Origin of the sequence: uncultured Sulfitobacter sp. (assembly GCF_947500075.1) — a bacterium.
Taxonomy (GTDB): domain Bacteria; phylum Pseudomonadota; class Alphaproteobacteria; order Rhodobacterales; family Rhodobacteraceae; genus Sulfitobacter.
On the sequence record NZ_CANMQS010000001.1, the window covers coordinates 393,929 to 449,709 of the forward strand.

At 60.5% G+C, this 55,781-nt stretch carries 55 protein-coding genes and 3 tRNA genes; 35 read left to right on the forward strand and 23 right to left on the reverse strand.

Annotated elements, in window-relative coordinates:
• The first annotated feature begins 262 nt into the window (after positions 1-262).
• Entirely contained in the window at positions 263-2,455 is a 2,193-nt protein-coding gene (locus Q1A91_RS01920; RefSeq protein ID WP_299872046.1) for a CHASE2 domain-containing protein, read from the forward strand.
• Between the two features lies 1 nt (position 2,456).
• Here Q1A91_RS01920 and Q1A91_RS01925 read toward each other — a convergent pair whose 3' ends face one another.
• The 5 genes from Q1A91_RS01925 to Q1A91_RS01945 form a co-directional block, all read right to left on the reverse strand.
• On the reverse strand, positions 2,457-3,779 hold the full coding sequence (locus tag Q1A91_RS01925; RefSeq protein WP_299872049.1) for an HlyD family type I secretion periplasmic adaptor subunit: 1,323 nt from the start codon (positions 3,777-3,779) through the stop codon (positions 2,457-2,459).
• A gap of 3 nt (positions 3,780-3,782) precedes the next feature.
• Entirely contained in the window at positions 3,783-5,969 is a 2,187-nt protein-coding gene (locus Q1A91_RS01930) for a type I secretion system permease/ATPase (RefSeq protein ID WP_299872052.1), read from the reverse strand.
• On the reverse strand, positions 5,966-7,339 hold the full coding sequence (locus Q1A91_RS01935) for a TolC family protein (protein WP_299872056.1): 1,374 nt from the start codon (positions 7,337-7,339) through the stop codon (positions 5,966-5,968). The genes Q1A91_RS01930 and Q1A91_RS01935 overlap by 4 nt, the downstream gene beginning before the upstream one ends.
• A 250-nt stretch (positions 7,340-7,589) precedes the next feature.
• Positions 7,590-7,970: a nuclear transport factor 2 family protein gene (locus Q1A91_RS01940; RefSeq protein ID WP_299872059.1), complete on the reverse strand. Its 381-nt coding sequence runs from the start codon at positions 7,968-7,970 to the stop codon at positions 7,590-7,592.
• A gap of 139 nt (positions 7,971-8,109) precedes the next feature.
• Positions 8,110-9,003: a LysR family transcriptional regulator gene (locus tag Q1A91_RS01945; RefSeq protein ID WP_299872062.1), complete on the reverse strand. Its 894-nt coding sequence runs from the start codon at positions 9,001-9,003 to the stop codon at positions 8,110-8,112.
• A gap of 99 nt (positions 9,004-9,102) precedes the next feature.
• On the opposite strand from Q1A91_RS01945, the gene Q1A91_RS01950 reads away from it, so the two are divergent.
• From Q1A91_RS01950 to Q1A91_RS01965, 4 genes are all read left to right on the forward strand, one after another.
• Entirely contained in the window at positions 9,103-10,101 is a 999-nt protein-coding gene (locus tag Q1A91_RS01950; protein ID WP_299872064.1) for a TRAP transporter substrate-binding protein, read from the forward strand.
• Positions 10,102-10,170: 69 nt separating this feature from the next.
• Positions 10,171-10,704 (forward strand): TRAP transporter small permease, encoded by a 534-nt coding sequence (locus tag Q1A91_RS01955; RefSeq protein ID WP_299872067.1) that lies wholly within the window; start codon positions 10,171-10,173, stop codon positions 10,702-10,704.
• Positions 10,701-11,990: a TRAP transporter large permease gene (locus Q1A91_RS01960; RefSeq protein WP_299872070.1), complete on the forward strand. Its 1,290-nt coding sequence runs from the start codon at positions 10,701-10,703 to the stop codon at positions 11,988-11,990. Before Q1A91_RS01955 ends, Q1A91_RS01960 begins: the two co-directional genes overlap by 4 nt.
• Positions 11,991-12,001: 11 nt before the next feature.
• Positions 12,002-13,609, forward strand: a complete 1,608-nt coding sequence (locus tag Q1A91_RS01965) for an amidohydrolase family protein (protein WP_299872074.1) — start codon at positions 12,002-12,004, stop codon at positions 13,607-13,609.
• Here the strand turns inward: Q1A91_RS01965 and Q1A91_RS01970 are convergent.
• From Q1A91_RS01970 to Q1A91_RS01980, 3 genes are all read right to left on the reverse strand, one after another.
• Positions 13,606-14,871: an FAD-binding oxidoreductase gene (locus Q1A91_RS01970; protein ID WP_299872077.1), complete on the reverse strand. Its 1,266-nt coding sequence runs from the start codon at positions 14,869-14,871 to the stop codon at positions 13,606-13,608. The two genes, Q1A91_RS01965 and Q1A91_RS01970, sit on opposite strands and share 4 nt — an antisense overlap.
• Before the next feature lie 63 nt (positions 14,872-14,934).
• Entirely contained in the window at positions 14,935-15,786 is an 852-nt protein-coding gene (locus tag Q1A91_RS01975; protein ID WP_299872080.1) for a sugar phosphate isomerase/epimerase, read from the reverse strand.
• Positions 15,783-16,721: a sugar-binding transcriptional regulator gene (locus Q1A91_RS01980; protein ID WP_299872083.1), complete on the reverse strand. Its 939-nt coding sequence runs from the start codon at positions 16,719-16,721 to the stop codon at positions 15,783-15,785. Before Q1A91_RS01980 ends, Q1A91_RS01975 begins: the two co-directional genes overlap by 4 nt.
• A gap of 100 nt (positions 16,722-16,821) precedes the next feature.
• Between Q1A91_RS01980 and Q1A91_RS01985 the strand changes: the two genes are divergently transcribed.
• From Q1A91_RS01985 to Q1A91_RS02030, 10 genes are all read left to right on the forward strand, one after another.
• On the forward strand, positions 16,822-18,312 hold the full coding sequence (locus Q1A91_RS01985) for a ribulokinase (protein ID WP_299872086.1): 1,491 nt from the start codon (positions 16,822-16,824) through the stop codon (positions 18,310-18,312).
• Complete coding sequence (locus Q1A91_RS01990; RefSeq protein ID WP_299872089.1) at positions 18,309-19,313, forward strand: thiamine pyrophosphate-dependent dehydrogenase E1 component subunit alpha; 1,005 nt, start codon at positions 18,309-18,311, stop codon at positions 19,311-19,313. The genes Q1A91_RS01985 and Q1A91_RS01990 overlap by 4 nt, the downstream gene beginning before the upstream one ends.
• The gene (locus tag Q1A91_RS01995; protein ID WP_299872091.1) at positions 19,310-20,302 is read left to right on the forward strand and encodes an alpha-ketoacid dehydrogenase subunit beta; all 993 of its coding nucleotides are present in this window, start codon (positions 19,310-19,312) and stop codon (positions 20,300-20,302) included. The genes Q1A91_RS01990 and Q1A91_RS01995 overlap by 4 nt, the downstream gene beginning before the upstream one ends.
• Positions 20,290-21,468 carry an alpha/beta fold hydrolase gene (locus tag Q1A91_RS02000; protein WP_299872093.1) on the forward strand — a complete coding sequence of 393 codons (1,179 nt, stop codon included), beginning with the start codon at positions 20,290-20,292 and terminating at the stop codon, positions 21,466-21,468. The genes Q1A91_RS01995 and Q1A91_RS02000 overlap by 13 nt, the downstream gene beginning before the upstream one ends.
• Positions 21,469-21,541: 73 nt before the next feature.
• The gene (locus Q1A91_RS02005; protein ID WP_299872095.1) at positions 21,542-22,522 is read left to right on the forward strand and encodes an autoinducer 2 ABC transporter substrate-binding protein; all 981 of its coding nucleotides are present in this window, start codon (positions 21,542-21,544) and stop codon (positions 22,520-22,522) included.
• 70 nt (positions 22,523-22,592) lie between these two features.
• Positions 22,593-24,095 (forward strand): sugar ABC transporter ATP-binding protein, encoded by a 1,503-nt coding sequence (locus Q1A91_RS02010; protein WP_299872099.1) that lies wholly within the window; start codon positions 22,593-22,595, stop codon positions 24,093-24,095.
• A 34-nt stretch (positions 24,096-24,129) separates the two neighbouring features.
• A complete protein-coding gene (locus Q1A91_RS02015) occupies positions 24,130-25,119 on the forward strand; it encodes an ABC transporter permease (protein ID WP_299872102.1) in 990 nt (329 codons plus the stop codon).
• Entirely contained in the window at positions 25,116-26,078 is a 963-nt protein-coding gene (locus Q1A91_RS02020; protein WP_299872105.1) for an ABC transporter permease, read from the forward strand. The genes Q1A91_RS02015 and Q1A91_RS02020 overlap by 4 nt, the downstream gene beginning before the upstream one ends.
• A complete protein-coding gene (locus Q1A91_RS02025; RefSeq protein ID WP_299872108.1) occupies positions 26,075-27,076 on the forward strand; it encodes a dihydroxyacetone kinase subunit DhaK in 1,002 nt (333 codons plus the stop codon). The genes Q1A91_RS02020 and Q1A91_RS02025 overlap by 4 nt, the downstream gene beginning before the upstream one ends.
• Positions 27,052-27,672, forward strand: a complete 621-nt coding sequence (locus tag Q1A91_RS02030) for a dihydroxyacetone kinase subunit L (protein WP_299872111.1) — start codon at positions 27,052-27,054, stop codon at positions 27,670-27,672. Before Q1A91_RS02025 ends, Q1A91_RS02030 begins: the two co-directional genes overlap by 25 nt.
• Here the strand turns inward: Q1A91_RS02030 and Q1A91_RS02035 are convergent.
• From Q1A91_RS02035 to Q1A91_RS02045, 3 genes are all read right to left on the reverse strand, one after another.
• Entirely contained in the window at positions 27,669-28,736 is a 1,068-nt protein-coding gene (locus Q1A91_RS02035) for an aldo/keto reductase (RefSeq protein WP_299872114.1), read from the reverse strand. The two genes, Q1A91_RS02030 and Q1A91_RS02035, sit on opposite strands and share 4 nt — an antisense overlap.
• 255 nt (positions 28,737-28,991) lie before the next feature.
• Positions 28,992-29,077 (reverse strand) — tRNA-Leu (locus tag Q1A91_RS02040).
• Positions 29,078-29,200: 123 nt separating this feature from the next.
• Entirely contained in the window at positions 29,201-30,565 is a 1,365-nt protein-coding gene (locus tag Q1A91_RS02045) for a peptidoglycan-binding domain-containing protein (protein WP_299872117.1), read from the reverse strand.
• A 162-nt stretch (positions 30,566-30,727) separates the two neighbouring features.
• Here Q1A91_RS02045 and Q1A91_RS02050 point away from each other — a divergent pair, with 162 nt between their 5' ends.
• The 6 genes from Q1A91_RS02050 to Q1A91_RS02075 all read left to right on the forward strand — a co-directional run bounded on the left by Q1A91_RS02050 (position 30,728) and on the right by Q1A91_RS02075 (position 36,413).
• A complete protein-coding gene (locus tag Q1A91_RS02050; RefSeq protein ID WP_299872119.1) occupies positions 30,728-31,420 on the forward strand; it encodes a DsbA family oxidoreductase in 693 nt (230 codons plus the stop codon).
• A gap of 49 nt (positions 31,421-31,469) precedes the next feature.
• A complete protein-coding gene (lipB, locus tag Q1A91_RS02055; RefSeq protein WP_299872122.1) occupies positions 31,470-32,126 on the forward strand; it encodes a lipoyl(octanoyl) transferase LipB in 657 nt (218 codons plus the stop codon).
• 78 nt (positions 32,127-32,204) lie between these two features.
• Positions 32,205-33,455 (forward strand): adenylate/guanylate cyclase domain-containing protein, encoded by a 1,251-nt coding sequence (locus Q1A91_RS02060; protein WP_299872125.1) that lies wholly within the window; start codon positions 32,205-32,207, stop codon positions 33,453-33,455.
• Positions 33,456-33,712: 257 nt separating this feature from the next.
• Positions 33,713-35,386 carry a cytochrome c oxidase subunit 1 gene (locus tag Q1A91_RS02065; protein ID WP_299872128.1) on the forward strand — a complete coding sequence of 558 codons (1,674 nt, stop codon included), beginning with the start codon at positions 33,713-33,715 and terminating at the stop codon, positions 35,384-35,386.
• Between the two features lie 37 nt (positions 35,387-35,423).
• Positions 35,424-35,999: a hypothetical protein gene (locus Q1A91_RS02070; protein WP_299872130.1), complete on the forward strand. Its 576-nt coding sequence runs from the start codon at positions 35,424-35,426 to the stop codon at positions 35,997-35,999.
• Positions 36,000-36,023: 24 nt separating this feature from the next.
• Positions 36,024-36,413 (forward strand): MAPEG family protein, encoded by a 390-nt coding sequence (locus Q1A91_RS02075; protein ID WP_299872131.1) that lies wholly within the window; start codon positions 36,024-36,026, stop codon positions 36,411-36,413.
• Between the two features lie 133 nt (positions 36,414-36,546).
• Here the strand turns inward: Q1A91_RS02075 and Q1A91_RS02080 are convergent, their stop codons facing one another.
• Positions 36,547-37,794, reverse strand: a complete 1,248-nt coding sequence (locus tag Q1A91_RS02080) for an MFS transporter (RefSeq protein ID WP_299872134.1) — start codon at positions 37,792-37,794, stop codon at positions 36,547-36,549.
• Between the two features lie 182 nt (positions 37,795-37,976).
• Between Q1A91_RS02080 and Q1A91_RS02085 the strand changes: the two genes are divergently transcribed.
• Together Q1A91_RS02085 and Q1A91_RS02090 are read left to right on the forward strand one after the other, a co-directional pair.
• Positions 37,977-38,051, forward strand: a tRNA-Gly gene (locus Q1A91_RS02085).
• Positions 38,052-38,422: 371 nt separating this feature from the next.
• Complete coding sequence (locus Q1A91_RS02090; RefSeq protein ID WP_299872137.1) at positions 38,423-39,046, forward strand: hypothetical protein; 624 nt, start codon at positions 38,423-38,425, stop codon at positions 39,044-39,046.
• A gap of 3 nt (positions 39,047-39,049) precedes the next feature.
• Here the strand turns inward: Q1A91_RS02090 and Q1A91_RS02095 are convergent, their stop codons facing one another.
• Positions 39,050-40,057 (reverse strand): hypothetical protein, encoded by a 1,008-nt coding sequence (locus tag Q1A91_RS02095; RefSeq protein ID WP_299872140.1) that lies wholly within the window; start codon positions 40,055-40,057, stop codon positions 39,050-39,052.
• 162 nt (positions 40,058-40,219) lie between these two features.
• On the opposite strand from Q1A91_RS02095, the gene Q1A91_RS02100 reads away from it, so the two are divergent.
• The 5 genes from Q1A91_RS02100 to Q1A91_RS02120 all read left to right on the forward strand — a co-directional run bounded on the left by Q1A91_RS02100 (position 40,220) and on the right by Q1A91_RS02120 (position 45,080).
• A complete protein-coding gene (locus Q1A91_RS02100; protein WP_299872142.1) occupies positions 40,220-40,882 on the forward strand; it encodes a hypothetical protein in 663 nt (220 codons plus the stop codon).
• 26 nt (positions 40,883-40,908) lie between these two features.
• On the forward strand, positions 40,909-41,955 hold the full coding sequence (locus Q1A91_RS02105) for a hypothetical protein (RefSeq protein WP_299872143.1): 1,047 nt from the start codon (positions 40,909-40,911) through the stop codon (positions 41,953-41,955).
• Between the two features lie 78 nt (positions 41,956-42,033).
• A complete protein-coding gene (locus tag Q1A91_RS02110) occupies positions 42,034-42,993 on the forward strand; it encodes a DNA cytosine methyltransferase (RefSeq protein ID WP_299872145.1) in 960 nt (319 codons plus the stop codon).
• 11 nt (positions 42,994-43,004) lie between these two features.
• Positions 43,005-43,901, forward strand: coding sequence for a NaeI family type II restriction endonuclease (locus tag Q1A91_RS02115; RefSeq protein WP_299872147.1), 897 nt, complete (start codon positions 43,005-43,007; stop codon positions 43,899-43,901).
• Between the two features lie 231 nt (positions 43,902-44,132).
• Complete coding sequence (locus Q1A91_RS02120; protein WP_299872150.1) at positions 44,133-45,080, forward strand: response regulator; 948 nt, start codon at positions 44,133-44,135, stop codon at positions 45,078-45,080.
• Between the two features lie 17 nt (positions 45,081-45,097).
• On the opposite strand, the gene Q1A91_RS02125 is transcribed toward Q1A91_RS02120, so the two are convergent.
• On the reverse strand, positions 45,098-45,436 hold the full coding sequence (locus tag Q1A91_RS02125) for a hypothetical protein (RefSeq protein WP_299872153.1): 339 nt from the start codon (positions 45,434-45,436) through the stop codon (positions 45,098-45,100).
• A gap of 2 nt (positions 45,437-45,438) precedes the next feature.
• Positions 45,439-45,678 (reverse strand): Lrp/AsnC ligand binding domain-containing protein, encoded by a 240-nt coding sequence (locus Q1A91_RS02130; RefSeq protein WP_299872156.1) that lies wholly within the window; start codon positions 45,676-45,678, stop codon positions 45,439-45,441.
• A 132-nt stretch (positions 45,679-45,810) separates the two neighbouring features.
• On the opposite strand from Q1A91_RS02130, the gene hisB reads away from it, so the two are divergent.
• Complete coding sequence (gene hisB / locus Q1A91_RS02135; protein WP_299872158.1) at positions 45,811-46,398, forward strand: imidazoleglycerol-phosphate dehydratase HisB; 588 nt, start codon at positions 45,811-45,813, stop codon at positions 46,396-46,398.
• A gap of 4 nt (positions 46,399-46,402) precedes the next feature.
• Positions 46,403-47,041, forward strand: a complete 639-nt coding sequence (gene hisH, locus Q1A91_RS02140; RefSeq protein WP_299872161.1) for an imidazole glycerol phosphate synthase subunit HisH — start codon at positions 46,403-46,405, stop codon at positions 47,039-47,041.
• Positions 47,042-47,309: 268 nt separating this feature from the next.
• Here the strand turns inward: hisH and Q1A91_RS02145 are convergent, their stop codons facing one another.
• Positions 47,310-47,675 (reverse strand): DUF2147 domain-containing protein, encoded by a 366-nt coding sequence (locus Q1A91_RS02145; protein ID WP_299872164.1) that lies wholly within the window; start codon positions 47,673-47,675, stop codon positions 47,310-47,312.
• A gap of 179 nt (positions 47,676-47,854) precedes the next feature.
• Positions 47,855-48,244 carry a DUF2147 domain-containing protein gene (locus Q1A91_RS02150; RefSeq protein ID WP_299872168.1) on the reverse strand — a complete coding sequence of 130 codons (390 nt, stop codon included), beginning with the start codon at positions 48,242-48,244 and terminating at the stop codon, positions 47,855-47,857.
• Between the two features lie 130 nt (positions 48,245-48,374).
• Between Q1A91_RS02150 and hisA the strand changes: the two genes are divergently transcribed.
• The 3 genes from hisA to Q1A91_RS02165 all read left to right on the forward strand — a co-directional run bounded on the left by hisA (position 48,375) and on the right by Q1A91_RS02165 (position 50,252).
• Positions 48,375-49,094, forward strand: coding sequence for a 1-(5-phosphoribosyl)-5-[(5-phosphoribosylamino)methylideneamino]imidazole-4-carboxamide isomerase (hisA, locus tag Q1A91_RS02155; protein WP_299872171.1), 720 nt, complete (start codon positions 48,375-48,377; stop codon positions 49,092-49,094).
• Between the two features lie 94 nt (positions 49,095-49,188).
• The gene (gene hisF / locus Q1A91_RS02160; RefSeq protein WP_299872174.1) at positions 49,189-49,950 is read left to right on the forward strand and encodes an imidazole glycerol phosphate synthase subunit HisF; all 762 of its coding nucleotides are present in this window, start codon (positions 49,189-49,191) and stop codon (positions 49,948-49,950) included.
• Complete coding sequence (locus Q1A91_RS02165; protein ID WP_299872177.1) at positions 49,947-50,252, forward strand: phosphoribosyl-ATP diphosphatase; 306 nt, start codon at positions 49,947-49,949, stop codon at positions 50,250-50,252. The genes hisF and Q1A91_RS02165 overlap by 4 nt, the downstream gene beginning before the upstream one ends.
• 139 nt (positions 50,253-50,391) lie before the next feature.
• Here the strand turns inward: Q1A91_RS02165 and Q1A91_RS02170 are convergent, their stop codons facing one another.
• From Q1A91_RS02170 to rlmB, 3 genes are all read right to left on the reverse strand, one after another.
• Positions 50,392-50,859 carry a CoA-binding protein gene (locus Q1A91_RS02170; protein WP_299872180.1) on the reverse strand — a complete coding sequence of 156 codons (468 nt, stop codon included), beginning with the start codon at positions 50,857-50,859 and terminating at the stop codon, positions 50,392-50,394.
• Between the two features lie 239 nt (positions 50,860-51,098).
• Positions 51,099-51,428 carry a hypothetical protein gene (locus Q1A91_RS02175; protein WP_299872183.1) on the reverse strand — a complete coding sequence of 110 codons (330 nt, stop codon included), beginning with the start codon at positions 51,426-51,428 and terminating at the stop codon, positions 51,099-51,101.
• A 12-nt stretch (positions 51,429-51,440) separates the two neighbouring features.
• Positions 51,441-52,214 (reverse strand): 23S rRNA (guanosine(2251)-2'-O)-methyltransferase RlmB, encoded by a 774-nt coding sequence (gene rlmB, locus Q1A91_RS02180; RefSeq protein ID WP_299872186.1) that lies wholly within the window; start codon positions 52,212-52,214, stop codon positions 51,441-51,443.
• 214 nt (positions 52,215-52,428) lie between these two features.
• Here rlmB and Q1A91_RS02185 point away from each other — a divergent pair.
• Positions 52,429-52,512 (forward strand) — tRNA-Tyr (locus Q1A91_RS02185).
• Positions 52,513-52,596: 84 nt separating this feature from the next.
• Here Q1A91_RS02185 and Q1A91_RS02190 read toward each other — a convergent pair.
• From Q1A91_RS02190 to Q1A91_RS02200, 3 genes are read right to left on the reverse strand one after another with little or no spacing between them, the layout of a single operon-like run.
• On the reverse strand, positions 52,597-53,394 hold the full coding sequence (locus Q1A91_RS02190; RefSeq protein WP_299872189.1) for a metal ABC transporter permease: 798 nt from the start codon (positions 53,392-53,394) through the stop codon (positions 52,597-52,599).
• The gene (locus tag Q1A91_RS02195; RefSeq protein WP_299872192.1) at positions 53,394-54,125 is read right to left on the reverse strand and encodes a metal ABC transporter ATP-binding protein; all 732 of its coding nucleotides are present in this window, start codon (positions 54,123-54,125) and stop codon (positions 53,394-53,396) included. The genes Q1A91_RS02190 and Q1A91_RS02195 overlap by 1 nt, the downstream gene beginning before the upstream one ends.
• Positions 54,122-54,640 (reverse strand): transcriptional repressor, encoded by a 519-nt coding sequence (locus Q1A91_RS02200; protein ID WP_299872195.1) that lies wholly within the window; start codon positions 54,638-54,640, stop codon positions 54,122-54,124. Before Q1A91_RS02200 ends, Q1A91_RS02195 begins: the two co-directional genes overlap by 4 nt.
• A 57-nt stretch (positions 54,641-54,697) precedes the next feature.
• On the opposite strand from Q1A91_RS02200, the gene Q1A91_RS02205 reads away from it, so the two are divergent.
• Positions 54,698-55,756 carry a zinc ABC transporter substrate-binding protein gene (locus Q1A91_RS02205; protein ID WP_299872198.1) on the forward strand — a complete coding sequence of 353 codons (1,059 nt, stop codon included), beginning with the start codon at positions 54,698-54,700 and terminating at the stop codon, positions 55,754-55,756.
• Positions 55,757-55,781 lie beyond the last annotated feature (25 nt).

Consider the following 55,781-nt stretch of genomic DNA (forward strand, 5'->3'; position numbering starts at 1 on the left):
AACTAGGCAAAATGCACCCATAGATTGAAGTTTTGCCGATAACCTCCCCACCCTCGCAACAGGAACGGCTCCTGAGATGTGAAATTCCTGAATTTGTGCGACAGTGTGATTCGGCATTTGAGACGCCGCAGACGAGGTGCGCCGGATCAACCGTGTCAGCCTTCGAGGCCATACTGGCAAAAAGGAACGTATGGGAGATTGGTTTTCCAAATGGGTCGGATGGGTCCGGGTTGTTGCTATCTTCGGATTGCTTTGTGGGTTGGTGATCAGGATCGCGGATCCTGCACCCGTGGCCGGACTGCGCAACGCGACTTTTGACTTCTATCACCAGTCAAAACCGCGCGACTTTGCCCCCCTCCCCGTCGCCATTCTGGACATTGATGACCGCAGCCTCGCGGAAATCGGGCAATGGCCATGGCCGCGCACGCGGGTCGCGGAGATGGTGCAAAAGGCCACGCAGGCAGGCGCAGTGGCGATTGCCTTCGACATTGTGTTTTCGGAGCCAGACCGCCTGTCTGCCGAACAAATCGTCGCCGACAATCCCGAGATGCCACCCGATCTGGGCGCACAATTGCTGGAACTGCCAAGCAACGATGATATCCTGGCGGAAGCGTTCCGGTCAGCGCGTGTGATCGTTGGTCAAACCAGCGTGCGCACCGCGTCAGGCAACAGCGATGTCAAGCGCGACATGGTTGATGTGCCCCATGCGCTGATTGGGCCTAATCCGATGCCGTTTCTGCTTCAGTTCCCCGATGCCGTGCAAAACCTGCCCCAACTCGAAGCGGCGGCGTCGGGGCATGGCATGTTTACCGCGCGCCCTGACCCTGATGGCGTCTACCGGCGTGTGCCCATCGTGATGAGCGTGCAGGGTGAAATTCGGCTTGGCCTGACCCCTGAATTGTTGCGCATCGCAACCGGCGGCCAGGCTTTTGCCGTGCGCACCAATGAGGCTGGCATCGAAGGGGTGGTCGTTGCCGGCCAGCTTGTCAGCACCGCGCGGGACGGCACGCTCTGGCCCTACCTGACCCCCTCTTCGCCGTCGCGCTACATCTCAGCTTCGGACCTCATCGCAGGGCGCATGCCCGAGGGGCGGCTGGCCAATCATCTGGTGCTGGTCGGCACGTCCGCCATCGGGTTGGAAGACTTCCGCGCCACCCCGCTGGGGGTCGCCATGGCTGGTGTAGAGATCCACGCGCAAGTGCTTGAAAACATTCTGTCTCAAACCGCGTTGAGCCGCCCGAACTACACCATCGCAATTGAGTTGATGTCGACGCTGGTCTTGTGTCTGCTGGTCATCATCTTTGCACCAAACATCACCGCGCGCTGGCTGATATCAGGCGCATTGCTGCTGCTGGTCGGCTATGCCGCCACGTCCTACTACATGTTCCACAGCAGCCGCGTGCTGCTCGACCTCAGCTTTCCGGCCATTGCGACCATTTCCACGATCATGCTGATGGCCACGGTCAACTACCTGCGGGAGGAACGACGGCGCCGGGAGATCCGCAATGCCTTCGGGCGCTATGTCTCACCTGACCTGGTCGCCCAGCTTGGTGCCAACAAGGGAGGGCTTTCCCTGGGTGGTGAGACCCGCAACCTGACTCTGTTGTTCAGTGATGTGCGTGGCTTCACAGCCATCGCGGAGGACTTCAAGGATGATCCGACCGGGCTGACAACCCTGATGAACCAATTCCTGACGATCCTGTCCAATGGCATCCTGGACTATGAAGGCACCATCGACAAATTTATGGGCGATGCGGTCATGGCGTTCTGGAATGCGCCGCTGGACAATGATGACCACGCCCGCGCCGCCTGCAAGGCAGCGCTCCGGATGATCTCAGACGTTGATGCCTTCAACAAACGCCGGCTGGCCGAGGCGCGCCTGGCCCGGATGAAACGCGCCAAATCGGGGGCGGCAAACATTGCCACCCCCACCAAGGTCCATACGATCAACGTCGGTATCGGCATCAACACGGGCAATTGCGTTGTCGGCAACATGGGGACCAAAACCCGGTTCGACTACACAGCCCTGGGAGATCCGGTCAACGTCGCCTCCCGGCTGGAGGGGCAATCAAGGTATTATGGGGCGAGCATCATTCTGGGCGCCAGTACGGCTGCCGAAGCAATGGAGGACTTTGCGCTCATCGAACTCGATACCGTGCGCGTTGTCGGCAAAGAGCTTCCGGAGAACATCTTCGCCCTGGTGGGCGACAAGGAGCTGCGCGACACGCCGGCTTTTCAGAAGGCCTTCGCGCTGAATGCGGAAATGCAAACCGCCTACCACGCACAGGACTGGGATGGGGTTGAGGCCGGATTGCCAGAGATCGAAAAACTGTTTCAGGAGCTGAAGCTCGGAATGGGTCAATATGCAGCGCTGTTTCGGGACCGCGTGGCGGCCATGCGGGCAGACCCGCCGCCGCCCGATTGGGACGGTGTGTTCGCCTCCACCAAGAAGTGATCTACCGTTCGCGCAAAGCCTCTGACTGCGCCCGCAGGATCGGCTTTGCCAGATAGGACAGCACGGTTTTTTGTCCGGTCTGGATATCCACCGATGCAATCATGCCGGAGGTGATTGGCAGCGGATTGTCCGCACTGCCCAGATAGGACCTGTCGGTCCGGATCACGACGCGAAAGAACTCGGTCCCGTCGGGTCGCTGGATCGTGTCGGCACCGATGCGCACCACCTCTCCCTCCATCGCGCCGTAGACAAGATAATCATAGGCCGTGATCTTGACCGATGCGGGCTCACCCAAGCGCACGAAGGCAATGTCACGCGGTCCCAGATCTGCTTCAATCAGCAGACTGTCGTCAATCGGCACAATATCCACCAAAGCCGCACCCGGCTGGACAACCGCGCCAAGCGTTGTCGTGTGGATGGTGTTCACCGTCCCGCGCACCGGCGCGCGCAACTGCGCGCGGGTGACCCGGTCATTGGCAGCGCGCAGCGTTTCCTGCACGACCGCCAGTTCAAGCTGCAACTTCGCCAGCCGCTGCCGCGCCGCCAGCACATAAGCAGACCGTGTCGCTTCGATCTGGCTTTCCACTTCGGAAATCGCGGCTTTGATCCGCGGTTCCGCAGCCAGACTGACCGCGATATCCCCGGACAGCTCTGCCAATCGTGATTGCAACCGCAGCAGTTCAATTCTGGGCACAACACCGCGATCCACCATGCCTTTGGTCAGCTCAGCCTCTTCACTGAGCGGCGCAATCACGGCCGCAGTTTTGGCCCGCTGTGCCCGCGATTCCGCCAGAGCACTGCGCTGCTGGACCAATTGCGCATCCAGCACCTCCAACTCCCGCACAAGCTGATCCCGCCGGGACACGAAGACCTCCTGCTCCGCCGCCGTGGCGCGCGGGTTTCGGTCAACAAGTTCATCCCGAAAGGTCAGCTCAGGCGCAAATTCCGCCTCTGCCCGCAACCGCGCAGCTTCGGCCGCTATGGCAGAGGATTGCTCCCGCAACTCCCCCTGTTCGGAGGCAAACCGGGTGTCATCGATCTGCATCAGCACATCGCCCGCCTCCACGATGTCGCCTTCCCGGACCATCACGGCACTGACGATCCCCCCTTCAAGGCTCTGCACCACCTGCACCTGTTGAGAGGGGATTACCCGGCCTGTCGCGCGCGCGGATTCCTCAATCTCATAGAGCGCCGCCCAAGCCAGAAACGCCCCCAACCCCAGCGCGATCACCAACAACAAGGCCCAAGAAAAACGGTCCTTCAGCGCCACAGGTGCGGCGTTGATGCTGTTGGCGAAATCATCCTCTATCCGGTTTCCGAACATGGCCTATCCCGCCGCCTTCTGGGTGCTGGCGACACGCAGCTTGTTCAAGACCTCACCGCGCGGCCCATCAAGCACAACGCGCCCCTGATCCATCACCAGCAACCGGGTGGTCATCGCCGCCAGCGTCTGGCGGTGGGTGCAGATGATCAGCCCGGTGCCTTCGTTGTTCAGCTCCCGCAGACGGGCGATGACCGTCGCTTCCATCTGTTGGTCCATCGCATTTGTCGGCTCATCCAGAAACAGCAAACGCGGCCTGCGCAGGATCAACCGCGCCAGCGCAATCCCCTGCCGTTGGCCGCCGGAAAGTTTGCTGCCCTGATCGCCCAGGAACATGTCCAACCCTTCAGGCGATTGTTCAACAAAACTGTCCATCGCCGCGAAATAGAGCGCGCGACGCAGCGCCTCATCGCTGGCGTTCGCGTCCCCGATCATCAGGTTTTCCCGCAAGGTGCCCGTAAATAGATCCGGGTTCTGCGGCAGATAGCCAATGCCCCGCCGCAGATCAGCGGGTTCATAGTGTTTCTGGGCGATCCCGTCGATCAGGATGGTGCCACTGTCCGGCTGCAACAGCCCTGCGATAACCTTGCCCGTTGTGGTCTTGCCCGACCCCACCTTGCCAAGCACAGCAATAGACGCGCCGGCCTCACATTCGAAACTGAGGTTGTTCAACGCGGGCTGCTGGGCATCTGGATAGGTCAGGCAGACGTCGCGCAGGGAAACCGCCCCTTCGACCACATGAGTCGTGCGTTTGACCGCGTCCCCCTGCTCCACCGGCAGCGCCATGAAACGGTTGAGCGCTGCAAGGGATTTGAACGCATATTGCGCGCGAAAGATCGTTTGCGCGATCGTGCCAAGCGGCGCCAGCACGCGGCCCGCCAGGATATTCGCCGCAATCAATCCGCCGATGGTAATCTCCCCGCGGGAGACCAGAAAGACGCCCCAGACGATGATCCCGACGCTGACCGCCTGTTGCACCAGCATCGTGCCGTTGGTGGCAACGCCCGACCAGAACTTTGTCCGCCCGTTGATGTGGGACGACGCTGTGACAGCGGTTTCCCATTCGCGTTGCATGAACGGTTCGGCGTTCAGGCTCTTGATGGTCTCAATGCTCGCCAACGACTCCACCAACACCACATGCCGCTTCGTCGCCATCTGCTGCGCCTGCGCGGCAGAGCGCCCCAGCGGGATCTGCGCGATCAGTGCCAGCAACAAAACAACCGGCACCGCCGCCAGCGGGACAAAGGCAATCGGACCCACAATCGCAAACAGCGCCGCCACGAAAATGCCGATGAACATCAGGTCGATCAGCGACACAAAGGTGGCAGAGGCAAAGAACTCCCGCACCATTTCAAAGTCCCGGATCGTGCTGGCGATCCCCGCAGCCCCACCGCGCCGCGACAGCAAGCGCACCTGCATGGCCTGCTCAAACAACCGTGCTGCGACTTTCAGATCGACCCGCCGGCCAATGTTCTCCAGGATGTTGGAGCGTACCGTGCGCAACACCAGATCAAGCGCCAGCGCGATGCCCACGCCGATGGCCAGCGTCCACAGCGTGACAAAAGCAAGGTTTGGAATAACCTTGTCATAGACGTTCATCACGAACAGCGGCAGCGCCAGCGTCAGCAGGTTCAGAAGCAGCGCGGCCAATAGCACCTGCACCCAGTTGCCCCAATTCGCACGCACCGGTGCCCAGAACCAATGCCCCTTCTGTGAGCCAAGCGACTTTGTGTCAGGGGACAACATCCGGCTGGCACGGTCGTCGGCCTGCGTGACAAGCAGGACTTCGGACAGCACCTCGCGCTTTAGGTCGCGCTTGGCCAGCGTCCGCGTCTCGCCTGCCTGTGCCGGGTCAACGACGCGGGCATCGCCATTGGGCGATCCAATCGCCGTGAGGACAAGCGGCGTGCCCGCCTTGCGCAAGACGATGTAGGGCAGTGCAATCTGATCGATCTTGTGTGGTGCGCGTTTGACCAGTTGAGACTTCAATCCGATGGCAGCCAGCGCGCGGGACATCATCACCGGATCGGTCAGATCCGCTCCGGCAGGCAGGCGCGATGCGACAGCAGCGGCCGAATAGGGTCTGTTGAAGTATTGTGCAAACCAGGCGACCACACCGTACCCCGGCGCGTCCTCTCCCGAAGGGCTCGGGGGCGACACTGCCGATCCGGCGGTGTCGGGCGCGGCTGTCATTTCAGCGGCTCAATGGTAACGTCAAAAACCCCGGTCGGGTTGTTCTTTGCACGGGCCTGAAAGTTCGGCTCCATCGTGATCTCGCTGTTGCGGACACCAAAGTGCTGGGCCAATGCACTGCCCGCCGCCAGAACCCGGTATGACCCAAAGGCCAGGCCCGCGTCCGAACTTACCTTCTGAAACTCCACATTGAAACGCGCGCGTTCCACTTCCAGCACATCCAAAAGCGTGCGCTTGGCCGCTGCGAACTCATCCGCATAGACCTCAACGATCAGCCCGTTGATCCGCAACTGACGTTTGAGCATTGCATTGCGCTCTGCTGTTGAATGGTAGTTGTTCCACGACAGAGCCGCCAATTCAGCCACCTCACGCACGGCCACCGCGCGTTCGGACAAGGCGCGCTGGGTGTGCTGGGCATAGGCGTTCCGCGCGGCTTTGCGCCCGCCTTGGTACAGCGTCCAGCGCATCCCGACACCAAGGTATTCATCCGTTCGACTGCCGCGTAAACCGTTGCGGTTGATGTCGCGGGTGACGCCGGCGTTCAGGGTCAGTTTTGGCCGGGCTTCGGACAATCCCACTTCCGCCTCGAACTGGCTCTGGTCAATCTGGGTTTGCGCGAACTTGACGCGGTAACTGTTCTTGATGGCTTTCTGGGTCAGCGCATCGAGGGATCTTGGCACCGGTCCCAATTGCAGATGCATCTTCGGTCCCGGCGCGCGGCCGATCACGCGCTTGTAGCGTGCCTCCGCATCCCTGAGCCCCCGTTGCACATCGGCCAGCGCCAGTTTTGCAAAGCTGATCCTGTCATCGATGGTCAGCGCATCACTGCTGGGCAACCGCCCGCTGTCGACCAGATCCCGCACCTGCCGCGCAATCCGCTGATGTGTGGCAACATTGCGCCGGGCCACCTGTATGAGCGACCGATGGCGGATCACATCAATGTAGGCTTCGGCAGCATTGAGCGCCATCGTCTCGGATGCATCCAGCATCCGGAAGATGTTGCCATCCACCCGTGCCGCATTGGCGTAGACCAGATTTGCGCGGCGATACCCGTCAAAAAGCACAACGCTGGCGTTGACGCCGATTTGCGCGCGGTCGCCGACCCGGTTGTTGTCTGCAGGTGACAAAAATGCAGGGTCATCCACCCGCTGCCACCCGGCTTCGCCAAACACCTCAACCTTCGGCAGGTACTCCCGGCGCAGCTCCATCAACTCAAACGCGCTGGCCTGCGTCTCCGCCTGGGTGGCCTTCAACGCCGGATTTGATGTCAGGGCGTACTGAACCGCTTGCTTCAGCGTTTCAGCCTGCGCAGACGCGCCCACCCCAAGGCTCACGCCGCAAAAAAGCAGCACTTCAACAAATTTCTTCACGACCCCAGTCCCCGAGCAGAAAAATCAAGTTCAAAAACAATATGAGCGAAGGTTAGCCGACGTTATGTTTTATTCAAAACGCTTTCTGATCAGCGCGATGAAATGCAACCAGAGCGTCCATGGCTTTCGCACAGGTTGTGGATCTGCTGGGGTGACGCAAAGCCGGTCGGGCGGATGCCCCGTTGCATTTGCTTTGCGACCCAATCAGCCGGTCAGGCACCAGTCAACGGGCATTCTGTCAGCTTCCGCATCATGCGTTCAGCGTATTTGCACCTGCCATATAGACAGCCACCGCCGAAAACTTACCATTTCTGACGTCGAAGAAGTTGCAGTTGGACTTTCGTGTGATCGTGCCATCATGCTCTGTGTTTTCAACCCTGAACCTTGCAGCAATCCTCCCGACGTCGGGATCAGCCACATAGGTGAAATCGAGATGGCGCACCGCCTCATGATTTCTCCAAAGCCGTTCAAGCATCGCCCCAATCGCGTCATGCCCTTCAAGCCGGACACCATGGGTTTCGACAGAAAACACGCAATCATCGGCAAGTGTCGCAAGAACACCGCTGAGATCTTCGCGATCCACCGCCGCAAAGTACCGCAATACCAGTTGGACCTGGTCTTCCTTGCTCATGTTCACAGCGCTTGCCCCCCTTTCATTGTATGCGACCCCGTCACTCTGACAGCCGGTTCACCCGCAGACGAACACATCACAGGGGCCAAAGCGAGGTGAACCGCAACACGACAGATGCAGCGCCCCGATCTGTTGCCTTTTACGCATCGCGCATGGAAACCCTGAAAAAGGAAACGAAGCTGTCTTTTGCGACACTGTTCCTGTCGGTGCGCCAGACGGCAATCGTGTCCAGCCTGTCGCTGACATCTTCAATCGGAATGACCCGCAACCCGGCGGGCAAACCATCAGCGACCGTTTCGGTCAGCACCGCGATACCAATGCCGCATGCCACCAGCCTTTGGATATCGGATATTGTCAGACCCTCTTGCACAACAAGCGGTTCAAACCCTTCCCGCCGGAACAGGGGGGCGACATATGAATAGAAATGCTGCCAATGATCCCTGTCGCCCTGAATCATCGGCTCATCAGACAATTCCGCCAGTTTGATGGACGCCCGCCCAGACAGCGGATGACCATCATAGACCACGCAGACAAAGCGCTCGCTTTGGACGCGCAAGCTCTCAAGCCCCGCGCGGGAAACGGTGCCTGTCGCCAATCCAACATCGATTGTGCCATCCGCAAGCTGGCTGAACTGTTCTGACGTGACCGAATGCGTCAAAAGCAGTGTGACGTCTGGGTGCTCCACCTGAAAAGCCTTGAGCAGCCTTGGCAGACAGCCGTTCATGGCATTGTCTGTATATCCGATCCGCAGTGTCCCGATGTTGCCGCCGTGGACCCGAATGGCGTCTTCGACAATCCGTTGGGTCCGCCCCAGAACATCCTTGCAGCCCCCCAGAAACGACTTGCCTGCCTCCGTCAATTCCACGCGCCGGTTGGTGCGGTCCAGCAGTGTCACCCCCAGCTCACTTTCGAGGTTCTTGATCGTCCGGCTCAACGCGGGCTGGGCAACACCGAGCTTCTTGGCAGCACGATGAAAATGCAGGTCTTCGGCAACGGCGGCAAAGCATCGGAAGTGACGAAGATCGAGAGCCATGATACCCAAATTCTATCAATGGAGATGATTTTGATATTATACTCGACAAAACGCATGTGCCAAGCTTCCAGCAAAACGACAACCAACTGGGAGAAAGCAATGACATTCCTAAACCTGAAAACAGCGCTTGCATCGGCTGCTTTGGTCGGCGTCACCGCAACTTCGGCGTTAGCTGCGGACATCACGATGAACTTGGGCTTTGGCGCGCCAGAGGAATCGCTCTACGGCCGTTTCGGCAAGATCTTTGAGGAAAAGGCCGAAGAATACACCAACGGCTCGGTCGATGTGAAACTGCGCTGCTGTAACCAGATCAGCTCCGAAGACGAAGCCTTCAAGGCCATGCAGCTTGGCACGGTCGATGGCTTCTTCATCACATCAAACAACGTCTCCCCGCATTGGTCGCTGATGGATGTGACCGTTCTGCCCTACATCTTCCAAAGCGCAAAGCACCTTGAAGACGTCGTTGACGGTGAAGTTGGCGACTTCATGAAAGCCAAACTACAGGAAGACACATCCGTCCATCTGCTGAGCTTTGGCCCCGCGCTGTACCGTGACTTCTTCAATTCCGTGCGTCCGATCAACACTATGGCGGACATGGACGGCTTGAAAATCCGCGTCCCCAAGAACGAAGTGATGCTGGCCACATTTGAGGCGTTCGGCGCAAACCCCGTGCCCCTGGCTTGGTCAGAAACACCAACGGCGCTTCAGACCGGCACGGTTGATGGCGGTGACAACGGCACTTCGTTCATCCGCGACATGAAGTTCTATGAGTTCGAAAAGCACCTTGTCGTGCTGGAGCATTTCGTTGCGATGGCCCCGCTTTTTGCCTCTGACAATTTCATGAAGAAACTCAGCGATGAGCAGCGCGAGCAGATCCTGCGCGCGGCAACAGATGCCGGCATCGAGATGCGCGCACAGGTGGCGAATGAAACGGCCGAAGTGCGCCAGTGGCTGGTCGAAGAAGGCGGCATGGCCATGACAACGCCAGAGCGCGGCGACTTCGTGGAAGCAGGCAAGAAAGTGCAGAACGAGTTTGCTGAAAAGCGCGGTGCCGCGTTCATCGAGCTGGTTCAGAAAATTCAGGCGGCTGCCAACTGAGGCCACCCTCAAGGGGGGCGTTCGCGCCTCCCTTTCTTACTTCTCCTCACATGAATTCAGGAGCCGGGCATGGGTGCGGTACGCTGGCTGGAACGCCACTTTGAGGAACTGATCTGCTGCACCTGTCTGGTGATCATTTCAGTCGCGGTCATCAGCCAGGTCGCCGCGCGCTACATTTTTGAGATCGCGCTGCACTGGACCGAGGAAACAGCCGCCATCGCAATGGTCTGGGCCGTCTATTCCGGCGCGTCCCTCTGTGTCAGGGAGCGTTTCCACATTCGCATCATGGTGGCCGTCCAATCGCTGCCCGTAAAGTTCGGCAAATACGTCATCTTTCTTGCAGATTTTGTCTGGGCGGGCTTCTGTCTGTTCATGCTGCGGGTCAGCTGGGACTACCTCCATATCTTCTGGCGGTTCACAGAAACCAGCCCGAGCCTGGGCATCAACCAGTTTTATCCTCAGACCATTCTCTTCATCGGGTACGGCGCGATGTTGCTGCGCCTTCTTCAGACCTACGTGATCTGGTTTCGCGACGGACAGACTGGCCTGCCCGGTGAGTTGGACGAATCCGGTGATCTCCACGACGAAGAGTTGCACCTATGAGCCCCCTCGCCATTCTCGGGATAACCTTCGTTATCCTGACCATCATGGGTGTGCCTCTTTTTGTGGCTGTCGGTGTCACCACTGCGGTCGGCATCTACATGATCGACATCCCCTACACGCTGCTCGCGCAGACCGGATATGGGAGCCTGACGCCCTTCCCCCTGTTGACCATTCCCCTGTTCGTTCTGGCCGGGCGACTGATGGAAGTCGGCGGCATGGCGACCCGCATGATCGGCATCGCCACAACGCTGGTGGGCGCCTATCGCGGTTCAATGGGACTGGTTACGGTCTTTGCCTGCATGCTGTTTGCCGCACTTTCAGGCTCTGGCCCCGCGACAACGGCGGCAATCGGGTCGGTCACGGTGCCTGCAATGAAACGCGATGGCTATGATGTGCCGTTTGCAGCGGGCATCACTGCGGCAGGCGGCGCATTGGGCAGCCTTATCCCGCCCTCCAACCTCCTGATCATCTACGGTCTGGTCTCCGACACCTCGATCCCCCGGCTGTTCCTCGCTGGTATTCTGCCCGGTATCGTGATCACCGGGCTCTTGATGATCACCACCTACATCATCGCCCGCCGCCGCGGGTATGGGGGCACGGGCGAGCCGTTTTCATGGGGACCGTTCCTGCGGGCGGCATGGGATGGCAAGTGGTCCATTGGCGCACCGGTGCTGATCCTTGGCGGCATCTACGGTGGGGCGTTCACCCCGTCCGAGGCCGCAGGCGTGGCCGTTTTCTATTCGCTCGTGGTCGGCCTGTTTGTCTACCGCGAACTGACGTTGAAAAAGATCATCGAAGCGCTGCGCTTTACCGCATTGTTGACCGGGATCCTGATCATCATCGCACCCACGCTGGCCTTTGGTCAGTTGACGGCGTTCTACGATGTCCCGACCGCAGTACAGGAAGGCATCACCTCGATCACGGATAACAAATACCTGATCCTGATCATGGTCGGCATCTTCTACATCTTCATCGGGACCTTCATGGAAAGCCTTGCGCAGATCGTTCTGTTCACAGCCGTCTTCCTGCCGCTGATGCTGTCTCTGGGCGTTGATCCGGTGATGTTCGGCATCTTCACCGTCATCACCTGCGAGATCGGCTTTCTGACACCACCACTTGGCGGCAACCTTTCGGTTGCGGCGCGCATATCGGGCATCTCGATTGAACGGATATCCGTCGCGGTTCTGCCTTTCATTCTGGCCTATATCATCGGCCTGTTGATCCTGATCGCCTTCCCGGAGATGGCGGTTCTACTTCCAAACTGGCTCTACGGGCCTGCCTTATAGGAGGATGCAAGATGTATGATCTGGTTCTCAAGAATGGCGAAATCTTTGATGGCACCGGAGCGGACAGCTTCGTCGGGGATGTCGCCATCAAAGACGGGCTGATCGCGGCAGTTGAGCCAAGCGGGACAATCAAACACGGAGACGCGGCGGAAGTCATCGATGTGGCGGGGCTTGTCGTCTCACCGGGATTCATTGACATGCACACCCATTCGGATTTCACGCTGATCGCAGACGGACGCGCCGAAAGCCAGGTGCATCAGGGGGTCACGACCGAGGTCATCGGCCAATGCGGTGCAAGCTGTGCACCGGTCAATTCCAGCGACGACATTCGCCGTGTCGCGCCCTGGTACACAGCCGCAGCAAAGCACGACACCTGGCTGGGGTTCGGGGACTACCTTGATGTTCTGGATACAACTGAACTGGGCGTCAACGTGATGGCTTTCGTTGGCCATGGCACCATTCACCGCGCTGTTCTGGGCGGAGAGTTGCACCCCGGTGAGGCAGATGATGTCAAGGAAATGGCGCGCCTTGTTGACAAGTGCATGGATGAAGGCGCGGGCGGGTTTTCATCCGGGCTGGAGTATTTTCCGGGTATCCTTGCCGCGCCAGAGCATCTGGTGCCCCTGTGCGAAGTGGCGGCGAAATACAAACGCCTCTACGCGACCCACGTCCGCAACCGCGATACGCATTACGACCTTGGCTTTGCCGAAGCGATTGCGACCGCCCGCCAATCCGGCGCGAAACTTCAGATCAGCCATATCCAGCCGAAATTCGGCGCGCCCGACTACGCCATGGAGCATACGCTGGAGATGATCGAACTGGCGCGCCGCCATGACACCGACATCGCTTTTGACGTGATCCCGCACGACTGGAACCACACGCTCATGGCAGCAATCCTGCCGAAATGGGCGCAGGCGGGCAGCATCGACGATGTGCTGGAACGGCTCGACAATCCGGAAATGCGCGAGAAGATCAAGGCAAACCCACAACCGATGTGGTTGATTGTGAAGGCAGAGAAATGGTCTGACATCGTCTTGCTGAACGCCACACACAACAAGGATATCGTTGGTACCGATTTTGCCGAGATCGGGCGCATGCGCAATTGCCATCCCTATGACGCCGTGCTCGATATTTTGCTGGAAGAAGGACAGGACATGATGTCCTGCATGTGGACATCACGCTCCTTCCGCGATGAGGACGTGGACCTGTGTCTGAACCAGCCCGAATGCGCCGTCATCTCGGACACCGTTGCAACGGCGAACGAAGGTGTGTTGAAAGATCATCTCGGCTCCCTCACCGGCTATGGGTGGGCGGCCAGATTCCTGCAATACTACGTACGGGACAGGGGCATCCTGTCCCTCTCCGAAGGGCTGGCCAAGCTCACCTCGGTCCCCGCAGCGCGGCTGGGCCTGAATGGACGCGGCGCTTTGAAAGTCGGCTGCCACGCAGACGTCTGTGTCTTTGACCGGGTCAACATCGCCAGCAATGCAACAGCCAAGAACCCGCGGGGCTATGCCTCCGGCATTTGTCATGTGCTGGTCAACGGCAAGATGGCGATGCGGGACGGGGTGCGCATGCCGATCAATGCAGGCCAGGTGATCCGCGAATTTGCAGCCTAGAAGCGATCTGGGCCATAGGAGCTGATATCAATGCGCGGGGTACGGTCCCGGACAAGGTCGCTGATCACCAGGGCCGAAGTTGAGGCCTGCGTCAGCCCCCAATGCCCGTGCCCGAAATTGTGAAAGACGTTTTGAAAATGCGGATCGGGTCCAAGGCAGGGCAGCGAATCCGCCGTCAGCGGGCGTGCCCCGGTGAAGCTCAGCATGTCAGTGTAGGAGAACACCCCAAACAGGTGCTGCACCTTTCGGGTGAGCGTGGCAATCATCGCATCGGCCTTGCCGCCCCCACCCAGTTGAAGCAAGCCGGAGACCCGCAACCCCGACTTTGACGGCGTGACTGCAATGCCGTCGCTCTGCAACAGAAGTGGCGCTGTCACCTGAACCGAGGGGTTTGTGAAGGTAACGGACGCGCCCCAGGCAGGGATCATCTGCACCTTGTGCCCTAACTGCGCGGCCAATGCTCTTGATCCCGCACCGGCACATAGAACGATGGCATCCGCCGCATGGGACGCGCCGTCATCGGTGGTTATGGATGTGACGCGCTGGCCCACGGTTTCAAAACCGGCAACCGACTGCGCGATAAATCTGCCGCCCAGCGCCTCCACAGCGGCGCGCAAACATTGCTGCAACCCTATCGGGTCAAGCACATGCCCTGCCGCATTGACCCGCACACCACCTGCGACATCACAGGCAAGCGGCGGCAGAATTGCTTTCATCTCACCCGCATCGAGCTCTGACAAATCCATGCCAAAGCTGCGGCGCAGCGCATTCCCCGCCGCATCGGCCCGCCGCTGTTCAGGGGTGGCGTAGAAAAACAGACACCCGTTTTGCTCAAACATCTGACGGGCTTCCGGCAAGCCCTCCAACAGGCTTTGCCACGCGTCCCACCCGCGCAATCCCAGATTTGCCAGCCCCGCAGAACTCTTCTGCCTTGGTATGCTGCGTCCTGACAGCACGCTCCGCGCGACATATCCGGCAAGGTTGCGTGGCCACGGATACGACACCCGCAATGGCCCATCCCGGTTCAGCAAATGCCCCGGAACACGGGGCCACAGGCGGGAACTGGCCCAGGGAATGACGCTGGACCCCCCGATGATACCTGCTGTCGCAGAAGAAGCACGCCGCTCAATCGGGCCTTGATCAATGACGGTGACCTGCCCCCCGTCGCGCGCCAGGGCATATGCGGACGCAAGCCCGACGATCCCACCACCGACGAGGAGCGTGGATTTTGGTTCAGGCCCCTTGCTCTGCTCTTTGTCCATCACGGCTCCACCTGCTCGTGGCACATCCGGTGTCAAGCCGCTGACACTCGGGTTCTTGAGCCCTCAAATCAACCGATATTGCAGCGCCTTGTTGCGCAGGAACGGCAGACCCCTTTCCAAAACCACATCGCGACTTTCAGCGACCGGCCGCCACACGGCAAGGCCATGGGCGATTTCAGGGGGCATATCAATGAAGCTTTCCATGGCCAGCCCGCCGGTAAAATCGATGGCAGCCAGCGCGCCATAGACTTCGTCCCACCTGACGTTCCCCGCCCCCGGCGTACCACGGTCGGATTCAGACAGGTGAATGTAATCAAGATGCGGACCTGCGTCCAACACCCCCATGGCGATGCCACGTTCCTCGATGTTCATGTGATAGGTATCAAGGTGCAGGAACATGTTATCGGCCCCGATCCGCTCAATCATCTCCACGCCCTGTTGGGCTGTGTTGATGAGATGGGTCTCATAGCGGTTCACCGGCTCGATCCCGAAGCGCATGCCAAGCCTGGCCGCATGTGACGCCGCGCGCTCCAGTGTTCTTGCCACGTTATCCAGCTCCTGCGCGGTGGGCGGCAGGCCCGTGGTTTCACCGATGCCACCATAGGTCACCCCGGTGAGCGCGGTCAGACCCATGGCACTGGCGACATCCAGCGCGTTTTGCAAAAACGCGACGGCGTCGTCCGGGCCATGCCGCGACGGCCAAACAGGCTCCGGCAGGCCGAGCGAGCCAACAGCGGGAAGCGCCGCCTGTTCCAGCAAGATGCGCGAAGCTTTCGGATCCACCTTGTCCGGCGACAACAGCGCAATTTCGATGAAATCGAAGCCATGCTCGGTCGCCGCCTTGATGGCCCGTTCCGACCCATCGCGGTCCCACGTCATTGTCCACATGCTGGTGTGAACACCAAACCCCTTCATCCTTTGCCCTCCATCAATATCATTGCCGTGGCCTCGTCCGTCACGACCCGGTTCACGATCCCCGAGCGTAGCACGGCGCGCGCAGCGCGGGCCTTGGCTGGTCCCGCAACCAAGAGTGTAACTTCAGCGCGATTGAGATCTTCCAGCCCGATTGCAGGTGTACGTGTGTTCAGATCAACCTGCGCCAGCGTACCATCTTCCTGAAAGAACTTGCCTGTCGTGTCTGCCACGACTTCTGCCGCCTCAAGTGTTGCGATGTCCGCGGCGTCAATCACCCCGGAGGACGTCAGCAATGCCTCCTGCCCCCCCTCCCCCACAGAGATGATCATGTGCCGCGCGGCGCGCGCTGCATCCAGTGCTTCGCGCACCAGTCGCTGCTGCATGATCAACGCCGCATCTTCCGGCGTATCGGCCAGAAAGGGCGCGGGCAGGAACAGGGCCTGCCCCCCCGCGACGGCTGCAATCCGGGCACAGACATCAATCGGCCCTTCCGGACCTGTGCGCACCATCGCCCCCATCAGGGAAACAATTCTGAGTTTGGGGTTGTTCAAGCCAACCAGCGCATCTGCCATCGCTGACAATGTTCGGCCCCAGCCAACCCCCACTGTCATCGGACCACCCGCTGCAACACGCGCCAACCAACTTGCCGCGACGATACCAACAGCGCGCCGCGCGGTGGCTGCATCACTGTTGCCAGTGTCAGGCGCAACCAGCACATCCTTGAGATCAAAGGCCTTCCGCAGCGTTTCCGCAAGGCCCAGCGTACCGGTGCTGCGATGATCGAGCGAGATCACGACCTCTCCGGCGGCGCGGGCATCCGACAGAAGACGCAGAACCTTGAAACGCGACAGTCCAAGCCGCTGTCCAACCTCGTCCTGGCTTAGTTCACCGACGTGATAGAGCCATGCCGCACGGATGCGCGTTTCGTCGGTCATCGGCGCGGTCCCTTTACTTGACGTCATCTGCACCACATCATACACATATGTTGGTGTACTGCACAATTGTGCAGATGCAGCACGCGCTTTGGGGGGACGCATGACGGAATATGTCCTGGGCATAGACGGCGGTACTGAAAGCATCCGGGCGCGGGTATTCACCCTCGACGGTCGGTCGGTCGGAGACCACGCCGCGCCCTATGACACGCAATTCCCCGCCCCCAGCCATGCAGAACAAAACCCGGAAGACTGGTGGACCGCCGCTGGCGTGGCCGTCAAAGGCGCGATTGCCGCCGCGGGTTTGACGCCGGACGCCATTGGCGCGCTGGCCTGTGATACCACCAGCTGCACCGTCGTGGCGCTTGACAGCAATGGAGCGCCGGTGCGCCCCTGCCTGCTGTGGATGGACGTCCGCGCCCACCGGGAGGCGGCGGACATCCTCGCCAGCGGTGACCCTGCGCTCCGGATCAACGGCGGTGGCGCAGGCCCGTTAAGCCCCGAATGGATGCTGCCCAAAGCCCTGTGGATCAAGCGCAACCAGCCCGACATTTGGTCAAAGACGGCGATGGTGGGCGAGTATCAGGACTTTATGACCCTGCGCCTGACCGGACGCTGGACTGCATCGCTGAACAACATGACGATGCGGTGGCATTACCAGACCCGGCATGGCGGCTGGCCTGACGCATTGCTGGCGCGCGTGGGGCTTGCAGACCTGCGCGACAAATGGCCCAAGGATTTCGCGGCACCCGGTGAAGTTATCGGCCCCCTGACCAAAGAGGCCGCAGCCCATCTGGGGCTGACAGAGGCCTGTCAGGTCGTGCAGGGAGGCGCGGACGCTTTTATCGGGATGATCGGCCTTGGGGTTACCCAACCGGGTGATCTGGCGCTCATCACCGGATCGTCGCATCTGCAACTGGGCGTCGCCATGCGCGAGACCCACACGAACGGTGTTTGGGGCACCTATGCCGATTGCGTCTACCCCGGTCGGGACATCATCGAAGGGGGGCAGACCTCCACCGGATCGGTGATCGCCTGGTTCAAGCGCAACTTTGCCCCCGATGCGACCTATGATGACCTCAACGCCCTGGCTGAAGCACTGCCGCCGGGTGCAGAAGGGCTGCTGGCCGTCGACCATTTTCAGGGCAACCGCACCCCGCATACCGATGCACTGGCACGTGGTGCCATCACCGGGCTGACGCTGAAACACACGCCCGCCCATGTATATCGCGCCCTGATCGAAGGAGTCTGCCTGGGCACCCGTGCGATCGTGGATGCCTTTGGGACAGCTTTTGAAGCCAAGCGCATTGTCGTGGCCGGCGGGGCGGTGAACGCACCGTTCTGGCTGCAAATCCATGCAGACACGCTGGGCCTGCCGCTGGAAGTAACCGAACAGCCCGAAGCGCCCTGTCTTGGTGCCGCGATCCTCGCCTCGGTCGGGGCCGGCGCTTACGAAGATATCGACAGCGCCTGCGCGGCGATGGTGCGCACGGCCCGCGTGATTGAACCCGACATGCAGTCCCACGCGGCCTATGCGCCGATCTTTGAACGCTACCAAGCCGCCTTTGGCGCCCTCAAGCAGATCCGCGAATGACCCTTGTCAATGACGCGCCGCTGAACCGCTACCGCACCATGCGGCGCATCCGCACGTTTGAGGAACGCGTGGGCGAGCTGTTCCTGAAAGGCCAGTCGGCGGGCTCCATGCTGCATCTCTCCATCGGCGAAGAGGCGGTTGTGGGTCTGACCGATCACATGGCCGAAGGCGATACCTTCACCACCCATCACCGCGGCCACGGCATTTTTCTGGCCCGCGGCGCAGACCCGATGCGCATGCTGGCGGAAATCGGCGGACGCGAAGCGGGGTATTGCCGGGGAAAAGGCGGCTCAATGCACATCGCGGACCGTAGCCTTGGCCATCTGGGGGCAAACGCCATCGTCGGTGGCGGCATCCCGCATATCATTGGTGCCGGGATCACCGCGCGCAACACCGGCTCTGATGCGATTTCCGTCGCGTTCTTCGGCGACGGCGCCATGGGTCAGGGGATCCTCTATGAAGCGATGAACATGGCCGCACTTTGGAAGCTGCCGGTGGTGTTCTGCTGCATCAACAACCAATACGGCATGGGCACCCGCGTGGACCGCTCCGCCGGCAGGCAGGACTTTCCGGCCCGCGCAGAGGCCTTTGGCCTTCAGGCGGCACGCGCGGATGGCGCGGATGTGGAGGTCGTGCACGATACAGCCCGCACCATTGTCGAAGGCGCACGGGACAAGCAACCGGGTTTTCTGGAAATCGACGCCTACCGCTTTCACGGCCATGCCCGCATGGACAAGAGCCCCTACCGCACCCCGGAGGAGGAGGAGGAAGGCCGCCGGCGCGATCCGCTCGTCACGGCACGTACCGCGCTGGACGACGCAGCCGCGCTGGACGCCATCGACGCGGAGGTCACCACAGAGATGGACACCGCGATGGAAGCTGCGATTGCTGCCACACCCCCTGCGCCAGACACGATGTTTCAGGACGTCTATGATCCGGCCACCCCTGCCCCGGAGCCGCAGCGAACACGGATTTCCCGCGTGCTTGAGGATTTCGCATGACCGAAGTCACCTATCGCGATGCCCTGCGCCAAGCCCTCAACGATGCCATGTCCGAAGACGAGGCTGTCATCCTGATGGGAGAGGAAGTGGGCCTTTACGGTGGGGCTTACGGGGTGACGAAGGGGCTGCTCGACACCTTTGGCGCGCACCGGGTCATCGATACCCCAATCTCGGAACCCGGCATCGTCGGGGCCGCCATCGGGGCGGCGATGACGGGTCTGCGTCCTGTCGCGGAAATCATGTACGTCGATTTCGCAGGCATGGTGATGGATCAGCTGGCCAATCAGGCCGCAAAATCGCGCTACATGTTCGGGGGCCAGATCGGTGTGCCGATGGTCCTGCGCACCCAAGGCGGCACAGGGCGGTCGGCAGCCGCCCAGCACTCACAATCCCTGGAGGCGTGGATCATGCACACGCCCGGTCTGCGGCTTGCGATGCCCGGCACGGTGAGCGATGCCTATCACCTTCTGCGCGATGCGATGCGCCAACCGGACCCGGTTGTGTTCATCGAACACAAGGGGCTCTACACCATGAAGGGTGAGATTGGTGCCGCACCCGATGCGCCTTGGGGTCAGCCCGTACGCCGCCGCGCAGGGCAGGACCTGACCATCGCCACCTACAGCCGCATGTTGCACGAGACGCTGACGGCTGCCGCCGCCATGGCACCCGAGGTCGAGGTGGAGGTCATTGACCTGCGCTGCCTCAACCCGCTGGACGACAGCCTGTTGATGGAATCGGTCCGCCACACCGGGCGCTGCATGATTGTGACCGAAGCCGTTACAACCGGGTCGGTCGCCTCTGAAATCGCGGCACGGGTAACAGAGCAGTGTTTTGACTTCCTCGAAGAGCCCCCCCTGCGCCTTGGCGGCGAAGACATCCCGATACCGGTTTCCCCTGATTTGGAACGCGCCTCGATCCCGGAGGCAAGGCTGATCGAAGACGTCGCGCGCTGGCTGGTCACGCGGGAGGCGCCGTCATGGGCCGCGTAACGCTCAATCTGCCGCGCCTGGGTGAAACCATGGAGGAGGCAAAGGTTACCGAGTGGATGGTTGCCCCCGGTGACACCTACGCCCGCGGCGATGTGCTGCTTGAGGTGGAGACGGACAAGACCGTTGTCGAAGTCCCCGCCTTGGCGGATGGAACCTTGATTGAACAACTGGTATCGCCCGGTGACACGGTCGCACTGGATGCGGCGATTGCCAAAGTGGAACAGGCGGGCGCAGCGGCTGAGCCCGAGCCTGAAGAGCCGTCCGTTGTACCGACAGTCCCACCGAATGCACCCCAGACGCGACAACCGGCAAAGCCGGAGTTACGCGCAGGTGAGGACCGCATTGCCGCCTCCCCCGCGGCCCGCGCCGCAGCACGCAAACAGGGCATCACCCTGTCCGGCGTGACCGGCACAGGCAGACGTGGCCGGATCACAGCCGATGATGTGCACAACAGTGGCGGCACCGTTGTTCTGCTACACGGGCTATTCGATGACAAAGCCGGATGGCGGGGCCTGCCCCAGCGATTGGCAAAGAAAGGGCTGAGCTGTGTGGCGCTCGACCTTCCCGGCCACGGCGATGACCCACAGACCGCGCAGAGTTTCGAGGAGGGTGTGGCTCAACTGGCAAACCGGCTGCCCTCCGGCCCGCTGCACCTTGTTGGGCATTCGCTGGGTGCTGCCTTTGCAGCGCGCCTGGCTGGCCGCACGGGTGTGAATGCGCGTTCCCTGACACTGTTTGCGCCTGCCGGTCTGGGTGACAGAATGTCAGCGGAATTTCTGACGGCGATGGGCAACGCGGACACTGTCGAACGCCTGAAATCCGCCTTGTCGCTGCTGGACGGCGGCCCGATGTCGGATGCTGCCGTGGCACAGCAATTGCCCAGGCATACCAAGGGCTTGGCCGCGCGCATTACGCTTGCAAATGCAATCGCGGAAGATGGCATGCAGCGGATAGATGCCACTGCCGATATCGCAGCCGCACCCTGCCCGGTCACTGTCATGTTTGGCACGGCTGACCGTATTCTCGACTGGCGCGACGTGGCGCACTTGCCCGCTGAGGCGCGCATTCACCTGATACCGAACGCGGGGCATTTGCCCCATCTGGTTCGGCCCGACCTTGCTGCGGCGCTGATCGCGTCCCGGCATGACCATGCGGAAACCGCTTGATAAAGCGGCTCCGCCATTTACCGTGGAAACACGTGACACCGGCTGATGCCGGGACACAATTTGGGAGGAAATTATGAAGAAGATCACATTTGCCGCAGCTGCCCTGGCAAGCACGATGCTGGTTCACCCAGTGCTCGCTGACGGCCACTCCAAACAATTGGCCACTGTCGTGAAGATCGACGGCATCGCCTGGTTCAACCGGATGCGCGAAGGCGTGGACGAATGGGCTGCCGAAACCGGCAACAACGCCTATCTCGTGGGTCCCGCTCAGGCTGATCCGCAGCAGCAGGTCGCCCTGATCGAAGACATGATTGCGCAAGGTGTGGATGCCTTGCTGGTTGTTCCGATGTCCCCCGAAGCAATCGAGCCCGTTCTGGGCCGTGCGATGGAAGCAGGCATCACCGTGATCACACACGAAGCCGCCAGCCAGCAGAACACGCTCTATGATATCGAGGCCTTCAAGAACGAAGACTTCGGCGCAAACCTGATGGATCGCATGGCGGCCTGCATGGGTGAGGAAGGCGAATACGCGGTGTTTGTTGGCTCACTTGGGAGCCAAACCCACAATCAGTGGGTAGACGGCGCCATCGCCCGCCAGAAAGAAGCCTATCCCAACATGACGTTGGTGGGTGACAAGAACGAAACAGCCGATGACCAGCAGCAGGCCTACGCAAAGGCACAGGAAGTGCTGCGCGCCTACCCGAACATCAAGGGCATGCAAGGGTCCGCATCTACGGACGTGGCAGGCATCGGTCTGGCGATTGAGGAGCGTGGTCTCGAAGACGCCACCTGCGTCTTTGGCACCTCGCTGCCCTCCATTGCCGGTCAGTACATGGAAACAGGTGCCGTGGACGGTATCGGTTTCTGGGATCCAAAGATCGCAGGCATCGCCATGAACCAGGTCGCCATGATGGTGATGAACGGTGAGGAAGTCACCGATGGCATGGATCTGGGTCTTGAAGGTTACGAGGCCGTGACGCTCGAAGGCAAGGTCATCACGGGCCGCGCCTTTGTGGACGTGGATGCTTCCAACATGGGCGAGTACGACTTCTAAACCGCGCGTCCTGACCCTCAAATCGGCAGCGTCCCGACCCGTCGGGGCGCCGCCAGAACAAGGACAACCCATGCCGACTGACCCCAATGCTGCCCCGCTTGTCACGCTGGAGGCAGTCACAAAACGCTACGCCGCGATCACAGCGCTCGATAACGTTGATCTCACCATCCGTGCAGGCGAAGCCGTTTGTCTTGCCGGTGAAAACGGATCAGGCAAATCCACCCTGATCAAAGTGCTGGTGGGCGTTGAACAGACAACCGAAGGGCGTGTGCTGTTCGACGGTGTGCCCCAGACGCGCCTGACACCCACCGCTGCGACGGCTGCCGGTGTGCAGGTGATCTTTCAGGACTTCAGCCTTTTTCCCAACCTGACCGTGGCTGAAAACATCGCCATGACCGCCGAACGCGCGACTGGAACGCTGATGGTGCGTGCCGCCCGCGCGCGGGCCCGTGCCGAGGAAGTTCTGGACCGCGTCGGCGTGAAGCTCGATCTCGACATGCGGGTCGAACGCCTGCCCGTCGCCCATAAACAGCTTGTTGCAATCTGCCGGGCGCTGGCCGCCGACGCGCGCCTCATTATCATGGATGAACCAACAACCGCCCTGACCGAGCGTGAAGTCGCCCGCCTGCTGGATCTGATACGGACCCTCAAAGCCGACGGCGTGGCGGTGCTCTTCGTCTCTCACAAGCTGGCTGAGGTTCTGGAGGTCTGCGAGACCGTTGTGGTCCTGCGCAACGGCGAAAAGGTGGCCGAAGGGCCCGCAACCGACTTTGACAGCGCGTCGCTGACCCGCGCCATGACAGGCCGCGATGTCGCGTCAGAGCCGCCTGCCCCGCTGGACCCTGCTTCCCCTGTGCTGCTCGACGTCCAAAGCCTCGCCCGGAGCGGCGCATTCGAAGATGTCTCCCTCACGTTGCGCGCAGGTGAAGTGCTGGGCGTTGCGGGCCTCTTGGGATCGGGCCGCACATCACTGGCCAAGGCCTTGTTCGGGTTGGTGCAACCGGATCAGGGGCGCGTGACCCTGGATGGCACTGACATCCCGCTGGGCGATCCGATTGCGGCAGCTGCCGCAGGCATTGGATACGTGCCCGAAGACCGCCTGACAGAAGGGTTGTTTCTGGAGCAGAGCATCGCCCACAACATCGCCGTCGGCCGGTTTGACACTCACGCACACTCAGGTGTGCTGAACCTTGCCAACCTCTGGGAAGAAGCGGCCGACTGGCTCAAGCGCCTGTCGGTCAAGGCCCCCGATCCAACCGCCCCGGTGCGGTCCCTGTCAGGCGGCAACCAGCAGCGTGTGGTGCTGGCCAGATGGATGGCGCGCCAACCGCGCGTTCTGATCCTGAACGGACCCAGCGTGGGTGTTGATGTGGGGTCCAAAGCAGAGATCCACGGCATCATGGCCGATCTGGCCGAAGGCGGGCTGGGGGTGATCGTGATTTCCGATGATCTGCCGGAGCTGCTTGCGACCTGCCACCGCATCCTTGTGATGAAAGGCGGGCGGGTGACCGAAGAAGTGACCGGCGGTGCGGGCGTGACCGAAGCGGACTTGAGCCACAGGCTTGCGTCATGACCGGCAAGACAAACGAGCAAACAGGGCGGTGGGCATGAAATCATTCGACTGGACACGCAATGAGGTGCTGGTTTTTGCCGTCATCGTCGCGTTTTGTGTTTTGGCCACGCTGAGCGATCCGAACTTTCTCTCGATCCCTACCCTGACCGATTTGATGCGCAATTCCATCGTGTTGGGGATCTTTGCGGTGGGCGCCATGGTTGTGCTGGTATCGGGCGGCATTGACGTCAGTTTCACCGCTGTTGCCGCCTTTGCGATGTATGCAACGACGGTGTTGCTGCGCGATGTCGCCCCTGACATGCCCTGGCCGCTTGCCTTTACCATTGCCACGCTAATCGGCGCGGTTCTGGGCGCGATCAATGGCTTTCTGATCGCGTTTTGCGGCCTGCCCACGTTGATCGTTACTCTAGGGACACTCTCGGTGTTCCGCGGCTTTCTGTTGACGTTCATCGGCACGCTGCAAATCTCGAACCTGCCATCAGGCATGCGTGATTTCAGCCGCTGGATGATGGTGCGCGGGACCAATTCGGATGGGTCGTTCTATTCGCTGCCATGGGCCTTCATGGCGCTGGTGATCATCGTGGTCGCCACCTGGTTCATCCTGAACCGCACCATGCTGGGGCGCGCGATCTATGCCATTGGCGGCGCCCCGGAAAGCGCGCGCCGCATCGGGATTGACGTGCGCCGCACGCAGTTCTTCATCTACGTCTTTGTCGGTGCGCTGGCGGGACTGGCGGGCATCATCCACGCCTCCATGGCGCGCATCTCCAACCCGTTTGACCTTGTCGGGTTGGAACTCAGCGTGATTGCAGCCGTTGTTCTGGGCGGCGCGCGCCTGACCGGCGGGGTCGGCACCCTGACCGGCACGCTGCTGGGCGTTGCGCTGATCGTGCTGGTGCGCAATTCGCTGATTGTGATCGGCATTCCATCGACGTGGCAATCGGTGGCCATCGGTGCCCTGATCCTGTTGGGGACCGGGCTTCCCGCCTGGCAGGCCAAACGTGCGGAGGCGCGCCAGACATGATCAACCGTATCCTGCACACCACCGAAGGTCGTCTGGCCATCATCACCATTGTCGTCTTCGTCACCATGGCGGTCCTGTCCCCGGACCGGTTTCTGTCCCCCGCCAATCTGACCTCAATGGCGTTCCAGTTCCCCGAGTTCGCAATCCTCGCCCTTGCGGTTTCCGTTGCCATGCTGACCGGCGGCATCGACCTTTCGGTGGTTGGAGCGGCCAACCTGTCAGCGGTGGTTGCGGCCCTGTTCATGAGCAGCTTTGCCGGTGAAGGCACGGGCACCGGATTGTTTCTGGCGGCCATCGCACTGTCCCTGGCCGTCGGGCTGGCAGCAGGCCTGTTCAATGGCGTGCTGGTGGCAACCTTCGGGCTCCCCCCGATCCTGGCGACGCTGGGCAGCGGGCTGATCTATACCGGACTAGCCATCGCCATGACCGGCGGCAGTGCCGTCATGGGCATGCCACCCGCCGTCGCCTGGGTGGGCAATGGAACCTTGCTTGGCATTCCCGTACCGCTGGTGATTTTCGCGGTGCTTGCCGCGGTTGTTGGCTGGGCACTGAAATACACCGCCTTCGGTTTGAAGACCCGGATGTTCGGCTCAAACCCCCTCGCCGCGCGATATGCGGCGATGGACACCGACCGGGTCCTGCTCAAGGTCTACGCGCTGTGCGGCACATTATCTGCCGTGGCAGGCCTTATCGTCATGTCGCGCGCGAATTCCGCCAAGGCCGACTACGGCAGCAGCTACCTGCTGCTGGCCGTGCTGATCGCGGTGCTGGGGGGCGTCAATCCCTATGGCGGATACGGCCGTATCATCGGCGTTGTTCTGGCTGTGCTGTCGATGCAGTTCCTGTCGTCCGGCCTGAACCTACTTCAGGTCACCAATTTCGCGCGCGAGATGATCTGGGGGATCCTGCTGATCGCCGTGATGCTTATCAATCTCGTCACTTTCCGGAGAAAAACATGAAAAAGATCCTCAATGATCCCGAGAACTATGTCGATGAAACGCTTGAAGGTCTGGTCGCGGCACATCCCGACATCTACCGGCTGGCCGGAGAGGAGGGCCGCGTTGTCGCGCGCGCCGCGCCGGGCAAAGCGGGCAAGGTCGGGATCGTCTCCGGTGGCGGATCGGGCCACCTGCCCGTCTTCACAGGATATGTCGGCACCGGATTGCTGGACGCCTGCGCCATCGGGCAGGTCTTTGCCTCTCCCTCTGCGGATCAGATGGCAGATGCGATGCGCGCGGCGGATCAGGGGGCCGGGGTGCTTCGGCTCTACGGCAACTACGGCGGCGACGTGATGAACTTCGACATGGCCGGCGATCTGGTCGAAATGGACGACATCGACAGCGCCACCGTCCTGCTGGCCGACGATGTCGCCTCTGCCCCGCCTGAGGAGGCCGAGAAGCGGCGCGGCGTCGCCGGGATGGTCTACGCCTTCAAGATCGCAGGGGCGGCGGCTGAAGCAGGTCTTGATCTTGCAGGGGTCACCCGCGTGGCCCAGAAAACCGCCGACGCCTGCCGCTCTGTCGGGGCCGCCCTGTCGTCCTGCACCGTGCCGCAGGCAGGCAAACCCACGTTCGAGATTGGCGAGGACGAGATGGAAATGGGCATGGGCATCCATGGGGAACCCGGTGTCTGGCGTGACAAATTGCGCCCCGCTGACGTCATTGCCGATGAAATGATGGACCGCCTGCTGGCGGATATCGAGATCGGCAAAGGCGACCGTGTCTCCGTGCTCGTCAACTCGCTGGGTGCCACACCGCATGAGGAACTCTATATCCTCTACCGGATAGTCCAGAAACGTCTTCACGCGGCAGGGGCGGAAGTCGTGATGCCACTGGTCGGGCGCTACGCAACATCGATGGAAATGACAGGTGTCTCTTTCACTCTGTGCAAACTGGACGACGAATTGGAAGGCTATCTCAAGGCGCCGTGCGAATGCGCTTTCTGGAGCGTGCGATGACGATCACGGTTGCGGATCTCAAGGCTGCTGCCCTGCGGTTGCAGAATGCGATGGAGGCGGAGGCCGACACCCTGAATGCTGCTGACGGGGCGTTGGGGGACGGTGATCTGGGGATCACCATGCGCAGCGGCGCACGTGCGGTGGTGGCGGCCTCGGACGACTTTCCGGATGACATCGGCATGGCTCTGATGGCCTGCGCAAAGGCCTTCACAAAGGCGTCTTCCTCGTCCTACGGCACATTGATGGCAACCGGACTGATGGCGGCAGCCAAGGAGGCAAAGGGCCGCGATGCCTTGGCAGCGGCGGATCTGTCCAGCCTGCTGGACGCCGCCTGTACCAAGATGATGGAACGGGGAAAGGCCACCTTGGGGGGCAAGACAGTCCTGGATTCGCTCAACGCCATGGCCCGCGCGCTGGAGGGGGCGGATGATCCCGCCAGGGCTGCGGTGAAGGCAACGCAGGACGCACAGGACGCCTTGCGCGACAAACCCGCCACCATCGGGCGGGCCCGCATTTTTGCAGAGAAATCTGTCGGCATGGAGGACCCCGGCATGCTCGCCATGACCAAGATCGTAGAGGCGCTGACCGACCGCTAGGTGTCGTAGCCTTCCAGACCATCAACCGACTGGCCCGCATGCAGCGCCCAATCAGCTTCGTTGAAACGCGGCTTTGCGAATTGGTTCTGGTGCCAGTAGGGATAAATCAAGGGTGGTCGTGAAACGGTATCCAGCTTTGCAATCTCTTCCGGTGTGAGTGTCAGATCGGCAGCCCCCAGCGTTTCCGCAAACTGCGCCTCTGTACGGCCACCGACAACCAGCGTTGCCACAGCCGGGCGTTGCAACAGCCATGCCAGCGCCACCTGCGCAACAGGGCGGTCGCCCGCGACGTCGCGCAGAACGTCGACGATATCCCACAACCGACCCCAATCGCGGATCGGCGGCTCGGTCCAGCCTTTCGCCTGTCGTGACCCTTCGGCAAACGCCTCATGGGAGTGCTTGCCCGTCAGCAACCCGGCCACCAGCGGCGACCAGATCATCACGCCAAGGCCCTGGTCCACCGACAGCGGCAGCAGTTCATACTCCGCCTCGCGGGCTTCAAGCGTGTAGTGGATCTGCTGGGCGGTGAACCGTTCCAACCCGCCTGCCCCACTGGCCATGAGCCCCTTCATCACCTGCCAGCCAGACCAGTTTGAACAGCCCGTGTAGCGCACCTTTCCGTCCCGCACCAAACGGTCGAGCGCGGACATCACCTCATCCATCGGCGTCTGGCCGTCCCATTCGTGCATCAGGTAAATGTCGATGTGATCGCGTCCAAGCCGTTTCAGAGACCGCTCACATTCACGGATCAGATGCCAGCGACTCATCCCTTCATCATTGGGCCCTTCCCCGATCCGCATGCGGGCCTTGGAGCAGATCAACGTGTCCGGATCACGGTCTTTCATCACCGCGCCGACGACCTCTTCTGACAATCCGGTTGAGTACATGTTGGCCGTGTCGATCAGGTTGACGCCGCGGTCCAGACAGACATCGACCAGCCGCCCCGCTTCTTCAATATCCTGCGCACCAACGCGCCCAAAGTCCCCGCGCCCGCCGAAGGTGAATGTGCCCATTGTAAGGGCAGAGACCTTGAGCCCGCTGCGCCCCAGATACCGATATTCCATCGTTTGTGTCTCCCAGATCAAAACCCCACCGCGGGTTCAGCAGTGTCCACCGATCTTCGCATTGAAACGAACACAACCTGGCCCCAAGGCAAGCATATCCACTCACGTGGTGGAATCCCAACGAACTCTTTGGCGTGCTGCGCGATAATGTGCTGCCAGAGTGATGGACAAAGGACAGGTTGAATGCCCATGTGATCTTTGGCCAAACGGATCGAAGCAGATCAATGAATATCCAGAACGCGATCCGGAGAGGATTGGTGCGGTCGGAGAGACTCGAACTCTCACGGGTGTTACCCCACAGCGACCTCAACGCTGCGCGTCTACCATTCCGCCACGACCGCAAGCCATAGGCAGTGCAAGCCGTTTAGACAAACTGTGCAGGCTTGTGAAGAGGCAAACGACAACAAAAAGCCCCCGGTGCTCAAGGCAACCGGGGGCATTGAAGTTTTGCAAATCAGGCGGGGTTATTCGCTGATCGAAAAGGTCGGCAAACCACCACCGGCTGTTGAGGCCGGCTGGACCTGCGGCAAGGTGTTAGCTGCACCACCTGCGCGCATGGCTGCCTGGCGAATGATCTCTGTCCGCTCAGGCTGACCGGGGACGAAGACAGCCGCTGCACCGCTGTCTGCTGCGTTCAGGCCTGCGTCGTACCATGCTGCCGCCATGTCAACGCGCTTGGCCGGGCCGAAGCCCTGGCTCAGATGATGTCCCATCAGTTCGCCATAGACCCCTTCGCCCATCGCATAGAGCAGCAGGGCAGAGCCCAGCGCCACATCCATGTTGTCCGTGCGGTATCCCACACCCAGACAAATGCGTGCGGTGCCTGCCAGTTGGGCAGGTGACATCCCGGTGCTCAACACGAAAGAAGACACATCCGCCACAACCGCGTCACGCGGCTTCAGCGACAAAGACGCAACCTGATCCTTCATCGCGGGGCCGAAACCCTCACACTGCTGGGCGATCTGATCCGGAGTGAACCCCTGTATCTTGCTGACCAGCTCTTCGGATTTGGCGATGGCATAGGTCCGTGCAAGGCAGAACTGTTCGTTCAGCGCCACGTTGGGATCGCTCATGTTTGCCAATGTGGTGAAGCCGCCATTGGTGTTGGTGATCAGCGACACGGTGTTGCAATGCGACGCCAGCGAGGCTTGCGTGCCCGCGCCCAGGAAGTTGGGCAGCGCGTTGGCCGCAGGAGCGGGCGCGACCGCCGCCGCCAGCCCCGCCGCCCCGGCAAGCGGTGCCGTTGCTGCGGGCACGGTTGCTGCCAAAGTGCCTTGCGTCTGGGGTGCGACAGCCTGCGGCGCCACGACGATCGTCGTGGACGGTGCAGCAGCAGCGACCGATGTGGTCTGGCCCGCCATTTCAGAACGGTAGGTCTTCAAAAGACCGCGCGTGCCGTCGATGTTGGAGGCCACAAGCTGCTGCGTGGCGTAGCCACCGGCCTGTGCGCGGTTATAGCTGGAAATCAGCAGGTTCTGCTCAAACGCGGAAAGCTGACCGGTGACGGGATAGCCCAGATATGCCTGATACTGCGACACCGCGTTGCGGGTCCTGCGCCCAAGCTGACCGTCGACCGTGCCTGCGTTGAAACCAAAGTAGTTCAGGGATGCCTGAATGCTGCGGCCTTCCTGCGTGGAAGGCAGTTTTGACCGGTAGGTCTTGCGTGTGCTCCGCGTGGTGGTGCGGCGCTGCTTCTTCGCGTTCGCCCCCACAATGCCACCGATGATCGCCCCTGCGATAAAGTCGCCTGCGTCGGCCTCGGCCTGCTCTGCCGGAATTATTGCAAGTGAGACGGCAAACACGGCCGCTGTCAAACCCCTGAAAATCATGCTTTCGCTCCAAACTAAATGAATCACGTGATATTGGCGCGGAGACTACACCAAATCCACCCCTGCCCAAAGGATTCTGCTGAAATTTGGCCGTATTGACCTTGAAACCGGCACTTGGACTGCTGATCTTAGGACATTGTCTCTCATTTTCAGGGGATTTCCGTGCAAGACACCTTGGCTGACACCACCAATCCCACCGTTGATGCCGGGACAGCCGTGCAGATCGATATCGTTTCTGACGTGATGTGCCCCTGGTGCATTGTCGGCTTTCGCCAGCTTGAACAGGCCCTCGCCCATCTGAACGTCGGCGCGTTTGTGCGCTGGCATCCGTTTGAGCTGAACCCCGATATGGGTCCCGGAGGCCAGAACCTGGCCGAGCATATTGCGGAGAAATATGGCAGCACCCATGCACAGTCGGAAGCGAACCGCGCCCGTCTGACAGAGCTTGGGACATCGCTGGGCATCGATTTTCGGTTTTCAGACAACAGCCGGATCGTGAATACCTTCGCAGCCCACCAATTGCTCGGCTGGGCGCAGGAACATGGGCTCCAGCATCCACTGAAGATGGCCTTGTTTGACGCCCACTTCACCCAAGCGCTGGATCTGTCGGACAGAGAGGTCCTGTTGCAGATCGCCGAAAGCGTTGGACTGGACAAGACAGCAGCAGGCGACGTCCTGACCAGTGGCAGCCATGCAGAGGCGACCCGCAAGGCGCAGACATTCTGGACGTCGCGCGGCATATCCGGGGTGCCGTCGATGGTCTTTGATCAACGGTATCTGCTGACCGGCGCGCAAGGCGCCCAGACCTATGCAGAAATGCTGCAAAAGGTGCTGTCGGAACGGGCCGCCGCCTGAACCGCCCTGCCCCCTTGTCGGGACAGCGGTCAGCTTCTACACCACAGATATGGTTGAATGGATCACATCAGACGGCTTGACCGAATACCGCACAGCAGAAACCTGGATGGAAGCACGTGTCGCGGAGATCGCATCGGGCGACGCGCAGGAGTGTATCTGGCTGGTGGAACATCCGCCGCTTTACACCGCAGGCACATCCGCACAGGCCGAAGACCTGATCGCGCCAGACCGCTTTCCGGTCTATCCGACCAAACGCGGCGGGCAGTATACATATCACGGGCCCGGTCAACGGGTGGCGTATGTTTTGCTGGACGTTGGCAAACGCGGCCGGGACGTGCGCTGTTTTGTCCGCCAGTTGGAAGACTGGGTGATCGGCGCGCTGGATCAGTTCAATGTGCGCGGAGAGATCCGACCGGGCCGCGTTGGGGTCTGGGTGCAACGTCCTGAAAAACCGCCACAGGCAGACGGCAGCCCGGCAGAAGACAAGGTCGCGGCGATCGGCATCAGGCTGCGCAAGTGGATCAGTTTCCACGGGATCAGCATCAATGTTGAGCCCGATCTGGAGCATTTCAGTGGGATTGTACCCTGCGGGATCAACGCACACGGGGTGACCTCGCTCGTTGATCTTGGCCTGCCGGTGACAATGAACGATGTCGATCTGGCCTTGCGGCAGAGCTTTGACACGGTATTTTCACCGTCCCGCTGATCCATGGGGCAAAGACCCGTTGCCGGCCGGGTCAATGCAACGCTACATTGGCGACGGCCTCTGATCGAAGGGCAGCAGATGGACGTTCCCACAGACTTTGAATTCTGGCTCGATGATCCGCGTGTCGTGGCACTGAACACGTGGATTACCCGCAATGGCGCGCGGGAGCAGCCGCAACTGGCTTTTCTGGAGGCCTATTGTGCCGAAGTGCTTGCACTGGGCGTGCCGCTCATGCGGGCCCATGTCACGATCAACGCCCTACACCCTGTCTACGGCAGTGTTGGCATTCAATGGCAGCGCGATGAAGGGTCGGACCGGCGGGAATATGGACACAGCACTGACGTGCGGGAAGACTGGGTAAGAAGCCCCTTTTACCATATGATCAGCGCCGGTCGCTTGGACTACCGGGAGCGCCTTGGCACATCCGAAGAGCCCAGCAGGTTTGCCTTGCTCGCGGAGATGCAGGCGCGCGGCGCCACAGATTACTATGCCGCTGGTCTGGTGTTTGGTGACTGGAACGAAGGCGACCATGTCGAGCCGACTGCGCGCACAGAGGGGACGTTGATGTCCTGGATATGTGACGGGCCGGGTGGGTTTTCGGACAGGGACCTGGCACTGATCCGCCTGACGTTCCCTGCGATGGCACTGGCGATGCGCGCAACCAGCAACCGCAAGACCGCTGGCGACCTTCTGGGCATTTATCTGGGGGCGGATGCAGGACAACGGGTGCTGTCAGGGGAGATTGAGCGCGGCTCCAGCAGATGGATCAATGCGGTCATCTGCTACTTCGACCTGGAAGGCTTCACCGGCATGTCACAACAGGTGGCGGGTGAAGACCTTATCGCGATGCTGAACGACTACTTCGGCCATGTGGTTGCCCGGATCGAGGAGAACCACGGCAACGTTCTGAAATTCATGGGCGACGGGTTGCTCGCGATCTTTGATCGGGATGTGCTGGACGACGCCCCGGACCGGGCTATAGCGACGGTGCGCATGCTGCGCGACGATATTGACCGTCTCAACACCAGCCGGACGGCGAATAATGCGGAAACGATGGAATACACGATCGCGCTGCATGCGGGCCCAGTGCTCTACGGCAATATTGGCGCGAATGAGCGTCTGGATTTCACCGTGATCGGTCCTGAAGTGAATCTGGGCGCGCGGATCGGTGGGATGCACAGATCCCTGGGGCAATCGGTAATCATCTCGCAAGCCGTGGCGCAGGATGTGACGCAAAACGGGTTCGAGCTGATCTCTCTTGGCCGCTACATGTTGCGCGGCGTCGAAACACCGCAAGAGCTGTTCACGATCCACCCGCAAACCACCTGAAACATTGCGAATCCCCGGTACAGCCTTGAAAGCGCGGGCAGCCACCCCCATGGCAATTTGCCGCTGGCAAGGCACCAGACACAGAGGTGGATCAAGAAACCCTTAGAAATAACAGTCGCTTTGAACCCAATTTTCCGCCTCTGCGACGATCACGACCATTGCTCCTGTCGATCAGCCGCTTTAGAACCAACACCAAGATGCGCCGTGTGCTAGCCAACAGACGCGGTGTACCAACAGTCAATTTCAGGAGGCACCGCATGGCAGACGCAGCCATTCACGGGCACGACCATGAAGACAACCGTGGATTCTTCACACGGTGGTTCATGTCCACAAACCACAAAGACATCGGTATTCTCTACCTCGTTGTCTCTGCTTTTGCCGGGTTCATCTCGGTCGCATTCACCGTCTACATGCGGCTAGAGCTGATGGAGCCGGGTGTGCAGTATATGTGTCAGGAAGGCGCGCGGCTGATGGCCGACAGTGCCACGACCTGTACCCCCAACGGGCATCTTTGGAATGTACTGATCACCGGTCACGGTATTCTCATGATGTTCTTTGTTGTCATTCCCGCCCTCTTCGGCGGTTTTGGCAACTATTTCATGCCTTTGCAGATCGGCGCGCCGGATATGGCGTTCCCGCGGATGAACAACCTGTCATTCTGGCTCTACGTTGCCGGAACCACGCTGGCGGTTTGCTCCGTGCTTGCGCCGGGCGGCAATGGCCAGGCGGGATCGGGTGTTGGATGGGTGCTTTATCCGCCGCTTTCGGTGAAAGAAGGCGGCATGTCGATGGACCTTGCGATCTTCGCGGTCCATGTCTCCGGCGCCTCATCGATCCTGGGTGCGATCAACATGATCACCACCTTCCTGAACATGCGTGCCCCCGGCATGACGCTTTTCAAAGTGCCACTGTTCAGCTGGTCGATCTTCGTGACAAGCTGGCTGATCCTGCTGTCCCTGCCTGTTCTGGCCGGCGCGATTACCATGCTGCTGATGGACCGGAACTTTGGCTTTGCCTTCTTTGATCCGTCAGGCGGCGGGGATCCGGTTCTCTACCAGCACATCCTGTGGTTCTTCGGCCACCCGGAAGTGTACATCGTGATCCTACCGGGCTTTGGCATCATCAGCCACGTCATCGCGACCTTCTCCAAGAAACCGATCTTCGGCTATCTGCCGATGGTCTGGGCGCTGATCGCGATTGGTGCATTGGGTTTCGTCGTCTGGGCACACCACATGTATACGGTGGGCATGACGCTGAACCAGCAAGCCTATTTCATGCTGGCAACCATGGTCATCGCGGTACCAACAGGGGTCAAGATCTTCTCCTGGATCGCGACCATGTGGGGCGGTTCGGTTGAGTTCAAGACACCGATGCTCTGGGCATTCGGCTTCCTGTTCCTCTTCACCGTGGGTGGTGTGACGGGCATCGTGCTGTCGCAAGCAGCTGTCGACCGCTACTACCATGACACCTACTATGTTGTGGCGCACTTCCACTATGTGATGAGCCTTGGTGCTGTCTTTGCGATCTTTGCGGGCATCTACTTCTACCTGCCCAAGATGAGCGGACGGATGTACCCTGAATGGGCAGGCAAGCTGCACTTCTGGACCTTCTTCATCGGTGCAAACCTGACATTCTTCCCCCAGCACTTCCTGGGTCGTCAGGGCATGCCGCGGCGCTATATCGACTACCCTGAGGCATTCGCCTACTGGAACTGGTGGTCTTCGCTGGGTGCGTTCCTCAGCTTTGCCTCCTTCCTGTTCTTCTTCGGTGTCATGGCCTATGTGCTGACGCGCGGGGCACGGGTCACGGCGAACAACCCCTGGAACGAATATGCCGACACGCTGGAGTGGACCCTGCCGTCCCCTCCCCCGGAGCATACGTTCGAGATCCTGCCAAAGCAGGAAGAATGGGACAAACAGCCCGGCCACTGAGCCGAGGTTGCGTCAGAACAAGGAAAGGCCCCGATGGATGTCGGGGCCTTTCCTTGTTGGTGGTGGAGGGGATATGCCGATCAGCCTTGTCGTGATCGCTCTGCTTGGCCCGCAAATCTGGGCGATTGCCGCGCGTAAGTCAGCTGTAGTCCGTATGTCAGCGCTGTCGCTTAGCTTGGTGTTTTTGGCGGCCCTGCCGGTCGCGGTGTGGAGACATATCTGGATGCAAGACCATGACCAGATCGCTGGATCGCAAGACACATACTACGTCGTCTCGTTGTTTCATCATTTCGCGGGTCTGGCACTTCCTGCATGCACCCTGACTGTGGTCCTGGCCGCAACCGCGCGGTGGGCAGCCCCTCTGCCACGGGCGACGGCATGGATCGCCAGTGTTTTTGCGGTTTGCCTGACCATCATGGCAACGCGACCCTCATGGGACAGATGGCTGGTTGACCACCCAAAGCGGTATGAAGATTACGAGGCCTATGTGGCCCAACGCATCACGATTGACACCTACAGCGGGCTTCTATCGGCGGTGATTTTCTGGAGTCTCATTGCTCTGTGTCTGATCGCACTCTTGCGTCGCCTGAACCAATGGTCAAAAACGGGCTGAGCCCCGACCTGGAGAAGGCATCCCATGATCCCCACCATCACCCCCCTTTACGCCGCTCTTGTCACCCTCGTTTACTTCGTGCTGACCTGGCGCGTTATCATGTACCGTCAGGCGAACCGGCTGTCGCTGGGCGACAGCGGCGACAAGAACCTGCTCAAACGCATGCGCACGCAGGCCAATTGTGCAGAGTATGCCCCGCTGGGGCTGATCCTCATCCTTTTGGTAGAACTTCAGGGCGCGCCTGCGATTGCGGTGCATGGCTTGGGGGTGCTCCTGCTCGCGGGCCGGATTATCCATCCGCTGGGATTTGCCGTAACACCGCAGAAGATCATCCTGCGTCAGCTTGGCATGCTGCTTACTTTTGCCTGTCTGCTCCTGGCGGCATGCGGGTTGCTTGCACATGCGGTGTTCTGAAACCCTGTGTGCAACAGGGGCGGCGGGGCATGTGGTGACCGCCGCGTGATTGGATTTCAGACCTCCGGTGGGGTTTTTTGAACCATTTGGAAGGGGGCCTGCGCGCAAGTGGCATCATATGGTGCAAAAGGCTCTAGGAGGGGAACCAGCGACCAAGCGCGCGCCACCCCAGCACACCAAGGAGGATGGCGCCAAGGGTGCCGACACCGAAGGGCATCATCAGAGCCACATCCCGCGGCAGAGGGCCGTCCGTGAGCTTCACCACCATCCCTGACAGCAACAGGCCAACAGGCATCATGCCCCAGGCCATCAGGCGGTACAGGCTGTTGACCCGTCCCAGAAGTGCATCCGGGATCATCCTCTGACGGTAGGAAACGGAGACAGTGTTCCACACCAGACCCGTATAGTTGAAGACCGCGAGGATGATCGCCAGTGACACCGCACCGGGGGCAAGGGCGATGGCAACGAAGGCCGGTGCCGTCAGCACAAGCATCCATTGCGCCGTCCTCATTGGCCCCAGGGCATGGATCACACGTTCTCCTGTCCATCCTCCCAATATGCCCCCCAGCGCGCCTGCCGCCAGGATCAGACCATAGGTCTGCGCGCCCACCGACAGGTTTTCCTGCACATGCAGGATCAGCGCGATCATCACCATCTCGAAGAGCAGGTTCCAGAAGCCGGTGATCCAGGCCAGCGCCATCAAGAGCGGTTTGGACCGGAGAAAAGCAACCGCCACGGCCAATTCCTTGCGCCAGTTCTTTTCGACCGTCACGGCGGGTTTGAACGGACCTGAGAGGGCCAGAAACAGCATCACGGCAAGGCCATAGGCCGCTGCGTTCAAGGCAAAGGGCAGCGGCACCGCCAGGGCGATCAGAAACGCACCCAACGCCGGTCCCAACAGCGCGTTACCCACCAGTTCAACCGACCACAGACGGCCATTGGCGCGCTCAAGCGCGGCATGGGGCACAATGGCGGGCAGCATCGTCTGGGCGGCGTTATCGCGAAAGACCTCAGCCACGCCCACTATGGCGGCCGCCCCCAGGATCAAAGCGAAGATCAGCGGTTGCGCCACACCTGATTGTGGGGGCACCGGCAGTGGCAGCGCCACCCACAAGGCAATGGCAACCGCTGCGAATGCCAGCCCCCGCGCAGCGTCCATCCACAGGATCAACAGGCGGCGGTCCACGCGGTCGGTGATGATCCCGGCCGGGATTGCGCAGATGAACCACGGCAATCGCAGCGCCACCGGCACCACAGCGATCAACAACGGATCGCGCGTCAGCAGGCTGGCCAGCCACGCCCAGGCAAGGGTCGCTATCCCATCGGCCAGATTGGTCAGGCCACTGGCGGTGACAAACCGTATGTAGATGCTGCTGGTCATGCCTGATACTCCTTGCCAGGTGTTGTCGTGGCTGAAGCATGGTTGAGGTCAAGAGGACAATTGCCGAACCCGCCCTGATTTGTTTCGCAACAAGGCCGCAATTGCTGTTTTTTTTCGCGCGCTTTGGATTTTGCCCCTTGCAAGGCGAAGCCTGGGTGGGTATCTCCCCCTCACCCAAGGAAGCGGGCGTAGCTCAGGGGTAGAGCATAACCTTGCCAAGGTTAGGGTCGGGCGTTCGAATCGCCTCGCCCGCTCCAATTGGACCACACCACCCATGTGGAAAACACACAGGCCGCCTTCGGGCGGCCTTTGTTGTTTTTGGGTCGGGGGAGCGTGGCGGGGAGTGGAATGATAACATGGCGTTGCCTACCGCACCTTGGGAGAAAGCAATCATGACGCCGGGCAAACGATGTGCACGATCGAGCGTGATTTAAGGCTGCACTACCTCATCAGGTGATTGCGCGGGGGTGTCCTGATCACCTCAGACAGTCGCCTTTGCGCTTTTTCCGGGTGCGTCGAAATGGTGGACGCGTATTGGGCAGGACAGTAGGCTACTTCAGGGCGCCGCCTGCCGACGTGGCAAATGGCACCCGATACCGAAACCGCTGGCACTCAAGGAAAATCTCAGATGACCCCAAACCGGCTGCAAACGCTCTGCGCAGGCATTCTCGTTTCCACCTGCATCACGCTCACAGGTAGCCCGCTGGCCGCCCAATCCTCCACGCAGGAACTTTTGGACCGGGCAGCAGAGGACGCCAACCGCATCAACGATGTCTTGCGGGCCCTGCAAACATCGGATCCCAATACGCAATATGCGCTGGTCAAACTCCTGCTGGCGGAGAAGGACCCCGCCATGGTTCGGATCGGTCGGGAGTTTGCGCTGTTTTCAACCAACCCGGTCTTGCAGAACATGGCCATCCAATCGGTGTTCAACACCAACCCGCAGGTGCGTCTTGACGTGACCGGCGGCGACAGTCTGGAAACCTACGCCTGGGTCGAATATCTCAATGGTGTCGCAACGGAGAACGGTGCCTCCATCATGCTGAACACCGGCACTTTCAATGAAACCTGCTGGGCCACGTCGCGGGGGACTTGTATCTTCACGATCCGGGGCCTGAATGTGCAGTACAACTACAAATTCAATTCCTATGTCGCGCAGGCAAACCTGACATTGGGTCCGGACGGCGTGTTGCGCGGGCCAATCGTGATGTATTCGGGCCGCGCACAGGCCGCCATCGATCTCAAGGAGTGACCGTCACTCCAGAACGATACTGTCCAGCCCGACCATCGCACCCTGCCCCCAAACGCTCTCAATCCGCAGTTTGACGCGGCGTGCCCGACTGCCCCCGGTGGGAATGTCCAGCACACCGCTGGGCGACATGTCGTCGGCGTTGATCGCGCGCCAGAACGGGCTGCCCGGCATACCAACGTCCAACGCCACCGTAATGCGCTGAGGCATGGCGACATCTGCTGATGGTGTGCTTTGCAATGCGATGCGGTTGATCGGCACCGGCACCTCGTTGGACAGCGTCAGTTCAAGTTCGACCGGTGCACCGGTCCAGGGCCACTGGCTGGTGCCAGACAGACCTTTGAGAACCCCGCCATCGACAATTGCCTGCCCAGTCACGCGAAACCCCAGACCATTGGATCCTGCGGTGATCCGGCCAGTCGACGGATGTGCCCCACTTTTGCCTGCAAGCACCGGATCAATCAGCGCAAAAACACGGTCCATCCGCAGAAACCGCGCCTGGCGATTGCTCAGCGTGCTCAGCGCCATGCCGATCGGCGCCGTGCCCTTGTAGAACAATGCACCGCTGACCCCGCCTTCGACCTCGGCCTCGGCCCAGTTGTCGGTGGTGGTCACAACAAAGGTTTCGTCATCGGCATCCGTGATCACCCCTTCGGCGCGGTCGAGCATAACGCCCGCCCAGTTGATCCGCGACAAGCCGCCAGACCCCGGCGCGTTGATCTGCGGCCCCACCTGTGCCGACAACGCAGACCACCGCAACTCGCATGCTTCGCTCAGATCGCCTTCCACATAGGCAATGGCAAGATCCTCGTCCACGTGACGCCAAAACACCGTAGCGACACCTGTTGTCTGCGGAAGCGCCGATACCAAAGCCAGACGGTCCGTTTTGGCCACATGCTTCGGCATCACCGCATAGCAGTTGCCGCGGTAGCTGACCAAGAAGGCATGCCCGCCCTCATTGTTGACATCCACCAAAGTGGCGGCCTGCCCAGCACCGGCGAGCGCCAGCGTCAAAAGACACGCAAGAATGGTTGTTAGAAAATCTGCTGCGTGTTTAGCTACGGTCGGAAGAAATGGCATGGGGTCGCAATCATGGATTGTTTGAAAAGGGTTCTCTTGTGTATGTGCATTTTTGCCCAGAGTGCCCCGTCCTCTGTATCTGCACAAGACATCCCCTTGCTGACCGATCCCGATTTCCAGGACATCCCCGAGGAAGAAGGGTTGATTGCCGCGCCTGACTGGTTGGTCGGCCTCCACTTCCAGTCGGCTCAGGCAGAACGGCGCCCCACGGTTCTTACGTTCGTTCCGGATATCGGGCCAACAGAAGTTGTCTGCCTCGAAGCGACGACGATTGACGGCCGCTTTGCCGCCAAAGGGGAATATGCCACCACAAAATCAATGCAGGGCTGGATTGAACTGGCCTATACGACCAACTTTGCAAATGTGTGGTCAAATGCTTCTGTCGACAACAGTGGCGTTGTGGCTTCCTCCGGCCCGTGTGGTGACGCGGCGACGCCTGCAACCGTTCTATATCCCGCCGTGCTGAACGGTGGACTGGCCGACGTAGCGCGAGATGGTGTCGGGAATTCGACCCTTGTCCTCAACATGCACGCCAGAAAAACATCCGAGATCGAAGCCTCCATGACCCTAAACGCCGTGGAACTGCCTGTGAGCTGTCACAAACTGGACAGGTCCGATGCGATCAAATTCAACTTCACATGTACAGTCAGCGTGCCCAAAGGCGCAAATGGTGAAGCCACATTCCGCTACACCCGACTTTACAAGGGGAGAAGCAGGCCAGGCGAAACCGGTCGGATATTCCTGCCAGCATTGAAATGAACATCTTTGTCAAAAGGCTGAAAGCAGTGGCGCGTACCTTGCCGGGCGACATCCCCCTTGAACGGATCCTCCGACTGGTGATCCTCGCAGTATTTGTGGGCGTCGTTGTCTACTATGCCATTGGCCGAAAGCAGTCTTTCACCCTCTATGCCACGACCAATTCAGTCGCAGTGAACGTTACAGGTGATGACCCCCAGGACTGGGAACTTGCAGATGCGTCCCTGTGCCTGCGCAAAACTGAAGATGTCACCAGCAAACCGGAAACACTTGCCGCGAACCCACAATGCAGCCCCAGCTTTTTTGTGAACGCCGTGGAACCGCCGCCTGAAGCCGAGGACACGGATGGATCCGAGGACACAGATGGATCCGAGGACACAGCCGCAAAGACACCTGCTGTGCCAGAACAGGCGTTCTTTGAGATCACCTGGGTCGAAGGCACTCGGCTTGTGATCAACCATACCGCTGGCGGACCAATGACCGTTGATGTGACCTATGAGAAGCCAGAGCCAAAAAACTTCTCCACATTTGACGGCATTCCCATCACCCCAAACAGCGTGCTCTTTTTCCCGCGATCCTCGCTCGCCACGACAGAAGCCGTCTTTCTCAAAGGGCGTGTCCAGGTCGGAAATCCGGTGAAATCGCGCACCTCTTTTCTGCTGCTGAACGGAAGCTACGAAATCCGCGAGCGGTTGGGCTTGTCATCGGGGCCGACCTTGATTGCAAAGGGAACATTGTTGCCCGGTGACTTTGTCAGCCTTGTTGATCGGCAAGGAGCCGAAATCCCCACCCAAATGGTCCTTATGCCACCGGCTCGGACGTCAGACCGGGGATTTGACATTGTTGCGACCTCCCCCTTGCGACACAGCGCTTTGCTGGTGGACCGCATTGGGGCCGCGCGCACAGAAATAACAACCCGCTGGATGGACCGTCTGGCAAGCGATGCGCTGCCGCTGGCGCTGTCGATCTTCCTTGGGCTGTTGGGTGCGTCGCTTGGCATTGCCAAAAGTCTGGTCGGCCCTGCCCCGCAGTCCAACGCACCAAAACAATCACCATCGGACAAAGCCCCATTGTGACCCTTGCCGCGCCACGGGCGGTGAGCTAGAACGAAGACAGAACAGACGCCACAGGGCGCAGAGCAAGGAACAGGCAGCATGCTGACATCGGTGGAGCTTTGTGCAGGTGCGGGCGGTCAGGCTTTGGGGCTTGAGCGTGCGGGCTTTGGCCATTCCGCTTTGGTGGAGATCGACAAGCATTGCTGCAACACGCTGCGCCACAACCGCCCGCAGTGGCAGGTGCTCGAAGAAGACCTGCGCGATTTCAAGGAACGCGCGGGGGATTACGCGGGTATGGATCTGCTCGCCGGTGGGTTGCCGTGCCCGCCTTTTTCCGTTGCGGGCAAGCAGCTGGGGGAACAGGATGAACGCAATCTCTTCAACGACGCGATAGAGATCATCGATGCCGCCCGCCCCCGTGCGGTGATGATTGAAAACGTGCGTGGCTTTCTGGATGCGGTGTTTCATGACTACCGCGAACGCCTGAAGACCCAGCTGGACAAGCTCGGCTATCGCACCGACTGGCGTTTGTTGAATGCCTCGGACTATGGTGTGCCACAGTTGCGCCCGCGTGTGGTGATTGTCGCGGTGGAGAAACATCGCGCGGATTTCTTTGACTGGCCAGATCCCCTGCCCCACAACCCGCCTACCGTGGGCGAGACCCTGCGCGACCTTATGGCTGCGGGCGGCTGGCGCGGCGCGGATGACTGGGCGGACAAGGCGGATGAGATCGCGCCGACAATCGTCGGCGGATCGAAGAAACACGGCGGGCCCGATCTGGGTCCGACACGGGCGCGGGCGGCCTGGGCAACGTTGGGGGTTGAGGGGCGCACCATTGCCTATGAGCCCCCTGACCCGTTCCACAACGACATGCCGCGTCTGACCGTACCGATGGTGGCGCGCATTCAAGGGTTCCCGGACGACTGGCACTTCACCGGCGCCAAAACCAATGCCTACCGCCAGGTGGGTAATGCCTTTCCCCCGCCTGTGGCCGAAGCGGTGGGTCGTCAGATCGCCCGTGCGCTGCGCAAGCGCAAACTGCATGCCGTGGCGGGTTAGGCGGTCAGGCGATGAAAAAGGCGCTGCCCTTCAGCCTGATCGCGCCAGACCATCCTGACTATCATGTACTGCACCCGTTGGCTGAGGATATCCTGCGGCGCGGCGGCGGCGCCGACAGTCTTGCGCAGCGCTTTCCCAACATGCTGCGCACCTGCATCGATGATGTGATCATGACCCCCAAGACCGGGCGGCGCGCGTATGAAGAGCTGGAGAAGACCGAAAAGACCTACATCGGCACACGGGTAGAGATTGAACTGCGCGCCCTTCTGAACCTGCCCCGCGGCCGCCTTGATACCGCGCTTCTGGGCCATGACGTCGATATCAAACATACCATGGGCAACAACTGGATGATCCCGACCGAAGCCGTGGGCCATCCCTGCCTCCTTGTTGCAGCAGATGAGGCGCGGGCATGCTGCTATCTGGGCCTGATCGTGGCGCATGTGGCGTATTTGACGCAAGGACAGAATAAAGACGCCAAACGCAGTATTTCCGCTGAAGGCTTCGCCCATATCCACTGGTTGTTCAAAGAACACCCCTATCCCGCGAACTTCTGGCGCGGGCGGGATGAGGCCATGGTTGCACGGATTTTTGCGGGCACGTCCGGCAATGCGCGCATGGCCAGCCTGTTCAGAGAGGTGCAGGGCGAGCCGATCAGCCGCGACGTCGTAGAAGCCGTCGCCCAGCAGCAGGATTTTATGCGGCGGATCCGGTCGGATAAGGGGCGGGGGACACGTGATTTATTGGCAAGAGAGGGCATTGCACTGCTTTCGGGACAATATGATGCAACGCTCATTGACGCCCTCGGCCTGCCCGCCTGCGGGACGAGTGAGTTCATCTCTTATCTGCCCCATACTGACGCGCAATTCGCCCTCGTCCACCACCACGGGATCGACCTGAAACGGCCTTGAGCAGAAATCGCGCAGAATCACCCTCCCGGCGGCTTTCTGCCGACTAAACCTGCAGTAGAGGCAAGAATTCGCTAAACTAGCGGACAAAATCCAGCATTTGGCAAGAATGTGCCAGGAATTTGTGAGAAATAGCCATAATTTGGTCTTTTTCAGCCTCTTAAGTGGGACCCAGTCGAGCAGAAACAACACGTCGAGAGAGCGTGGCTCATTTAACACTTGGAGAAAACCACAATGAGACTACTGGCAGTTGATGACGATCCCCTGATCCTTGACCTCTTGCCGGTCGTGTTCAAACAGGCGGATTTCCCCCAGATTACCGTCGCGTCTTCAGGCATGGATGCGCTCAACATCCTGTCGGACCCGGACGCACAGTTTGACTGTTTGCTCCTCGATATTGAGATGCCGGGCATGACAGGTGTGGAACTGTGTAGCCGCATCCGCGCCCTGCCGCAGTATCGTGACACGCCGATCCTGATGCTGACCTCCGTCACGGACCGCGGCATCATTGAGCGTGCCTTCGCAGCCGGTGCAAACGACTACATCAACAAACCCTTCGACGTAAAAGAGATCACGACGCGCGTTCGCGTGGCCAAGCGCATGACCGAAACGGTCGGCAGCGCGCCGCGCCTGAACCCCGTTGATCTCCCAGCAGATGGCGCGAAGGGCGAACACCCGTTCAAGATCGGCGATTCCGTCCGCTTGGCCAACATCGATCAGCTGGTGCTTCCGTTCTCGCTTGGAAACTACCTGTCGCAGCTGTCGCGTCGCCGTCTGGACACGTGCAGCATCTTTGCTGTCCGGATTGAGAACATGGACAGCCTTTTTGCAGAATGTAACACCCGTGAGCTGGCTGTTGCCCTGTCAGAAGTGTCCGAAGCCGTGACAGACGTCGTCGATTGTCCCAAGCTTTTGACGGCCTATGATGGCGATGGCACCTTCCTGTGCATCACCCAGCAAGCGCAATCGCTGGTCTGGCCCGAGATCGAAGACCGCGTCCACGCCCTGCTTGGCGAAGGTGCGGCAATGTTCGAAGATGGCTCGCCCATGAACATCTGCGTGGCCATAGGCAACCCCATTCCACCGAACGCAAGCCGCAACCAGCGGGTCAAAAAGACATTCGACCGGGCCATTGGCCGCGCGTTGATGCGGGAAAAAACGAAAGTGCGCCAGCTGTCCTGAGACGGCTGCGCCCCTCTTCAGTTGATTGGAAATTGCTTGAGGCACCGCTGCGCATTGCGCTTGTAGTCCTCAAGCGTTTCCACAACAGAGCGTCGTTCGCGCACCACAGCGAGGGCGCGCTTTTTCTGTGCACGGGTGCCGCTGACGTGTCGTTCCAATATCGAGACGGTGGCGAACAGCATGATGTCCCGCTCAACCTTGGTGATTTCACCGGCTTCTGACAAAACGACCGCAGTGATGGACAGCAGGTTCGAACACCGCAGCGCGACGGCTTCCCTGCCCTCATAGGTGCGCCCTGCATCTGCGGCATTTGTCCAAGCCAGCAGCAGCAGGCCTGCGGCGCAGGCCCGGCGCATCCTCAGAAAACCTTGAATGTCATGGTGGTCAGTGACCGCTCAATCCCGTCGATGTCCAGCAAACGTTCGTTGATGAAAACACCGACGTCTTCCGTCTTTGGGATATAGACCTTCATCAGCAGATCATAATCGCCCGAGGTGGAGTAAAGCTCCGAGTGGATCTCGCGCAGCGCAATCTCCTCTGCCACGCGGTAGGTGGTGCCGGGGCGACAACGGATCTGGACGAAAACACAGGTGCTCATGTGGGGACCTCACTGACGGGTGGGTGCAGGCTGACATAAGGGCGCGCGCGTCGCAATCCCCGATCGCGCGCCAGCCCCTTGGCCTGACCCACAGCACTGCTATAAGGGCGCGAGTTTCCAAGGAGAAGTCCCATGCGTCAGACCAGCCTGACCCGCACCACCGCTGAGACCGACATCACTGTTGAGATCAATCTTGACGGCACCGGTGTCTATGACAACGAGACCGGCGTGGGCTTCTTTGACCATATGCTGGACCAGCTGGCACGCCACGCCCTGATCGACATGAAGGTGCGCGCCAAGGGCGACCTGCACATCGACGATCACCACACCGTTGAGGATGTCGGCATCGCGCTGGGTCAGGCGCTGGCCACGGCCCTTGGTGACAAACGCGGCATCCGCCGCTATGGGTCCTGCCTGTTGCCGATGGATGACGCGCTGATCCGCTGCGCGCTGGACCTTTCTGCGCGACCCTTCCTGATCTGGAATGTCGACCTGCCCACCGACCGCATCGGTACGTTCGATTGCGAACTGGTGCGCGAGTTCTTTCAGGCCCTCAGCACACACGCAGGCATCACCCTGCATGTCGATATGCTGCATGGGCTGAACAGCCACCACATCGCAGAGGCGTGCTTCAAATCAGTGGCCCGCGCGCTGCGCGACGCGGTTGAGGTGGACCCCCGCAAGGCGGATGCGATCCCCTCGACCAAAGGCGCGCTTTGATCCGATGCTGACGGCCATCATCGACTACGAATCCGGCAATCTGCATTCTGCCCACAAGGCGTTTGAGCGGATGGCCCGCGAACAGGACGCAGGCGACGTGACCGTGACAGCGGATGCTGAGGTTGTTGCCTCCGCGGATCGTATCGTGCTGCCCGGTGACGGTGCCTTTCCGGCCTGCATGGAAGCCCTGAAGGGCAAATCCGGCCTCTATGACGCGATGGTTGAGGCGGTGGAGGTCAAAGGACGCCCCTTTCTGGGCATCTGTGTCGGCATGCAACTGATGGCAAGCCTTGGGCGCGAATACCGCGAAACGCCAGGGCTGGGCTGGATTGCCGGTGAGGTCACGAAGATCGAGCCCTCTGATCCAACCCTGAAGGTGCCGCATATGGGCTGGAACGATCTTGTCATCGACACGCCACATGCCGTGTTTGAGGGCATCAAGACCGGCGATCACGCCTATTTCGTGCATTCCTACCACATGGCCGTCACCACCCCGACGCAACGGCTGGCGCATGTGGATTACGCAGGTGATGTAACGGCGATCATTGGCCGGGATACGATGCTGGGCATGCAGTTTCACCCGGAAAAGTCCCAGGCCACCGGCCTCCGGCTGATCGCGAATTTCCTGAAATGGGCGCCCTGACGTTAGGTCGTGTTGCCATTCAGCGCGTAACCTCAGTTTCAGTCGAATTTTCGTCAGAGTCAGGCGTCTGAGCGCAACAATAGTCAGCTATTGGAAGGTCAGACAACGCAAGTCTGGCGAAAATTCGCGAAACCCTTTGGGGCGCGGCAGATTTTGCCCTGCCCGTCGTTGTCAGGCGCTCAGAATGCCGGCATTCGATTACGCCAGACGCCTTGTGCAGAGCAAAATCTGTCTCGCGCTGAGGCTGCGCGCTGAATGTCAACACGACCTAACGGATGAGCGTCCAGACGCGGGTGTCGCACCCCTCGTCATTGCAGGCTTTCAGCCGTAGCTTCTTGCCTGCAATCTCGGCGCGGGACTTGAGATACCTGTTGGCCTGCGGGCCCCGGTACTCCCCGAAGAAACTGCCGTCGGGCTGAGGGCGCATTTCCCACAGCACCTTGGCCCCGACCGCATTGGACGGCGTATCATAACCGCGCCGGTCCTTGACCCGCTCCACCCGGCCGCACAGGGCCCGCCCGCACCGTTTGGTGCGCACGTGGAATACGATGCCGAAAGGATCGGCTTCCGTTTCCCACAGCCCTCTCGGCACTTCGACCACGGCTTCCCCTTGAGCCGTCGCTGGAAGAGCCACCGATAGCACCATTAGAAGCCCTAAGAGCCGCAAGAGAATTGTCATAGCGCTTTCCACGTCGCATCGGGATTTGCGTCCTAACCCTATCGAAAAGCCTTATAGATATCAACTTTGCGCCCGCATCTATGACAGTCCCGGATCAGCCAGGGGGTATTCTCTGTGACCAGCGGCGATGGCTCTCAATTGACGCGGGTCCAGGTCTGCTTCAGGCAAATCAGTCCACCAAGGACACATCCCCCAATACGCAGTTTGTTGCCAGACACCTCTCCGGTGCCTTTGTATGTTTTGTTATTTGATGGCTTCCAAGCCTTGCCTTCGTAGCTCCCGCCGCCAGTGGCCTTCATATCAAACACAGCGTTCTTGCCGATCACATCGGATGCAACTTCTTTGCCGCCTTCAAACTTTTTCTGGAAGACCCCGCAAAAGCCCCCGCCGCAAGGTTGCATTTTTACATGATAAAAGACCCCGTCATCAGGCTGTGTTTTCCAAAGACCTTCTATTGGATCTGCGGCCCAAGCAGTACTGGCCAAAGCCAAACCGAACACCACAGAAGCAAGAAACGTTTTCATATTGTAAACTCCAATTTTTAACCAGTCTGAGGCATGCCACCCCGTTCTGACAAGCCTGACCTCAGGTCGCGTTGCAAAACGCGGCTCCCCGTGCAAAACCGCCTCCAAAGCTCCAACAAGGACCCGCACCATGATCCTCTATCCCGCCATCGACCTCAAAGACGGCCAGGCCGTGCGCCTGGTGCATGGCGACATGGCACGCTCCACCGTCTTCAACGACGACCCGGCCGCACAGGGCCGCGCCTTTGTGGCGGCAGGATGCCAATGGTTGCACCTCGTTGATCTCAACGGCGCCTTTGCCGGAACACCTGTAAACGCAGCCCCCGTCGAAGCGATCCTGAAGTCCTGCGAGGTACCTGCCCAACTCGGCGGCGGCATCCGCGACATGGCCACGATCGAAAGCTGGCTGGACAAAGGCCTTGCCCGCGTGATCCTCGGTACCGTGGCCGTTGAAAACCCCGATCTGGTGCGCGAAGCCGCCCGCACCTTCCCCGGCAAGGTCGCGGTTGGCATTGATGCCCGAAACGGCAAAGTCGCCACCAAAGGCTGGGCAGAGGAAACGGATGTCATGGTCACCGATCTCGCCAGGTCCTTTGAAGACGCAGGCGTCGCTGCCATCATCTACACCGACATCCTGCGCGATGGCGCAATGGGCGGCCCCAATGTCACCGCCACAGCCGATCTCGCCCGCGCTGTGTCAATCCCGGTGATCGCCTCGGGCGGTGTGTCCTCTCTGGAAGATCTCACCGCGCTTAGAGACACCGGCGTGATTGAAGGCGCCATCTCCGGCCGCGCGCTCTATGATGGAGCGATCGACCTCAAGAGCGCGCTACGACAGCTTGCGACCTGATCTTCCAAATGGTTGCAAAAACCTCGGGAGGTCTGGAGGGCAGACAGCCCTCCAGCGGCTTGCCCCACGCCGCCCAGCCCGCTAAGACAGCCTCATGCTCAAAACCCGCATCATCCCCTGCCTGGACGTTGCCGACGGCCGCGTGGTGAAAGGCGTGAACTTCGTCGGCTTGCGCGACGCAGGCGACCCGGTGGACGCCGCCATCGCCTATGACGCCGCAGGGGCCGATGAACTGTGCTTCCTCGACATTCACGCCACGCATGAGAACCGCGGCACGATGTTTGATCTGGTGCGACGGACGGCCGAACATTGCTATATCCCGCTCACGGTAGGGGGCGGCGTGCGCACGGCTGCTGATGTTCGCGCCCTTCTTTTGGCCGGTGCCGACAAGGTCAGCTTCAATTCTGCTGCTGTCGCCAATCCGGACGTGATCGCACAAGCCGCAGACCAGTTCGGCAGCCAGTGCATTGTCTGCGCCATCGACGCCAAGACCACAGCGCCCGGCACATGGGAAATCTTCACCCATGGCGGCCGCAAACCGACCGGGATTGACGCGGTTGAATTTGCCAGGACAGTGACCGCCAAAGGGGCCGGAGAAATCCTGCTCACCTCCATGGACCGGGACGGTACGAAGGCGGGCTTCAATTTACCCCTGACACGCGCGATTTCCGACGCCGTCAGCGTGCCTGTCATCGCCTCCGGCGGTGTCGGCACCCTTGATCACCTCGTCGAAGGCGTGACCGAAGGAGGCGCCTCTGCCGTGCTCGCCGCCTCGATCTTCCACTTCGGCGAATTCACCATTGCACAAGCCAAACAACACATGGCCGAGGCCGGCATACCGATGAGGCTGACATGACCCTCGACGATCTCTACGCCACCATTCAGGCCCGAAAATCCGCAGACCCTTCCAGCAGCTGGACCGCGCAACTGCTGGCAAAAGGCCCGGAGAAATGCGCCGAAAAATTCGGAGAAGAAGCTGTCGAAGCCATTATCGAAGCGGTAAGGGGCGACCGTACTGCCCTTACATCGGAAGCCGCAGATGTCCTCTACCACCTTCTGGTCATGCTCGCCGCCCGCGATGTCCCACTGTCAGATGTGATGCAGACCCTTGCCGCCCGCCAGACACAATCCGGTCTCAGTGAAAAAGCAAATCGCTGATACAACACCTGTCTTCCAAATGGCTCAAAAAACCCCCGCGGAGCGTTAAAGTCTCTTTTGGAGTTCCAAAAGAGATTTCAGGCCTCTGGCAGGGTTTTTAGAACCATTTGGAAGACGGGTTGCGGCTCATCCCAACACCCTAAAGCCTGCTTGAAATCACACCTGTCGCGAACCCGCCGCGGCGCAACTCCCCGAAGAGGCGTTGATATTCAATCTTCGGGCAGCGGTTTTGAATGACATCGATGCTGCGTGCCTGTGCCTGCGCAGCGGCCTGCGCATGCTCCACACCGATCTGCATCCAGATGGTTTTCAGCTCTGGCAGGGTCTCCAGCGCTTCGGCAACAATGTCGGGTACAGCGTCCGATCGGCGAAAGATGTCAACCATGTCGACGGTCTTCGGCACGTCGGCAAGGCTTCCACGCACCTCTTGACCAAAAAGGCGCTCCCCCGCGTGGCGTGGATTGACCGGCACCACATTATATCCACGCAGACCAAGGTAGCGTGCCACGAAGTAGCTGGCCCGGACCGGGTTCAGGGACACGCCAACCATGGCCACTGTCTGGGTACGTACCAGCACGTTTTTCAGAAAGGCGTCAGAATATGTCATGGGCGCAACCTAGCTTTGCGCCGCACGCAGGAAAAGCCCGATGCACCAAACGCTGCAAAAAAGAACGCCCCAAGGCAGAGCCCGGGGCGCGCAGGTGCGGAACGAGGGACAGTCATGCAGGGACAGACGTTCCATATCCGGCCCTGTGACACTTCAAATGGGGGGACTGGGGTCCCCCCGGAAGAGCTTCTCGCATCAATGTGAACGAAAAGTTAAAACAGCACTGTCCCTTGCCTGTTCTAGTCGAAGATATCTTCGACAAGATCAAACACCTCTTCCGCGATGTCTTTCAGCCAGGACTTGCGGCGCTTCACCTTCCTGGGTTTGCGTTTTTGCGCCTTCTGCTGGCGCTGCTCCGCCGGAAACTGACGCACCTCGGGATGGTGCGACACGGCCACCCGTCTGCGTCTGGGTTTCCCAGGGGCCGTCTTGCGTTTGGGCAGCATCTTGAGGTCATGCAGGGGGGCGCCGCAGTTGGCGCAGGCCAATTCGTGACGTCCCGTGTCGAGGGTCAGCGCTGCTTTGCTGCCGCAATGGCGGCAGGTGGCGATTTTCGTAGGCGGGCCCATCGGTGCTCCTAATCAATGCGTCAACGAAGCATATAGGCCGATTGCTGCCGCGTTGGAGACGTTGAGCGATCCAAAAGCGCCTGCCGCATCGATCCGGACCAAGGCGTCCACTGTTTCACGGGTCTTTTCGCGCAGGCCCGGCCCCTCCGCCCCCAGCACCAACGCGACCGGGCGGTCCTGTTTGCCGTCCACGGCTGCCTCGATGGTCTGGGCACCCTCCCCGTCCAGTCCCAGCACCATGTAGCCCATGTCCTGAAGCGCCCGGATCGCATCTGCCAGATTGCGCACCCGCAAGTAAGGCTGGCGTTCCAACGCCCCACTTGCGGTCTTGGCCAGCGCGCCGGTCTCCGGCGCGGAGTGATGTCGCGTCCCGACCACCGCCACCGCGCCCAATACCTCTGCCGACCGCAGGATCGCACCAACGTTATGCGGATCAGTCACACGGTCCAGCAGAATCACCCGTGGGGCTGCCGGCCCGATGCAAACATCCTCCAGCCGCCCCCAATTCAGCGGTTTGACCTCCAGAACCGCCCCCTGATGCACCGATCCTGCATCAATCGGCGGCTTGAATCTGCGCGGGTCGACGACCTCCGGGGTCATGCCGGAGGCCGCAATGGCATCTTCAAGCTTGGCCTGCGCATTCGGCGTGACCATCAGCGTCAGCTTTTCACGCGTCGGGTTCCGCAGAGCATCGCGCACCGCATGCAGACCAAAAAGCCAGAGCGTCTCGCGCGCTTCGGCCTTCTTTCCCTGCTCCTTTGCGACAACCCATTTCGGCTTTTTCATGCGCGTTCCCCATGTTTGTGCTGTCGGTCTAGCGATTGCAGCACGTCAAGCCAAGGCACTGACTTGCAATGATCATCAGGCGTCTTCGCCACGCGGTGGTCGTTCAAATGCAAACGCCCCAACTGCAACAGGAATTCTGCCGGTCAGCAGCAGCGCTCTTGCGCCACTTTAGAGGTTGACGCATCCCAGACCCACAGGTAATCAGCCCGGCAGTGGGCGACAGGCCGCAAGGTGTGGCAGGGGACTGTAACTCCCTCGCGGAGACGCACGCCTGGTTCGATTCCAGGGTCGCCCACCACTTCCCAAACAAGTGTATCAAATGTCGCCCGACCGCGGCCCGTTGCGCCGCTACAAGCAATGCGCGCGCCCATCGCCCGCCCCCTCAAGCCCCTCGCCTGCTTTGCCATCCAATCAGGTTCAACCCGACAAAAAGCACCGCAGCCACGCAGACAATCGACGGCCCCGCCGGGGTGTCGAACAGATAGGCGCCTTGCAGACCGGCAAACGCCGACAATGCGCCAATCGCGGCTGCAATCAACGCCATCGCTTCGGGCGTTCGGGCAAGACCCCGCGCGGCGGCGGCAGGGATAATCAACATTGCAGCGATCAGCAGAACACCGACAACCTTGATGGCGACGGCAACGGTAATGGCCAGCGCCAGAGTCAGGACAAGCTGTTCCCGCTTGGGGTTGAGGCCGCTGGCATAGGCCAGTTCTTCGTTCAGGGTTGAGGTCAGCAGAGCCGCCCAGCGCCACAGGATCAGCCCCACCACCAGCACAGCCCCGCCCCAGATCACCACAAGGTCTGTCCGTGACACCGCAAGGATATCCCCGAAAAGATAGGCCATCAGGTCGATCCGGATCCCGGACAGGAAGGATACCGCAACCAACCCGAAGGCCAGCGCGGAATGGGCAAGAACGCCCAGAAGCGTGTCCATCGCATAGCCACGCCCGGTCAGAAACGTCACCGTCAGCGCCATGATCAGCGCCACGGCAAGCACGCCGGGAAAGATCGACATCTCGAACGTCAATGACAGGGCAACGCCCAGGATCGCGGCATGGGCGGTGGCGTCGCCAAAATAGGCCATCCGCCGCCAGACCACGAAACAGCCCAAAGGTGCGGCGGCAAAGGCAACGCCGATCCCGGCCAGTGTGGCGCGGGTCATGAAATCGTCAAACACTACTCTGCGGCCTCATTGTGGTGGGTATGGTCGTGATCGTGCTCATGCCGGTACAGCGCCAGTGCGCCGCCAGTGCCGGCCCCGAACAGGGCACGATATTCGGGGGCAGAGGCGACAACCGCCGGCGTGCCTTCGCAGCAGACATGCCCATTCAGACAGATCACACGGTCCGATGCGCTCATCACCACATGCAGGTCGTGGCTGATCATCAGAACCGCGCATCCGGTGGCGTTGCGCACCTCTTCGATCTGCTGATAAAACGCAGCGGAGCCGGGCTGATCCAGTCCTTGCGTCGCCTCATCCAGCAACAGCACGTCCGGGCGATTGATCAGGGCCCGCGCCAACAACACACGCTGGAACTGCCCGCCAGAGAGCTGGGACATCTGCCGTTTCAGAAGATCAGGCACCCCTGCCGCGCGCAGGGCGTCCGTGCAGACCGCCGCCTTCACACGCTCCGTCAGCCGCATGAAACGCTCGACCGTGATCGGCAGCGTTTGATCGATGTGCAGCCGCTGGGGGACGTAGCCGATCTTCAACCCCGGTTTCAGGCTGACAACACCGCTTGCCGGGGCTGTCGCGCCGATGATGGCGCGCAGCAGGCTGGTTTTGCCGGACCCGTTCGGGCCCACGATGGTCACGATCTCTCCGGGTTCCAGTTCAAGGCCGACGTTACGCAGCACTGTATTAGCACCATAGGCGACACTCAGATTATTCACGGAAATCAAACTCATGCGCTTGCCTTGTCACTACACGCCGGACACACGCCCTCAGCTTCCACAACGGTTTTCTCAATCTGAAACCCTGCTGCCCGCGCCGCCTCGCCCAGCACACCTTTCGCAGGGGTCGACTGCGCCTCCGCAACGGCATCACACAGGCGGCAGATCATGAATGCGGGGGAGTGGCTCTCGCCAGGATGGGCACAGGCCACAAAGGCATTCAAACGTTCAATCTTGTGAACAAAGCCATGCTCAGACAGAAAATCCAAGGCCCGGTAGGCCACGGGGGGCTGCGATCCAAACCCCGCTTCGCGCAACAGGTCGAGAATCGCGTAAGCTCCAAGCGCGCGGTGTTCCTGCAACAACAGCTCAAGCACCTTGCGCCGCACAGGGGTCAAACGAAGCCCCTTGTCCGCGCACCGCGCTTCCACTGAGGACAGCGCATGATCCACACACCGTTCATGGTTGTGCTTCTCAAATCCCAAAGGGGCCTGCCCACCAGCAGCAATGGATTGGTCTTCGCTTGTCATGTTGCTCCACATGCGCTAATTGAAAACGTAACGTTATAAGATCACATAGAGGTCCCGATGTCCAGAAACCTTATTCCTACCTCCCTTACCGTACTGCTGATGGGCAGCGTTGCCTATGCAGAAGTGCCGAACGTCGCCGTTGATATCGCCCCGGTGCATTCACTGGTGGCGCGCGTCATGGACGGGGTCGGTACGCCTGCATTGATCGTTCAGTCGGGCGCCTCCCCCCATGAATACAGCCTGCGCCCCTCGGAAGCCTCCGCCTTGCAGGAGGCGGACCTTGTGTTCTGGATGGGCGAGGATCTGACGCCATGGATGGAGGATGCCGTGGCCACGCTGGCCACCAAGGCCGCTGTCACCACACTGCTTGAGGCCGAAGGAACGACCCTGCTCGACTTCCGGGAAGGGGCATTGTTCGAAGCCCACGATCACGAGGATCACGACACGCATGACGAGGAGAAGCATGCCGACGGGGAAGAACACGGGCACGACGATCACGACCATGCCGAAGACAAAGAACACGGGCATGATGAACACGCCAAAGACCACGGCCATGACGATCACGGTGACGAGGATCACGCCGACCATGAGGACCATGCGCACGGTGCCCATGACCCCCACGCCTGGTTGTCACCGCAGAACGCAAACACATGGTTAAACGTGATCGCAGCGCAGCTTTCTTCGGCCGATCCGGACAACGCCGGCGCCTACTTTGCCAACGCCGCCGCCGCCCGCGCTGAGATGGAAGCGCTGTCCGCGCAGGTCACAACCACCCTTGAACCGGTGCGCGGTCGGAGCTTCATCGTTTTCCACGACGCGTATCAGTACTTTGAGAACGCCTTTGACTTCCCGGCATCCGGTGCCATTTCCATCGGTGACGCATCAGACCCAAGCCCTGCCCGTATCGCTGAAATCCAGGGGCGCATCCGCGCCGAAGGCATTGATTGCGTCCTGGCGGAACCCCAGTTCAATGCCGCTCTCATCGCGACCGTCCTGGACGGGACGGATGCAAACACAGGCATCATTGACCCACTTGGCGCCGCGCTTGAGCCGGGTGCCGCGCTTTACCCCCAGCTTATTCGCAATATGGCGGATACGCTTGCCGAATGCCTCTGATCAGGTCGGCATCAGCGGCAGTCGT

What these genes read in the sequence shown, in the direction of transcription:
- Q1A91_RS02075 (WP_299872131.1), top strand. Translation starts at nt 36,024, where the DNA reads ATGATCCCCACCATCACCCCCCTTTACGCCGCTCTTGTCACCCTCGTT.
- Q1A91_RS02200 (WP_299872195.1), bottom strand. Translation starts at nt 54,640, where the DNA reads ATGACAAGCGAAGACCAATCCATTGCTGCTGGTGGGCAGGCCCCTTTG.
- Q1A91_RS02065 (WP_299872128.1), top strand. Translation starts at nt 33,713, where the DNA reads ATGGCAGACGCAGCCATTCACGGGCACGACCATGAAGACAACCGTGGA.
- Q1A91_RS02175 (WP_299872183.1), bottom strand. Translation starts at nt 51,428, where the DNA reads ATGGGCCCGCCTACGAAAATCGCCACCTGCCGCCATTGCGGCAGCAAA.
- Q1A91_RS01945 (WP_299872062.1), bottom strand. Translation starts at nt 9,003, where the DNA reads ATGGCTCTCGATCTTCGTCACTTCCGATGCTTTGCCGCCGTTGCCGAA.
- Q1A91_RS02000 (WP_299872093.1), top strand. Translation starts at nt 20,290, where the DNA reads ATGGGCCGCGTAACGCTCAATCTGCCGCGCCTGGGTGAAACCATGGAG.
- Q1A91_RS02130 (WP_299872156.1), bottom strand. Translation starts at nt 45,678, where the DNA reads ATGAGCACCTGTGTTTTCGTCCAGATCCGTTGTCGCCCCGGCACCACC.
- Q1A91_RS02205 (WP_299872198.1), top strand. Translation starts at nt 54,698, where the DNA reads ATGTCCAGAAACCTTATTCCTACCTCCCTTACCGTACTGCTGATGGGC.
- Q1A91_RS01960 (WP_299872070.1), top strand. Translation starts at nt 10,701, where the DNA reads ATGAGCCCCCTCGCCATTCTCGGGATAACCTTCGTTATCCTGACCATC.
- Q1A91_RS02035 (WP_299872114.1), bottom strand. Translation starts at nt 28,736, where the DNA reads ATGGAATATCGGTATCTGGGGCGCAGCGGGCTCAAGGTCTCTGCCCTT.
- Q1A91_RS02110 (WP_299872145.1), top strand. Translation starts at nt 42,034, where the DNA reads ATGCTGACATCGGTGGAGCTTTGTGCAGGTGCGGGCGGTCAGGCTTTG.
- Q1A91_RS02030 (WP_299872111.1), top strand. Translation starts at nt 27,052, where the DNA reads ATGCGCTTTCTGGAGCGTGCGATGACGATCACGGTTGCGGATCTCAAG.
- Q1A91_RS02015 (WP_299872102.1), top strand. Translation starts at nt 24,130, where the DNA reads ATGAAATCATTCGACTGGACACGCAATGAGGTGCTGGTTTTTGCCGTC.
- Q1A91_RS02125 (WP_299872153.1), bottom strand. Translation starts at nt 45,436, where the DNA reads ATGCGCCGGGCCTGCGCCGCAGGCCTGCTGCTGCTGGCTTGGACAAAT.
- hisA (WP_299872171.1), top strand. Translation starts at nt 48,375, where the DNA reads ATGATCCTCTATCCCGCCATCGACCTCAAAGACGGCCAGGCCGTGCGC.
- Q1A91_RS01955 (WP_299872067.1), top strand. Translation starts at nt 10,171, where the DNA reads ATGGGTGCGGTACGCTGGCTGGAACGCCACTTTGAGGAACTGATCTGC.
- Q1A91_RS01970 (WP_299872077.1), bottom strand. Translation starts at nt 14,871, where the DNA reads ATGGACAAAGAGCAGAGCAAGGGGCCTGAACCAAAATCCACGCTCCTC.
- Q1A91_RS02165 (WP_299872177.1), top strand. Translation starts at nt 49,947, where the DNA reads ATGACCCTCGACGATCTCTACGCCACCATTCAGGCCCGAAAATCCGCA.
- Q1A91_RS02070 (WP_299872130.1), top strand. Translation starts at nt 35,424, where the DNA reads ATGTCGGGGCCTTTCCTTGTTGGTGGTGGAGGGGATATGCCGATCAGC.
- hisF (WP_299872174.1), top strand. Translation starts at nt 49,189, where the DNA reads ATGCTCAAAACCCGCATCATCCCCTGCCTGGACGTTGCCGACGGCCGC.
- Q1A91_RS02115 (WP_299872147.1), top strand. Translation starts at nt 43,005, where the DNA reads ATGAAAAAGGCGCTGCCCTTCAGCCTGATCGCGCCAGACCATCCTGAC.
- Q1A91_RS02150 (WP_299872168.1), bottom strand. Translation starts at nt 48,244, where the DNA reads ATGAAAACGTTTCTTGCTTCTGTGGTGTTCGGTTTGGCTTTGGCCAGT.
- Q1A91_RS01925 (WP_299872049.1), bottom strand. Translation starts at nt 3,779, where the DNA reads ATGTTCGGAAACCGGATAGAGGATGATTTCGCCAACAGCATCAACGCC.
- Q1A91_RS01990 (WP_299872089.1), top strand. Translation starts at nt 18,309, where the DNA reads ATGACCCTTGTCAATGACGCGCCGCTGAACCGCTACCGCACCATGCGG.
- Q1A91_RS01930 (WP_299872052.1), bottom strand. Translation starts at nt 5,969, where the DNA reads ATGACAGCCGCGCCCGACACCGCCGGATCGGCAGTGTCGCCCCCGAGC.
- Q1A91_RS01950 (WP_299872064.1), top strand. Translation starts at nt 9,103, where the DNA reads ATGACATTCCTAAACCTGAAAACAGCGCTTGCATCGGCTGCTTTGGTC.
- Q1A91_RS01985 (WP_299872086.1), top strand. Translation starts at nt 16,822, where the DNA reads ATGACGGAATATGTCCTGGGCATAGACGGCGGTACTGAAAGCATCCGG.
- Q1A91_RS02025 (WP_299872108.1), top strand. Translation starts at nt 26,075, where the DNA reads ATGAAAAAGATCCTCAATGATCCCGAGAACTATGTCGATGAAACGCTT.
- Q1A91_RS02080 (WP_299872134.1), bottom strand. Translation starts at nt 37,794, where the DNA reads ATGACCAGCAGCATCTACATACGGTTTGTCACCGCCAGTGGCCTGACC.
- Q1A91_RS01995 (WP_299872091.1), top strand. Translation starts at nt 19,310, where the DNA reads ATGACCGAAGTCACCTATCGCGATGCCCTGCGCCAAGCCCTCAACGAT.
- hisH (WP_299872161.1), top strand. Translation starts at nt 46,403, where the DNA reads ATGCTGACGGCCATCATCGACTACGAATCCGGCAATCTGCATTCTGCC.
- Q1A91_RS01940 (WP_299872059.1), bottom strand. Translation starts at nt 7,970, where the DNA reads ATGAGCAAGGAAGACCAGGTCCAACTGGTATTGCGGTACTTTGCGGCG.
- Q1A91_RS02020 (WP_299872105.1), top strand. Translation starts at nt 25,116, where the DNA reads ATGATCAACCGTATCCTGCACACCACCGAAGGTCGTCTGGCCATCATC.
- Q1A91_RS01965 (WP_299872074.1), top strand. Translation starts at nt 12,002, where the DNA reads ATGTATGATCTGGTTCTCAAGAATGGCGAAATCTTTGATGGCACCGGA.
- Q1A91_RS02170 (WP_299872180.1), bottom strand. Translation starts at nt 50,859, where the DNA reads ATGACATATTCTGACGCCTTTCTGAAAAACGTGCTGGTACGTACCCAG.
- Q1A91_RS02120 (WP_299872150.1), top strand. Translation starts at nt 44,133, where the DNA reads ATGAGACTACTGGCAGTTGATGACGATCCCCTGATCCTTGACCTCTTG.
- lipB (WP_299872122.1), top strand. Translation starts at nt 31,470, where the DNA reads ATGGTTGAATGGATCACATCAGACGGCTTGACCGAATACCGCACAGCA.
- Q1A91_RS02195 (WP_299872192.1), bottom strand. Translation starts at nt 54,125, where the DNA reads ATGAGTTTGATTTCCGTGAATAATCTGAGTGTCGCCTATGGTGCTAAT.
- Q1A91_RS02060 (WP_299872125.1), top strand. Translation starts at nt 32,205, where the DNA reads ATGGACGTTCCCACAGACTTTGAATTCTGGCTCGATGATCCGCGTGTC.
- Q1A91_RS01975 (WP_299872080.1), bottom strand. Translation starts at nt 15,786, where the DNA reads ATGAAGGGGTTTGGTGTTCACACCAGCATGTGGACAATGACGTGGGAC.
- Q1A91_RS02045 (WP_299872117.1), bottom strand. Translation starts at nt 30,565, where the DNA reads ATGATTTTCAGGGGTTTGACAGCGGCCGTGTTTGCCGTCTCACTTGCA.
- Q1A91_RS01980 (WP_299872083.1), bottom strand. Translation starts at nt 16,721, where the DNA reads ATGACCGACGAAACGCGCATCCGTGCGGCATGGCTCTATCACGTCGGT.
- Q1A91_RS02005 (WP_299872095.1), top strand. Translation starts at nt 21,542, where the DNA reads ATGAAGAAGATCACATTTGCCGCAGCTGCCCTGGCAAGCACGATGCTG.
- Q1A91_RS02090 (WP_299872137.1), top strand. Translation starts at nt 38,423, where the DNA reads ATGACCCCAAACCGGCTGCAAACGCTCTGCGCAGGCATTCTCGTTTCC.
- rlmB (WP_299872186.1), bottom strand. Translation starts at nt 52,214, where the DNA reads ATGAAAAAGCCGAAATGGGTTGTCGCAAAGGAGCAGGGAAAGAAGGCC.
- Q1A91_RS02010 (WP_299872099.1), top strand. Translation starts at nt 22,593, where the DNA reads ATGCCGACTGACCCCAATGCTGCCCCGCTTGTCACGCTGGAGGCAGTC.
- hisB (WP_299872158.1), top strand. Translation starts at nt 45,811, where the DNA reads ATGCGTCAGACCAGCCTGACCCGCACCACCGCTGAGACCGACATCACT.